This is a genomic window from Acinetobacter sp. GRABPA_MV_2 (assembly GCF_056725885.1).
This window is the reverse complement of the sequence record NZ_JBWZNA010000019.1, coordinates 1-57671: the sequence shown is the minus strand read 5'-3', so window position 1 is coordinate 57671 and position 57671 is coordinate 1. Positions and strand designations below refer to the sequence as shown.

At 38.7% G+C, this 57671-nt stretch carries 53 protein-coding genes and 1 pseudogene (1 of these 54 running past the window's edge); 27 read left to right on the top strand and 27 right to left on the bottom strand.

The annotated features are described in order from the left end of the window. The 6 genes from rpoD to ACXM0J_RS15205 all read left to right on the top strand — a co-directional run. Nucleotides 1-704, top strand: the end of a protein-coding gene (gene rpoD / locus ACXM0J_RS15230) for an RNA polymerase sigma factor RpoD (protein ID WP_002116414.1). The gene continues 1183 nt to the left of window position 1, outside the view; 704 of the gene's 1887 nt are visible here — the last part of the coding sequence; its start codon lies off the left edge, out of view; it ends in the stop codon at nt 702-704. A gap of 97 nt (nt 705-801) precedes the next feature. Beyond that, nucleotides 802-1089 carry a YbeD family protein gene (locus tag ACXM0J_RS15225; RefSeq protein WP_002116017.1) on the top strand — a complete coding sequence of 96 codons (288 nt, stop codon included), beginning with the start codon at nt 802-804 and terminating at the stop codon, nt 1087-1089. Between the two features lie 202 nt (nt 1090-1291). Continuing rightward, entirely contained in the window at nt 1292-1945 is a 654-nt protein-coding gene (gene lipB / locus ACXM0J_RS15220) for a lipoyl(octanoyl) transferase LipB (RefSeq protein ID WP_005064548.1), read from the top strand. 81 nt (nt 1946-2026) lie between these two features. Beyond that, complete coding sequence (locus tag ACXM0J_RS15215; protein ID WP_005072911.1) at nt 2027-2560, top strand: hypothetical protein; 534 nt, start codon at nt 2027-2029, stop codon at nt 2558-2560. Nucleotide 2561: 1 nt separating this feature from the next. Next, a complete protein-coding gene (locus ACXM0J_RS15210; RefSeq protein WP_017386748.1) occupies nt 2562-3746 on the top strand; it encodes an iron-containing alcohol dehydrogenase in 1185 nt (394 codons plus the stop codon). Between the two features lie 251 nt (nt 3747-3997). Next, nucleotides 3998-5401: an APC family permease gene (locus tag ACXM0J_RS15205; RefSeq protein ID WP_171265344.1), complete on the top strand. Its 1404-nt coding sequence runs from the start codon at nt 3998-4000 to the stop codon at nt 5399-5401. 37 nt (nt 5402-5438) lie between these two features. On the opposite strand, the gene ACXM0J_RS15200 is transcribed toward ACXM0J_RS15205, so the two are convergent. Next, nucleotides 5439-5999: a flavodoxin family protein gene (locus ACXM0J_RS15200; protein ID WP_086265657.1), complete on the bottom strand. Its 561-nt coding sequence runs from the start codon at nt 5997-5999 to the stop codon at nt 5439-5441. Nucleotides 6000-6116: 117 nt separating this feature from the next. Between ACXM0J_RS15200 and ACXM0J_RS15195 the strand changes: the two genes are divergently transcribed. Next, the gene (locus ACXM0J_RS15195) at nt 6117-6497 is read left to right on the top strand and encodes a winged helix-turn-helix transcriptional regulator (RefSeq protein ID WP_086265658.1); all 381 of its coding nucleotides are present in this window, start codon (nt 6117-6119) and stop codon (nt 6495-6497) included. Nucleotides 6498-6540: 43 nt separating this feature from the next. Here the strand turns inward: ACXM0J_RS15195 and ACXM0J_RS15190 are convergent, their stop codons facing one another. The 3 genes from ACXM0J_RS15190 to ACXM0J_RS15180 form a co-directional block, all read right to left on the bottom strand. Beyond that, the gene (locus ACXM0J_RS15190) at nt 6541-7173 is read right to left on the bottom strand and encodes a hypothetical protein (protein WP_086265659.1); all 633 of its coding nucleotides are present in this window, start codon (nt 7171-7173) and stop codon (nt 6541-6543) included. A gap of 16 nt (nt 7174-7189) precedes the next feature. Beyond that, nucleotides 7190-7999: a DUF6502 family protein gene (locus ACXM0J_RS15185; protein ID WP_086265660.1), complete on the bottom strand. Its 810-nt coding sequence runs from the start codon at nt 7997-7999 to the stop codon at nt 7190-7192. A gap of 85 nt (nt 8000-8084) precedes the next feature. After that, the gene (locus ACXM0J_RS15180) at nt 8085-9275 is read right to left on the bottom strand and encodes a cupin-like domain-containing protein (protein ID WP_086265661.1); all 1191 of its coding nucleotides are present in this window, start codon (nt 9273-9275) and stop codon (nt 8085-8087) included. A gap of 101 nt (nt 9276-9376) precedes the next feature. On the opposite strand from ACXM0J_RS15180, the gene ACXM0J_RS15175 reads away from it, so the two are divergent. Then, entirely contained in the window at nt 9377-10954 is a 1578-nt protein-coding gene (locus ACXM0J_RS15175) for a PT dipeptide repeat lipoprotein (protein ID WP_479750626.1), read from the top strand. A 60-nt stretch (nt 10955-11014) separates the two neighbouring features. Here the strand turns inward: ACXM0J_RS15175 and ACXM0J_RS15170 are convergent, their stop codons facing one another. The 7 genes from ACXM0J_RS15170 to rplU form a co-directional block, all read right to left on the bottom strand. After that, complete coding sequence (locus ACXM0J_RS15170; protein WP_002116042.1) at nt 11015-11488, bottom strand: tRNA (cytidine(34)-2'-O)-methyltransferase; 474 nt, start codon at nt 11486-11488, stop codon at nt 11015-11017. Between the two features lie 43 nt (nt 11489-11531). Beyond that, nucleotides 11532-12905 carry a siroheme synthase CysG gene (gene cysG / locus ACXM0J_RS15165; protein ID WP_086265317.1) on the bottom strand — a complete coding sequence of 458 codons (1374 nt, stop codon included), beginning with the start codon at nt 12903-12905 and terminating at the stop codon, nt 11532-11534. Nucleotides 12906-12972: 67 nt separating this feature from the next. Beyond that, nucleotides 12973-14244, bottom strand: coding sequence for a serine--tRNA ligase (gene serS / locus ACXM0J_RS15160; RefSeq protein ID WP_479750624.1), 1272 nt, complete (start codon nt 14242-14244; stop codon nt 12973-12975). Between the two features lie 118 nt (nt 14245-14362). Beyond that, complete coding sequence (locus ACXM0J_RS15155; RefSeq protein ID WP_086265315.1) at nt 14363-15163, bottom strand: RsiV family protein; 801 nt, start codon at nt 15161-15163, stop codon at nt 14363-14365. A 114-nt stretch (nt 15164-15277) separates the two neighbouring features. Continuing rightward, a complete protein-coding gene (gene lolA, locus ACXM0J_RS15150; protein ID WP_004789378.1) occupies nt 15278-15973 on the bottom strand; it encodes an outer membrane lipoprotein periplasmic chaperone LolA in 696 nt (231 codons plus the stop codon). A 247-nt stretch (nt 15974-16220) separates the two neighbouring features. Then, nucleotides 16221-16478 carry a 50S ribosomal protein L27 gene (gene rpmA / locus ACXM0J_RS15145; RefSeq protein ID WP_002116037.1) on the bottom strand — a complete coding sequence of 86 codons (258 nt, stop codon included), beginning with the start codon at nt 16476-16478 and terminating at the stop codon, nt 16221-16223. Nucleotides 16479-16496: 18 nt separating this feature from the next. After that, on the bottom strand, nt 16497-16808 hold the full coding sequence (gene rplU, locus ACXM0J_RS15140; protein ID WP_000271409.1) for a 50S ribosomal protein L21: 312 nt from the start codon (nt 16806-16808) through the stop codon (nt 16497-16499). A gap of 441 nt (nt 16809-17249) precedes the next feature. Between rplU and sdsA the strand changes: the two genes are divergently transcribed. The 8 genes from sdsA to ACXM0J_RS15100 all read left to right on the top strand — a co-directional run bounded on the left by sdsA (nt 17250) and on the right by ACXM0J_RS15100 (nt 27924). Next, nucleotides 17250-18227, top strand: coding sequence for an All-trans-nonaprenyl-diphosphate synthase (gene sdsA, locus ACXM0J_RS15135; protein ID WP_086265314.1), 978 nt, complete (start codon nt 17250-17252; stop codon nt 18225-18227). A 14-nt stretch (nt 18228-18241) separates the two neighbouring features. Next, nucleotides 18242-20302, top strand: a complete 2061-nt coding sequence (locus ACXM0J_RS15130) for a site-specific recombinase (protein WP_086265313.1) — start codon at nt 18242-18244, stop codon at nt 20300-20302. A gap of 182 nt (nt 20303-20484) precedes the next feature. Beyond that, the gene (locus ACXM0J_RS15125) at nt 20485-21111 is read left to right on the top strand and encodes a phosphatase PAP2 family protein (RefSeq protein WP_086265312.1); all 627 of its coding nucleotides are present in this window, start codon (nt 20485-20487) and stop codon (nt 21109-21111) included. Nucleotides 21112-21135: 24 nt separating this feature from the next. After that, nucleotides 21136-22383, top strand: a complete 1248-nt coding sequence (gene adeI, locus ACXM0J_RS15120) for a multidrug efflux RND transporter periplasmic adaptor subunit AdeI (protein ID WP_002116482.1) — start codon at nt 21136-21138, stop codon at nt 22381-22383. A gap of 12 nt (nt 22384-22395) precedes the next feature. Next, nucleotides 22396-25572 carry a multidrug efflux RND transporter permease subunit AdeJ gene (gene adeJ, locus ACXM0J_RS15115; protein WP_086265311.1) on the top strand — a complete coding sequence of 1059 codons (3177 nt, stop codon included), beginning with the start codon at nt 22396-22398 and terminating at the stop codon, nt 25570-25572. Continuing rightward, complete coding sequence (gene adeK / locus ACXM0J_RS15110) at nt 25572-27023, top strand: multidrug efflux RND transporter outer membrane channel subunit AdeK (protein ID WP_002116015.1); 1452 nt, start codon at nt 25572-25574, stop codon at nt 27021-27023. Before adeJ ends, adeK begins: the two co-directional genes overlap by 1 nt. Before the next feature lie 108 nt (nt 27024-27131). Then, the gene (locus ACXM0J_RS15105) at nt 27132-27482 is read left to right on the top strand and encodes a YbjQ family protein (protein ID WP_005109514.1); all 351 of its coding nucleotides are present in this window, start codon (nt 27132-27134) and stop codon (nt 27480-27482) included. 7 nt (nt 27483-27489) lie between these two features. Further along, nucleotides 27490-27924: a YbjQ family protein gene (locus ACXM0J_RS15100; protein ID WP_005064507.1), complete on the top strand. Its 435-nt coding sequence runs from the start codon at nt 27490-27492 to the stop codon at nt 27922-27924. On the opposite strand, the gene ACXM0J_RS15095 is transcribed toward ACXM0J_RS15100, so the two are convergent. The 3 genes and pseudogenes from ACXM0J_RS15095 to ACXM0J_RS15085 all read right to left on the bottom strand — a co-directional run bounded on the left by ACXM0J_RS15095 (nt 27921) and on the right by ACXM0J_RS15085 (nt 29914). After that, nucleotides 27921-28355 (bottom strand): nuclear transport factor 2 family protein, encoded by a 435-nt coding sequence (locus ACXM0J_RS15095; protein WP_086265310.1) that lies wholly within the window; start codon nt 28353-28355, stop codon nt 27921-27923. The two genes, ACXM0J_RS15100 and ACXM0J_RS15095, sit on opposite strands and share 4 nt — an antisense overlap. 54 nt (nt 28356-28409) lie before the next feature. Beyond that, on the bottom strand, nt 28410-29216 hold the full coding sequence (locus ACXM0J_RS15090) for an SDR family NAD(P)-dependent oxidoreductase (RefSeq protein WP_005064503.1): 807 nt from the start codon (nt 29214-29216) through the stop codon (nt 28410-28412). 25 nt (nt 29217-29241) lie between these two features. Continuing rightward, a pseudogene (locus ACXM0J_RS15085) lies at nt 29242-29914 on the bottom strand (hypothetical protein). Between the two features lie 196 nt (nt 29915-30110). Between ACXM0J_RS15085 and ACXM0J_RS15080 the strand changes: the two are divergent. Next, on the top strand, nt 30111-33008 hold the full coding sequence (locus tag ACXM0J_RS15080; protein WP_086265309.1) for a valine--tRNA ligase: 2898 nt from the start codon (nt 30111-30113) through the stop codon (nt 33006-33008). 27 nt (nt 33009-33035) lie between these two features. On the opposite strand, the gene ACXM0J_RS15075 is transcribed toward ACXM0J_RS15080, so the two are convergent. Beyond that, entirely contained in the window at nt 33036-34226 is a 1191-nt protein-coding gene (locus ACXM0J_RS15075; RefSeq protein WP_159453298.1) for an MFS transporter, read from the bottom strand. Nucleotides 34227-34322: 96 nt separating this feature from the next. Here ACXM0J_RS15075 and ACXM0J_RS15070 point away from each other — a divergent pair, with 96 nt between their 5' ends. Beyond that, the gene (locus ACXM0J_RS15070) at nt 34323-35261 is read left to right on the top strand and encodes a LysR family transcriptional regulator (RefSeq protein ID WP_213034425.1); all 939 of its coding nucleotides are present in this window, start codon (nt 34323-34325) and stop codon (nt 35259-35261) included. 46 nt (nt 35262-35307) lie between these two features. Here ACXM0J_RS15070 and ACXM0J_RS15065 read toward each other — a convergent pair whose 3' ends face one another. Both ACXM0J_RS15065 and ACXM0J_RS15060 read right to left on the bottom strand, forming a co-directional pair. After that, complete coding sequence (locus tag ACXM0J_RS15065; protein ID WP_213034424.1) at nt 35308-36324, bottom strand: coiled-coil domain-containing protein; 1017 nt, start codon at nt 36322-36324, stop codon at nt 35308-35310. 128 nt (nt 36325-36452) lie between these two features. Next, a complete protein-coding gene (locus ACXM0J_RS15060; RefSeq protein ID WP_086265306.1) occupies nt 36453-37358 on the bottom strand; it encodes an AEC family transporter in 906 nt (301 codons plus the stop codon). A 117-nt stretch (nt 37359-37475) separates the two neighbouring features. Here ACXM0J_RS15060 and ACXM0J_RS15055 point away from each other — a divergent pair, with 117 nt between their 5' ends. The 3 genes from ACXM0J_RS15055 (at nt 37476) to ACXM0J_RS15045 (ending at nt 40696) form a co-directional block, all read left to right on the top strand. Next, nucleotides 37476-38360, top strand: a complete 885-nt coding sequence (locus ACXM0J_RS15055; RefSeq protein WP_086265305.1) for a LysR family transcriptional regulator — start codon at nt 37476-37478, stop codon at nt 38358-38360. A 303-nt stretch (nt 38361-38663) separates the two neighbouring features. Next, nucleotides 38664-39851 carry an ammonium transporter gene (locus tag ACXM0J_RS15050; protein WP_086265321.1) on the top strand — a complete coding sequence of 396 codons (1188 nt, stop codon included), beginning with the start codon at nt 38664-38666 and terminating at the stop codon, nt 39849-39851. A 137-nt stretch (nt 39852-39988) separates the two neighbouring features. Beyond that, on the top strand, nt 39989-40696 hold the full coding sequence (locus ACXM0J_RS15045; RefSeq protein WP_086265304.1) for a phosphatase PAP2 family protein: 708 nt from the start codon (nt 39989-39991) through the stop codon (nt 40694-40696). Between the two features lies 1 nt (nt 40697). Here the strand turns inward: ACXM0J_RS15045 and ACXM0J_RS15040 are convergent, their stop codons facing one another. The 6 genes from ACXM0J_RS15040 to ACXM0J_RS15015 form a co-directional block, all read right to left on the bottom strand. After that, a complete protein-coding gene (locus tag ACXM0J_RS15040; protein WP_069141418.1) occupies nt 40698-42032 on the bottom strand; it encodes an ATP-binding protein in 1335 nt (444 codons plus the stop codon). A 23-nt stretch (nt 42033-42055) separates the two neighbouring features. Next, nucleotides 42056-42730 (bottom strand): DNA-binding response regulator PmrA, encoded by a 675-nt coding sequence (locus ACXM0J_RS15035; RefSeq protein WP_032006521.1) that lies wholly within the window; start codon nt 42728-42730, stop codon nt 42056-42058. Nucleotides 42731-42744: 14 nt separating this feature from the next. Next, nucleotides 42745-44394: a phosphoethanolamine transferase gene (locus ACXM0J_RS15030; protein WP_086265303.1), complete on the bottom strand. Its 1650-nt coding sequence runs from the start codon at nt 44392-44394 to the stop codon at nt 42745-42747. Between the two features lie 180 nt (nt 44395-44574). Next, nucleotides 44575-45891 (bottom strand): DcaP family trimeric outer membrane transporter, encoded by a 1317-nt coding sequence (locus ACXM0J_RS15025; RefSeq protein ID WP_086265302.1) that lies wholly within the window; start codon nt 45889-45891, stop codon nt 44575-44577. A 273-nt stretch (nt 45892-46164) separates the two neighbouring features. Further along, the gene (locus ACXM0J_RS15020) at nt 46165-46356 is read right to left on the bottom strand and encodes a hypothetical protein (protein ID WP_086265301.1); all 192 of its coding nucleotides are present in this window, start codon (nt 46354-46356) and stop codon (nt 46165-46167) included. 73 nt (nt 46357-46429) lie between these two features. Continuing rightward, nucleotides 46430-47689 (bottom strand): MFS transporter, encoded by a 1260-nt coding sequence (locus ACXM0J_RS15015; RefSeq protein ID WP_213034423.1) that lies wholly within the window; start codon nt 47687-47689, stop codon nt 46430-46432. A 127-nt stretch (nt 47690-47816) separates the two neighbouring features. Between ACXM0J_RS15015 and ACXM0J_RS15010 the strand changes: the two genes are divergently transcribed. The 4 genes from ACXM0J_RS15010 to ACXM0J_RS14995 all read left to right on the top strand — a co-directional run bounded on the left by ACXM0J_RS15010 (nt 47817) and on the right by ACXM0J_RS14995 (nt 50877). Then, the gene (locus tag ACXM0J_RS15010) at nt 47817-48443 is read left to right on the top strand and encodes a lysophospholipid acyltransferase family protein (protein WP_069141422.1); all 627 of its coding nucleotides are present in this window, start codon (nt 47817-47819) and stop codon (nt 48441-48443) included. 66 nt (nt 48444-48509) lie between these two features. Next, complete coding sequence (locus ACXM0J_RS15005) at nt 48510-49427, top strand: patatin-like phospholipase family protein (protein WP_014207516.1); 918 nt, start codon at nt 48510-48512, stop codon at nt 49425-49427. Between the two features lie 105 nt (nt 49428-49532). Then, nucleotides 49533-49994: an NfeD family protein gene (locus ACXM0J_RS15000; protein WP_086265300.1), complete on the top strand. Its 462-nt coding sequence runs from the start codon at nt 49533-49535 to the stop codon at nt 49992-49994. Between the two features lie 28 nt (nt 49995-50022). Next, complete coding sequence (locus tag ACXM0J_RS14995; protein WP_032006515.1) at nt 50023-50877, top strand: SPFH domain-containing protein; 855 nt, start codon at nt 50023-50025, stop codon at nt 50875-50877. 70 nt (nt 50878-50947) lie between these two features. Here ACXM0J_RS14995 and ACXM0J_RS14990 read toward each other — a convergent pair whose 3' ends face one another. The 3 genes from ACXM0J_RS14990 to prpF form a co-directional block, all read right to left on the bottom strand. Next, nucleotides 50948-51316, bottom strand: a complete 369-nt coding sequence (locus tag ACXM0J_RS14990) for an MmcQ/YjbR family DNA-binding protein (RefSeq protein ID WP_086265299.1) — start codon at nt 51314-51316, stop codon at nt 50948-50950. 58 nt (nt 51317-51374) lie between these two features. Next, nucleotides 51375-52286: a polyprenyl synthetase family protein gene (locus ACXM0J_RS14985; protein ID WP_032006512.1), complete on the bottom strand. Its 912-nt coding sequence runs from the start codon at nt 52284-52286 to the stop codon at nt 51375-51377. A gap of 163 nt (nt 52287-52449) precedes the next feature. Further along, on the bottom strand, nt 52450-53637 hold the full coding sequence (gene prpF, locus ACXM0J_RS14980) for a 2-methylaconitate cis-trans isomerase PrpF (RefSeq protein ID WP_086265298.1): 1188 nt from the start codon (nt 53635-53637) through the stop codon (nt 52450-52452). Between the two features lie 378 nt (nt 53638-54015). Between prpF and ACXM0J_RS14975 the strand changes: the two genes are divergently transcribed. Next, nucleotides 54016-55395: an amino acid permease gene (locus ACXM0J_RS14975; RefSeq protein ID WP_031946772.1), complete on the top strand. Its 1380-nt coding sequence runs from the start codon at nt 54016-54018 to the stop codon at nt 55393-55395. Nucleotides 55396-55474: 79 nt separating this feature from the next. Here ACXM0J_RS14975 and nudC read toward each other — a convergent pair whose 3' ends face one another. Further along, the gene (gene nudC, locus ACXM0J_RS14970; RefSeq protein ID WP_086265297.1) at nt 55475-56254 is read right to left on the bottom strand and encodes an NAD(+) diphosphatase; all 780 of its coding nucleotides are present in this window, start codon (nt 56252-56254) and stop codon (nt 55475-55477) included. Nucleotides 56255-56541: 287 nt separating this feature from the next. On the opposite strand from nudC, the gene ACXM0J_RS14965 reads away from it, so the two are divergent. Further along, nucleotides 56542-57671 (top strand): cryptochrome/photolyase family protein (locus tag ACXM0J_RS14965; protein WP_479750620.1); only part of this gene is annotated, 1130 nt, incomplete at its 3' end.

Sequence of the window (57671 nt, the reverse complement as noted above, 5' to 3'; positions counted from 1 at the left end):
AAGCCAACCTCCGTTTGGTAATTTCGATTGCGAAGAAATATACTAACCGTGGTTTACAGTTCCTTGACTTGATTCAAGAAGGGAACATTGGTTTGATGAAAGCTGTAGACAAGTTTGAATACCGTCGTGGTTATAAATTCTCGACTTATGCAACTTGGTGGATTCGTCAGGCGATTACCCGTTCGATTGCCGATCAGGCTCGTACGATTCGTATTCCAGTACACATGATTGAAACGATTAACAAGATCAACCGTGTATCTCGTCAATTGTTACAAGAAATGGGGCGTGAACCAACACCTGAAGAATTAGGTGAACGTTTAGAAATGGACGAAGTTAAGGTTCGTAAAGTACTTAAAATTGCTAAAGAGCCTATCTCAATGGAAACACCTATTGGTGATGATGAAGATTCACATCTTGGGGATTTCATTGAAGATCAAAACATCACTTCTCCAATTGATGCTGCGACTTCAGAAGGCTTAAAAGAAGCAACTCGTGAAGTATTGGAAAACTTAACTGAACGTGAAGCAAAAGTATTGAAGATGCGTTTTGGTATTGATATGCCAACCGATCACACACTTGAAGAAGTAGGTAAACAATTTGATGTAACACGTGAACGTATTCGTCAGATTGAAGCGAAAGCATTGCGTAAATTACGTCACCCTTCTCGTTCTGAACACTTACGTTCTTTCTTGGAAAATGACTAAGTTTTGAAAGCTTGAAATTTCAAAACCAAGCCCCATTTAATAGAAAGAGCTATAAACGCCTGCGATAATGCAGGCGTTTCAAATCATGAGGTAACTTATGTTAGACCGCACTCCATCTCGCGAATTACAAGAACATCTTTGGGTATTTCCGATGGATTATCCAATTAAACTTATTGGCGATGCGGGTGAAGAATTACGTGTTGCTGTAGTCGATATTTTGGTAAAGCATTTTCCAGACTTCGACCACTCAACATTAAAAGTTCAAGAATCTCGCACCGGCAAGTATCATTCTTTAACAGCACAATTGCGCTTTGAAGAATTGGAACAAGTTCATGCACTTTATGCTGACTTGGCTGCTTGTCCGCAGATTAGAACTGCGCTTTAATTTTAAGTTCTTCAATAAATACCACAGTCAGGCATTCTTACTGTGGTATTTTTTTGGAAATTTTATAACCTCCTTACCACGAAAAACCTTACAAATATTTAGAATTCCTTTTATAAAATCCTTTAAAATTACAAGGTTTTCGGCTTTTATCTAGTAGATATGATTTGGGTGCCGCATAAACTAATTATAGGAAGAGATTGTGATGAGCCTTGATAAACCTAACTTAATCATTCGGCAATGGAACGATTTACAAGATTATCAAAGCAAATTTGAAACCATGAAACTCTTAACAAATGAGCGAGATCAAGATACGCCCGATGAGTTATGGTTACTTCAACATCATAATGTTTTAACTCAAGGTCAAGCTGGTAAACCTGAACACATCCTAATTTCATCAGATATTCCTGTAGTACAAACTGACCGTGGTGGACAAGTGACTTGGCATGGACCCGGTCAACTTGTGGCTTACTTCATGTTTGATCTTAATCGTCTAAAGTGGAACGTACGCACATTGGTCAGTTTTGCTGAACAATTCATGATAGATGTTTTAAAAAAATACGGAATTGAAGCGTATGCAAAGCCAGATGCACCAGGAGTTTATGTGGATGGCCGTAAGATTGGTTCCCTAGGCTTTAAAATTCGTCGTGGCCGTAGTTACCATGGGTTAGCGCTAAATCTGGACTGTGCCCTAGATGGATTCCAGACGATTAATCCTTGTGGCTATGCAGGTTTAGAAATGGTGCGTATACAAGATTTGGTGACTCCTTATCCATCATTCACTCAACTTTGCCAAGACTTTATTGAGTATATTAAGAATACTGGGTACTTTAATGACCCAGAAGTCAAAACCGAATAAATCGCTTTGCGATGAAATAAAAATGGATTAGAGTATTTACTCTAAATTTGCTTTTGCATAATTTTAACAAGGGATACGCGAGTGATTTCGACAAAAGCTGTAAAGCCTACTCTGCAACTTGCCTACGTTAAGCTCATGATGGATGTTGTTGGTCGTGGCTTAGTCATGGCAAGTCAAGTGGACACTGAAATACAAGAGGAAGTATCTAAATTTCCTGTTCACTTTGTACTTTCAATGAATGTTTTCCCAAATGGACCAGCATTTTTTGCTCGAGTCACAGAAGACAAACAGTTAGAGCTACTCAAAAGAGCTGAAAGAAAGCCAGACTTAACTATTACATTCAAACATGTAACTCATGCCTTTTTAGTATTTTCTTTTCAAGAAAGTACTGCCCAAGCATTTGCGAATGACCGAATGATTGCTGATGGTGATGTATCTGCTGCCATTCGCTTAGTACGCTGTCTAAATAAAATGGAATCTCTTATTTTACCTAAATTGGTTGCGTCTCTTGCAGTCAAAGAATACCCAACCGAACTCACCCTAAAAGAAAAATTCAACGAAGCTGCAAATATTTACTTAAAAGTAGCTAAGTCCTATTTCAAGCGGAGCGCATAACATGGCTAAACCATATTACGAATTCTTTTGTCCTGTAAAAGTCATTGCTGGTAATGCTGCGTTAGAACATATTCCGTTTGAACTTGCGACTTTAGGCGCAAAACGCCCGCTCATCATTACAGATAAAGGTGTGCGCGCAAATGGCTTACTCAACCCGATTGAAGCTGCATTCAGTACGACCGATGCTGTCATTGGTCATGTGTTTGATGATGTTCCACCAGACTCAAGTTTAGAAGTCGTTCGTCTTGCCGCAGAAGCTTATCGCAAGAATAAATGTGACGCGATTATTGCGGTAGGTGGTGGTTCAGTTATTGATACCTCAAAAGCAACTAACATTTTAGTGTCTGAAGGCGGAGATGACTTACTTCAGTATTCTGGTGCACACAACTTACCAAAACCATTAAAACCATTTTTTGTAATCCCAACTACATCAGGTACGGGATCTGAAGTGACTATGGTTGCCGTGGTTTCAGATACGCAAAAGAATGTTAAATTGGCATTTGCCTCTTATTACTTAATGCCACATGCAGCGATTTTAGATCCACGCATGACGCTTACATTGCCACCTCATTTAACAGCAATGACAGGCATGGATGCCTTAACACATTGTGTTGAAGCGTATACATGTATGGCTGCCAATCCACTTAGCGATGCTTATGCAAGTGCTGGAATTAAAAAGATTAGTGAAAACCTATTTAATGTCTTAGAAAATCCAAACGACTCCCAAGGTCGTTTAGAACTAGCACAAGCCTCCACAATGGCAGGTATTGCATTTTCTAATTCAATGGTGGGCCTTGTACATTCTTTGGGTCATGCTTTAGGTGCTGTTGCTCACCTGCCTCATGGTTTATGTATGAATTTATTCTTACCGTATGTACTTGAATATAATAAGCAGGTAAATGGCCAAAAAATTGGTGAATTACTATTGCCATTAGCTGGTGCTGATATCTATGCACAAACTCCAGCAACTCAACGTGCAGACCGAGCAATTGCAACAATTTTGGCAATGCGTGATCGTTTATTTACTTTAACCAAGTTACCACGTACTTTACGTGAAACTGGTAAAGTAACTGAAGCACAGCTCGATGAAGTTGCAGAAAAAGCACTAAATGATGGCTCAATTATTTACAACCCTAAAGAAGCAAGCCTAAAAGATATTCGAGAGATCTTACAAAAGGCATGGTAATACAATAAGTTAAATTATAAATCTCTATGTAAGGTCCTGATTTATATATAAAATCAGGATCTTTTTTACAGCTATAAATTTGTACTCATTATTTTATTTGTAAATATGGCAAAAAATTTGCTAAAAAATCGATGAAAGTACTGACAATTTGCATCAATTTAGGATAGATTGGCGCACTTTATCTTTTTCTGTAGGGGGGATCGTTCGTCTCAAACGATCCTTAACACCAAGCTGATCCTTGATCAACGATTATGAGGATAACGCCGTTGACAACTATCTCTGGGACTCCGTCTGTAGTTAAGCTACAAAAAACGCTAGGTCTTTGGCATATTATTATTATTGGTTTAGCCTATATTCAGCCAATGACATTATTTGACACATTCGGCCTAGTTTCCGAAGAAAGTCATTACCATGTTCCGACTTCGTATATTTTTGCATTAATTGCCATTTTGCTAACATCGATTAGTTATGGACATATGATTAAGCGCTATCCATCTTCAGGTTCAGCTTATACCTATGCACAAAAATCAATTCACCCTAATGTTGGTTTTATGGTGGGTTGGTCATCTTGGTTAGATTATTTGCTTTCACCAATGGTCAATATTATTTTGGCTGGCATTTATCTTGATGCATTATTCCCTACAGTCAATCATTGGGTATGGGTAATTGTATTAACCGCTTTCATGACTGGTATCAACTTACGCGGTGCACGTTTTGTTGCCAATTTTAATAGCCTCATTGTATTTGTACAGTTACTCGTCATCGGTATATTTACTTATCTGGTCTATAGCAAATTACAAATGGGCTATAATGCAGAAGGCCCTATTACAGCAGCAACCCGTTATCAGTTATGGAGTTTAGAGCCTTTTTGGAATGAGTTGACCTCAGTAGGGGCATTGGTCACTGGTGCAACATTACTTTGCTTCTCGTTTACCGGATTTGATTCTTTAAGTTCTTTAGCTGAAGAAACTAAAGATACTGAAAAAACATTACCTAAGGCGATTTTTTTAACAGCACTTATCGCTGGAGTAATTTTTGTCATCAGTACTTACTTCATGCAAATTTACTTCCCTAATGATCCTAAAAACTACTTTGAAGATGTTGCAGCAACACAGCCAGACATTTTATTACTTGTAGGCGGATCATTATTTCAGTCCTACGTTCTTGCTTTTGCAATTATTACTGTCATGGCATCTGGTATTTCAGCTCATGCAGGTGTATCGCGCTTGATGTATGCAATGGGACGTGATGGTGTCATCAATAAAAAAATCTTTGGTCATGTTAGTCCAAAGAACTATACGCCTTCATACAATATTCTTATTGTTGGTGTTGTAGCACTAGCAGCAGGTTTCATGAGCTTAGATATTGTCATTTCAATGATTAGCTTTGGTGCGTTAACTGCATTTACATTTGTTAATTTATCAGTGATTTCACGCTATGCTTTACGTGATGGCCGCACAAAGAATTTCAAAGATATTTTTAACTTTGTAATTATTCCACTTCTTGGCTTCTTCAGTATTTTCGCTCTATGGCTTGAGATTGAAGAGACAGCCTTGAAATATGGATTATGGTGGGCAATGTTCGGTATTTTATACCTAGGTTATAAAACTAAAGGGTTTAAATATCAGGCACCTCAACATAATGAACATGAATAATAAAAAAGGCGCTTAAAGCGCCTTTTTTATGGTCAAATTAGCCAAAAATTTTGTTCACAATATCTTGTACGCGTTTTGCATAAAGTTTCGCTGTTTCAAGGTCTCCAGCAGGAACTTCCTCTACACTTGCATCAGAAGGCGATTGAACTAAAAGTCCAACTGAACCACCTAAGTTATTTACATCTTCACGTGTTGCGTCTTTAGTATTCGCTGGCAATAAACCCAGACTTACCCAAATCCCACCATGTTGTGATGCTAAAGTCTGTAATTGAATAAGAGTAACCTGCTTATCCCCATTTAAGCTCGCGCTGTTTGTGAAGCCTGCAAATACTTTATCTTGCCAACCACGTGTAAACCACACTTTTGAAGTTGCATCAGCAAACTTTTTAAACTGCCATGGTGCTGTACCCATATAAGTCGGAGCACCAAAAACAATCCCCTTTGCATCACTTAATGTCTGCCAATCTTGATCAGTAATATTACCCTCTTGATCAATCTGGATGAGCTGAGCATTAATTTCGTTTGCAAACGTTTCAGCCACGACTTTAGTGTGGCCATAACCAGAGAAATATACAACTGCGATATTAGATTTAAACATGGGAGCAAACCTTTGTTTTATTAAATTCCACTTTATGATATATTTTGGAAACTAGGTGTCAATTAGTTACTAATCGGTAACTAGTATAATTTTTTTAGAAATTAGCAGGTAAATAGTATGAATGAGTGTTTAAAATATAATGTTTTTCAACAACATTGCCCTGCTCGTTTATTTTTTGAAAAAATTGCAGATAAGTGGGTTTTATTGATTTTAAATGTTCTTGAAGAAGAAACTCAGCACTTCAATTTACTTAAAAAAAATATACAAGGAATCTCACCTAAAGTCTTATCACAAAAGTTGAAAATGTTAGAAAGAGATGGATTTATCGAACGTAAAATCCAGAATACTTCTCCTATTCGTGTAGATTACTCACTTACCCCTTTAGGACAAAATGTGGCTTCGATGGCATTCCAATTAAAGGAATGGGCCGAAACCAATATTGAGCAAGTTTTAGCAGCCCAAATGACTTATGATGAAAAAGTGCTAGAGCAAGCTTAACTCATACTTCCCTTAAAATTTTATCGCTCATGAGTGGCTTAACTTAATTAATTTTAATCGGCTCAGGTGGTGCACTTATTTTAAATTGGATAGTTAAAGGTTCACATTGGTTTAACTCTTGATCACTCTTCAAATAAGTGCTTTCTAGACCATATTTCCAAGTACCATTCATGACGTCAAATGCTGGATAATTGACAATAAAAGTTTTGGTTTCACCTGGCAGATATTCGTAAGTTTGAGTCTCTTTACACTCATTTTCTGGGTAAGAGCGCTTCATGTTTCCAAGTAAATAGAGTTCTAAAGGTACATAACAAGCAGGTTGTCGTTCTTGTATCTTTTCTAAACCTTTATTGGTTTGCGTAATCTGCAAAGCCAGAGTACCGTTTAGAGTTAACTGCTGTGCATATTTAAAAACAGTTTCTTTTTCTATGGGTTCACGCGTTACATTATTGAGAAACTGTAGTTTGCGATGTAAGCCATTACAGTCATCTTCAACGGGTGCAGGCAACCAAATTTCATTATCTTTTGAGTCGCCTTTCTCTCCATCGGCCGGTGTTTCAAAATCACCCGGTTTACCAGGTTTAGTCGGATATCCTGATCCCCCTAAACTTGCACCACCTGCGAATAAATCCTCTCCACAAGCGGTTAAAAGACCACTTGTCAAAATGAAGCTCATGGATATTATAAATTTTTTATAAGTTGTTTTCGTCATATTGATAAGCTCCGAAACGGAAAGTTTTAGTTGCACCCTCTTTTCCTTCATCTAGTGCACAACGTTCAATAGCTAATTTAAGTACTTGTAGTGATAAATCTTCCCATAAGCGTAAACTTGCTTCTTTAAGTAAAGTAATCGATTCATCTGTTAGTTCATCAGCAAAAATTGCTTGTTCTAAATAGGGTTCTTTTTCTGGCTGAAATAAATTATGAACTCCTGCAGCCAAATGTGCTTCTAAGTTATTTGTTAATAATTTTCGAACCTCGAATTGCTCAACATCAGGCATAAAACTACGCTGCTGTAACACCACAAGGCCATCTTCTTCTTTCACAATATTTAGGCGTTCGAGTTCATTCAAAATAGATCTTGGATGCTTTTCAGTTGAAACTTTCTTTACTAAATTTTCAAAACTAATCTGATCATTACTCACAAATGGAATTTTTTCTGCCAATCCCTCTGCAAGCCACAAACCAATCACCCGAGCAGGAACACTTACTGGCTCTGCTACTTTTGCCTCTGTTAAAGGCTGACCAGCCTGCATTGCCTTTTTAAATGCATTCACGTCTTTGCGATGTAAACCTGAAAGTAAACTGACTGCTGAATCAGTTGGCTTTTGCTCTATACGCTCTAGCTCACTCAAAGCCTGTTGATAGAAAACAGGTTTTAAAGCAGTTACAAAGTCGTTATATCCCACTCCTGAACGAATTAACCATTGCGTCAGGTATTCCATTAACATTAATACCTGCTTCTGATTAAGTTCTGCATTGTTCGTTTGGAGTGTGGTCATAGAGTAACAATTTTCCTTCATATTTGAAAAACAGTATGGGCCGAGCAATTGTCACACTGAACGGTTTAAGATGCAATTTTCATTCTTAGACCTCTTTGGGAAACCGATCAACATAATGATTTGGTGCATTAAAATGGGTAAAAGAAATACTGATTGAGACATCCAAACTTTCTACGCTATGCCACCAACCAATTGGGATGAATAAAGCTTCCCCAGCATTCAAAACACATTCAACAGGAGTAATTGATTTTGCTAAAGGATATTTTTCAAAATCAATTTTATTTGTATTACTCAACTCACTAAACACCCAATGATCGTTATACAGATGAGGAACTTGCAAGGCAGGAATTAAAGTTACTTTTTTTCTTCCATAAATTTGAACCAACATATTATTCGTTAAATCATGATGTAAGGGCGTAAAAGTTCCTTTAGGCCCAAACCATAAAAAACTACGGTCATCCTTTAAAGCCAAATTACAGTAGCCATCTGCAAAATCATCTATATCTTCAAATAATTCTTGAAGCATCTGATGACTATTTGATGCATTATTTGCAGTCATATAAAAATCATTGCTAGCATCAACTGACATAACTTTTGACACGAACTCTGACATCTTCATTTTTTGTTTTAGAGATGGAGAATGTCTTTCAAACTGATCATCTAAATTTCTATTCATTTGGACTTCAACCGAATGATGGCCAAATCTAGAAGCAAAATATTGCGGAGACCATTTATGTAAAGCCGGCCAATGTTCTATTCCTTTTTTTAAAATTACAGGGCGATGTTGACTATAGTAATCTTTCACAAAATCAGAGAACTGTGGAGCAGTAATTGAAGGAATTTTTTTACAATAGTCCGGGTTTAGCTGCGCCAATTGATCTACAGTTTCTATTAACCATTCACGTTTTTTAAGTTGATGATGCTTTTTCTTCAAAATTTTATATAACTGATTATTTTTTAAATTATTTAAATATTCACTTATGTTTAACTGCTCATACCCCTGCCCGACCAATATTTTTACTATTTCCGCAGATGTTTTCTCATTTAAAATTTGCTCAATTACCCATTCCTGATCGTGATCCAATAAAGTCTGAAGATTCAAATTATTTACTTTAAGTTTTGGACCAAATCCATTTGCTTTTAACACCTCAACCAATTGCTCAATTTCACATCCCTTTTCTAAGTTTTCTTCAAGCCAGTTTTTCCATTCAAATGGCAATTGGTCAAACCATTTTTGGCTTTGTTCGAATATTTCAATTTGATTATAAGCTGCCATGTTGAACCTTTTTTTAAATTTGATCTTTACAACTGCATTATAATTGATCTATTTTAAAAATGTTAAATTTTCACATTTTTAATAAAAAAAGGGTTCATGTGATGAATAACATAGTAAAAGGAAGCAGCATTGCTTTGATTTTTATAGCTTTAAGTGGGTGTGGGTCTGACGATAATGATTCGACACCAACACCAACACCAACACCAACACCAACACCAACACCAACACCAACACCAACACCAACACCAACACCAACACCAACACCAACACCAACACCAACACCAACACCAACACCAACACCAACACCAACAAGTGTAGCGGACCGCTTTGTGGGAAGTTGGTTAGCAGGTAAAGGAGCTTGTATTAATGGGTCTGCTTTAAAAATGAACGTCATTAAGGTTTCTGATAACAGCGTTCGATTTGCCAGTGAAACAGTACGTTATGAGAATGAATCGAACTGTACAGGTAATATTGTGGCAAGTTATAGACAAGCTGAAGATTTTAGTCTGGTTTCAAATATTGGAGCACCTCAGACAGTACAAACCTCAAGCTATAACAAAGTAGATTGGCAGCTTGTAGTAGCAGGAAAGCTAACTCAGAAACAGCCAGCTATTCTAGGCTTTAAAAATGCAAACCAATTCTGTCTAGTTCCCACAGATGAACCAAATGCAATACATAATTATTTGCAGCAAGCAAACTTTGATCTGACAAATACGTGTTTCACAAAAACAACTCCACCAGCAAGTATGCAAAAGCCAACTCAAGTATTGGCAACAGCAAGTTATAGACTAGGAGACAATAAAGAATCGTGGGCAGACGTATTAAGTCAACTTAATGATCAAGGACGCCAAGGCTACGCCCTTCTCACACCCTCAGTCAGTTTAGATAATCCAGATGGAAGCTTTACGCTGTATAAAAATTTATATGTTAAAAACAATAAATCCACTGATACATACACTTATAAAATAGTTGATGTTAAAACTAATTCAGTAGCAAACCGTTATTTACTATGGGTGAATGAGTTAAATAAACAAGGTAGCTTAGGCTATATATATAAGCTTTCATTTGGCGAGGTTACATCTGATACAGATAAATATTTATTTGTGAAAAATGATAAGAAACCAGCAACATATTCTTATTCTAATCGCTTCTTAACCAACACTTCTCGCACAAGTATTTTAAATGCCTTCAATGAACTAGGTGCACAAGGTTGTAAGCTAATTTACGCAAACTCAGAATTCACCAATAATGGCACAACAAATGGGACCTTCTATGTACCAACTTGTGTAAATAGTAGTACACATAATGGAACCTATGCGTATCGTTATTTTGAGGTTCCACAACATATTCCTTTCAACAAGGATGATGCAATTAAACTTGAAAAACTTCTTAAAGAACAAGCAGCTGAAGGTTATAGATTGGTAGATGCAAACAATAACCTAGGCTTCTTTAATATTGATGGTTATTTATTTGAGCGTGATAGTGAAAATACAGGACCTATTGAATATAAAGTATTTATTGAAGATGCTGCATCCGAAACAGATGAGCCTTATATCTTTGAAAATCGGATTCAAGACCAAGGTACATTAGGCTGGTTCTTTGCAGTTCGACTTGGCTCCGTCTATACCAACTCACCAACAAATTATGATTTAGCAAGTGGTGTTGTTTTCCCTAAATAAGACATCTAAAAACAAATAAGGCCACAACTGTGGCCTTATTCTTATTTAAAAACTACTAACTTATCCTAAGTTTTTAAAACCCTGCTGACGCCATGCTTCATAAACAATCACGGCTGTTGCATTAGATAAATTTAAACTTCTTGAGTTTTCAGCCATTGGCAAACGAATCCACTGTTCTTGTGGAAACATCAAGCGAACATGCTCAGGCAAGCCACGTGTTTCCGGCCCCATCAGTAAAGCTACAGGTCGATTCAAATCAACTGTATGTGGAGTTGCAGATCCTTTTGTGGTGAGTGGAAAAACATGCTCTACACCTTTAGCTTTCAAGTCAGCAAGGCAAAGTTCTATGTTGTCCCAAATTTGCATACGAGCCCATTCATGATAATCAAGGCCTGCACGCTTAAGCTTTTTATCATCTAATTCAAAACCTAGTGGTTTGACTAAATGTAGCTGTGCGCCCGTATTGGCACATAAACGAATGATATTGCCTGTATTGGCAGGAATTTCAGGCTCATATAGGACAACATGAATCACAAATTTTCTCGACTTTAATAACCAGCAATAAACTCAAATGAACTTATTGCCATTTTAACTGTTCACGTAAATTCACCACTTCACCAATAATGGTTAAAGTCGGTGCTACAATATGATGTTCAGACACTTTAGTTGCAATATCAGCTAATGTTCCAACAATAACTTTCTGTTCTGGTGTGGTTCCTTTAGATATTAAGGCTACAGGCATATCGGCACGTTGACCATGAGCAATAAGTTGCTCACAAATACGCTCCAAACCAACTAACCCCATATATAAAACTAAAGTTTGATTTTCATAAACCAGTTCATTCCAAGGGAGTTCAGGTGAACCTTCCTTTAAATGCCCAGTCAAGAAACGAACACTTTGTGCATAGTCACGATGTGTTAATGGAATGCCCGCATAAGCTGAACAGCCTGATGCTGCAGTTATACCCGGTACAACTTGAAAAGTGACATTCGCCTCAACTAGCTCTTGAATCTCTTCACCGCCACGCCCAAAGATAAATGGATCACCACCCTTTAAACGACAAACACGCTTTCCTTTTTGAGCATATTCAACCAATAAGGCATTGATGCTATCTTGGGGAACAGAGTGATTTGAACGGGCTTTACCAACATAAATTTTAGTCGCATCACGGCGACAAAGCTCTAAAATGGGTGCAGAAACAAGACGATCATAAATCACAACGTCGGCTTGTTGCATAAGACGTAATGCTTTTAGTGTCAGTAACTCTGGATCACCCGGTCCAGCGCCGACTAAATAAACTTCACCTTTAGGCGTAGTCCATTCTGTTAAGGCTTGCTGAATCAAACCATTAGCAACTTCTAAATTGTCATTAAAAACTTGTTCCTTCAATGGGCTAGCATAGAGGTTTTCCCAAAAAATCCGACGCTCATCTGGATTGGGAATTTTTTCTTTTACCTGCTTGCGCCATTGACCAGAAAACTCAGCCAGTTTCCCCATGCCATGTGGAACAATTGTTTCTATTTGAGTACGAAGTTGTCTCGATAAAACTGGTGATGCACCATTTGAAGCGACAGAAATAATTAACGGAGAACGATCAATAATAGCTGGAACCATAAAGCGGCAATGTGGAATATCATCAACACTGTTTACCAGTAAATTACGCACTTCACATTGTTCAAAAACAGCTTTATTCACTTGCGCATCATTAGTGGCAGCAATCACTAATCGATATGGTGTATTTAATATTTTTTCAGCAAAGGACTCAGCAAAATACTCTCCACCTGTGGTTTTGACTAACTGTAAAAGCTGCTCTTCAATTACAGGAGCAATAATATCAATTACTGCTCCTGCTTTGGCTAAAAGATTTGCTTTGCGCAGCGCAATATGCCCCCCACCGACAATCAGACAACGTTGCTGTTGCAACTTTAAAGAGATTGGAAAAATATCCACCTTAAACCTCTGCATTAATCATCTGATTTGGGTTAAGCAAAAACCATGCACAATTTAGATGCAAAGCTTAATCAATAAACGTTGCACCACCCATATATGGGCGTAATACTTCTGGAATCTCGATAGAACCGTCTTCACGTTGGTAATTTTCCATCACAGCCAGCAAAGTACGTCCAACTGCAAGACCCGAACCATTTAGAGTATGCACCAATTCAGTCTTCTTCTGATCTACTCTGTAGCGTGCTTTCATGCGGCGCGCCTGAAAATCACCCATATTTGAGCAGCTTGAAATTTCGCGATAAGTATTTTGGCTTGGAACCCAAACTTCTAAGTCATAAGTCTTAGTAGCACCGAAGCCCATATCCCCACCACAGAGCAAAATTTTGCGATATGGCAAACCAAGTGCCTGCAAAATGCCCTCAGCATGTGCCGTAAGTTCTTCAAGCGCCTGCATAGATGTTTCAGGTTTAACGATTTGCACCATCTCAACTTTATCAAATTGGTGCTGACGAATTAAACCGTGTGTATCTCGACCATAAGAACCTGCTTCACTACGGAAACATGGCGTATGCGCTGCATATTTTAATGGCAAGCGTTCAGTATCAATAATCTCATCACGAACGAAGTTAGTAACTGGAACTTCTGCTGTTGGGATGAGGTAATATTCTTTTTCACCTTGAAGTTTGAATAAATCTTCTTCAAATTTTGGTAACTGCCCAGTACCACGAAGTGAATCAGCATTGACCAAATAAGGCACATACGCTTCTGTATAGCCATTCTTTAAAGTATGGGTATCAAGCATGAACTGTGTTAATGCACGTTGTAGGCGTGCTAAAGGACCTTTCAATACGCTAAAACGTGAACCAGTCAATTTAGTAGCAGTTTCAAACTCTAAACCGCCCATCCACTCACCTAAATCAGTATGATCTTTGATTTCAAAATCAAACTGACGAGGCGTACCCCACTTTGAGATTTCAACGTTATCATCTTCATCTTTACCAGCAGGAACAGACTCATCTGGTAAGTTAGGAATACTCAACGCTTTTTGTTCAATCTCATTTTGGAGCTCTGATAAAGCAACTTCAGCAGCTTTGATTTCATCACCAATGGCTTGCATACGCGCCATGATTTCAGAAGCATCACCACCGGATTTTTTAATCTGACCCACTTGTTTTGCACCGGCATTACGTTCTGCCTGCAATTTTTCAGTTTTTGATTGCAAATCTTTACGACGAGTTTCTAAAGAAGCCCATTCTTGAACATCTAATTGAACACCGCGTTTTGCCAAAGCCGCATTAACGGCTTCAATATTATTTCTGAGTAACTTAGGGTCGATCATAATCAATCATAATATGGGTAAAAAACTGGCTATAGTGTAAGGCCTTAACACTAAAAAATATAGTGATCATCTTCATAACGAATAGCTTTCACACAATTGTTAGAATAGATCACCAGTTTTACAAGTTATAGTTTGGCACACTTGGTAAGTACTCAGGTTTAATGAACTTATTCGCCTCAAAATACGGCAGGGTTAATTCAGACATTCCCTCTGCATATGAAGCTAGCTCATAAATTGGATAGACAAATACAATGCCATTAGCACCATAGTAGAAATTATCGCTTAATTGCAGTTTTTCACGAGTAATATTGTGCTCTTGAAGCCAATTGGTATTTGCTTCAAAAAGTGCATCAACCAACTGTTTTTCAACATCTGGCTTAATAAGCTCTTCAACAATAATGTGCTTTTTATTTAGCAAATCAAAATTTACAAATTCTTGATGAGACATGCCATGTGCAGCACCTGCAGAATAGGAATAGGTCTGGAATGCAAAAGTTGCAAGATTATAATTTTGTCCTAAATAGCGAACATAAATTGCACTTTGGCTCGAACGAGACTCGCCTTCAGGTACTTCAACTGGTTGATCTGCCAGATTTGCAAAAGCGTTCGGATCTGCTTTCTTTATACGATTGGTGAAGTAATCATTAATCCACTTCTGATTGGTTTGTACCGTTTGAAAGTCATACTCAGTACAACCATCTTCTAAGCAAACTTTTGATTTTGGCAATTTTACTGGGATTACTTTTGCTTGAATTACAGGAGCACCAGCTTCTTTCGTTTCTTTAACTTTTGCAGTCGAAGCAGCCTGCTCTTCTTTGGCTGCCGATTTTGGTTGACAACCAGTCACAATTGCCATTGCAGCCATTAATGGAAGAATACAAATAATTTTCTTATCGTAAAGTCGCATAATAATCCCCATGAATTTACCTATAACACTATACAAAGCGCAAGAATAAGACGGGGTTAAAAAATGTATCTGTCTCTCTTATATAAAAAAGCTACCGTGAAGGTAGCTTTTTTGAAGAGGCTTTAATTATTGGTCAATAACATCTGTACCTTTTGGCGGCGTAAAGTTAAAGACTGATGCCGGAATTGAAGCATTTACTTTAACGTTCTTAAAGCGTACATAGGTGGTTTGACCTAATGAGTCTTGTAATACCATAAGTGTAGGCGCTTTATTTGCTCCGAAGCTAATCGTTAAGCTTTGGAATGCCCCATCTTCTTTTTTAGGGAATAATGTGAAATAAAGTTTAGATTTATCGGGTTGTGTCACACGATAAGACTTCATGATTTGGTTGGTATTACCAGAGAGTAATAATGCTGGTGTATCGGCAACCTGATCATCTAAGCTTTGGCGGACCGCTTGTTGTAAATCTGGATCATAGATCCAAACTGTTTTTCCGCTCGTTACAATTGTTTGTTTAGCAGGACTTACTGTTTCCCAATAAAATTTCCCCGGACGTTCAACTTTCATTGAACCTTTAAATGTCTGGTTCATATGCTGTGCACTTAAACTCTTTTTCTGTGCCACAGTTTTTGTATTGGCTTTAGTTGTTTGTTCAAAGTCGGCAGTCAAACGCTGTAAACCTGATAACTGATTAACCAGGTTCCCAATTGCCTGTTGCTCCGGTGCTGCTACAGGCGCAGCAAACACTGTAGTACTCATTACAGGAGCAAGCACTGACGCGCTAAGTGTAATAGCACACATAGTTTTACGAAGCATATTCATGTCATCACCTTTTTAGTTGCTGTAAGACAACTTACTCTCTTTCAAAGTTATAAAGTTATGAAACTGAGTAAGCTCTTAATTCAAGACTCATATTAACCGACAAACTCTGTGCTAATCATTGAGAAAATAAGATATTTTGTTATGTTATTCATGTTGTTTGTAGAATTTCATTCATCATGATGAAGATGAATAAAAATAAATGCCATAAAAAAAGCCCACAAAATGTGGGCTTTTTTCGAGCTAAAACTTATACAGTTTCAACTTTTACGTAGCGACGGCCAAATTGACCTTTCACTTCGAATTTTACTACGCCGTCAGCAGTAGCAAATAAAGTATGGTCACGGCCCATACCAACATTTGCACCAGCGTGGAACTCTGTACCACGTTGACGAACGATGATGTTACCAGCAGTTACAGCTTGACCGCCGTAAACTTTAACACCTAACATTTTTGGGTTTGAATCACGACCGTTCTTCGTCGATCCACCGGCTTTTTTAGTTGCCATGTCTCTTACTCCTCGTGATTAGCCTGAAATACCAGTAATTTTCAACTCAGTGAACCATTGACGGTGACCTTGTTGTTTACGGTAGTGTTTACGACGACGCATTTTGATAATGCGGATTTTGTCGTGACGACCATGACCAATCACTTCTGCAGTTACTTTAGCGCCAGCTACAACTGGAGCACCGATTTGAATGTTGTCACCGTTTACAACCATTAATACATCATCAAATGTAATAGTCGCACCAGATTCAGCTTTCAATAATTCAACTTTAAGGGTTTCACCCTCAACTACACGGTGCTGTTTACCACCGCTTTGGATTACTGCGTACATAATGTACTCCAATCAGCCCGTGTCGTCGTGTCGATAAAGGGATATATCGATCTTAAAACGAACGCCACTGGGGTTATACAAGGCGACAGATTTTAAGTGAAATTTGATCAAACGACAAGTATTTTCTATATATCAGTAAAGCATGCTCCCCTATTCTTACAAAATCAAACAGCTTGGACTCGAATTTAGCAGTTTTCATTGATTCTGAATGAAAATTAAAATACAGTTCCAGACACAAATTGCGTCAAGAACAAGTTGTATTAATGCTGATGTCATTAAATTTATTGTTTTGCCGGAAATATCGTGTTTTGCTTAAATAAAGAACAAAGAACGCTAAAAGACAATAGAAATGATTAATATCAGCCACTTGTTAACCTATGCAACACATCTTTAATTGATACACTAACGCCACTTATCTACCAATACGGGGTTTTTCTTCATATGGTCATCGATTTCAAGCAAGACATTCTTGCGCCTGTTGCCTCAGACTTTGCTGCGATGGATCACTTGATTAATGAAGGAATTAGCTCAAAAGTCGGTTTAGTCATGTCTGTCAGCAAACATGTAGTTGAAGCTGGCGGAAAACGTATGCGCCCAATCATGTGTTTACTTGCAGCACGTGCTTGTGGTTTAGATAACATGGCAAATGCACAACGTTTAGCTGCAATCATTGAAATGCTGCATACTGCGACACTAGTCCATGATGATGTGGTAGATGAATCTGGGCTTCGTCGTGGTCGTCCTACAGCAAATGCAACATGGAACAATCAGACAGCCGTTTTAGTCGGTGATTTCCTGATTGCTCGTGCTTTCGATTTACTGGTCGATTTAAACAACATGACTTTATTGAAAGACTTTTCAACAGGTACATGTGAAATTGCTGAAGGTGAAGTATTACAACTTCAATCGCAGCATCAACCAGATACAACTGAAGAAACTTATTTAAAAATTATTCATGGTAAAACGTCTCGTCTGTTTGAACTGGCTACAGAAGGTGCTGCTATTTTGGCGGGCCAAGAAGCGTACCGTGAACCATTAAGATTGTTTGCCGGTCATTTTGGTAATGCATTCCAAATTATTGATGATATTTTAGACTACACCTCTGATGCTGAAACATTAGGTAAAAATATTGGTGATGATTTAATGGAAGGTAAGCCAACTTTACCGTTAATTTCTGCATTAGCATGCTCAACAGGTGAAGAGCATGCGATTATTCGTCGCAGTATCGCAACTGGTGGAGTAGACCAACTATCTCAGGTCATCGAAATTGTACAGAAGTCTGGTGCTTTAGATTATTGCAACCAACGTGCCCAAGAAGAAACAGAAGCAGCACTGCAAGCTTTATCAAACCTACCTGATACACCGTATCGTCAGGCTTTGATTAACTTAACTCAGCTTGCGTTACATCGAATACAATAGATATTATTTTGCCTATGCATATAAATTTTTCAGATCATTTTTTAAAAATAGAGAAGCAGCTTGAGGATCCTCAAGCTGTCATTGATGAAAATCTACTTATTGAACTCGTCAATGCCGTCCGACCATCCAACCCACAAGATACGGATGAAATTAAGAAAAAAATACAGGCTTTTATTGAAAGCCTTTTGCGCACACCTACAGCGCCCTTCTTACTACAAACTTTTTTATTACGTTTAATTAATCGCTATAAACAAGTTAGTTTATATGCCGATAGCGGAATCTTGTCTTTAGATGGTTTCTGGAACCAGCTTGGGCAAAGACTCGGAGCACATTTTTTACCGTTAATCGAAGACTCTAGCCAACTCAAAATATTAATTGGAAAAATTTTCTATCTAGAAAGTGACAAAATCTGGCTCAATAATATTGATGATGAAGATTGGGCAAATTTATTTAGCCTTATTGGGCAAAGCCAAAGTAATGTCGAAGAGAAGTTAGTCATTCAAAGTGAAATGATTAAAGCTATTACAGTCCTATCCTATCGAATTAGTGGAATTGGTCTTTATCCTGAATTTATTAACGCTCAGCCAGAATTAACAGAATATGAGTCGCCATTTTTAGTTCAGAACCGTGAAATTATTGAGTTTATTGAAAAGTATAAAAAACAAGAAATTTCTGAACATGAAATTGCAGTTATTTCCCCGCCCGATGCATCACAAGCATTTGTTATGTTGGAACAATGCCGAGATGTCGTTTTAAAAATTCGCCGTGCGACCAAAAGAATTGGTGTCAGCTTAAGTTTGACTTACTTACTATCATTACTTGAGCAATGTCTTGATCGAATTGAGTTATTACTTTATCTAGTCGTAGATAACACTAAAGGAAAATATGTTTCTTTAGGACATCTTATTTCTGATTTAACCAAGGCACATTACAGCGAAAAAAGTGTTCGCTCATTACTCAGTACGACTAGTGAACTCATTGCCTTTCAGGTAACAGAAAATGCTAGCCGAACAGGTGAGCATTACGTAAGTACAGATACTAAAGGCTTCTGGGGAATGTATAAAGCTGCCGCTGGTGCAGGTGTCATTATTGCCTTTATGGCATCTTTAAAAATTCTTGCTGCAAGAATGACAATGGCCCCGCTCATGCAAGCCTTTACGTTCAGTATGAACTATTCGCTAGGTTTCATTCTGATTCATGTTTTGCATTTTACAGTTGCGACCAAGCAACCCGCTATGACGGCGGCGGCTCTTGCTGCAACAGTACAACAACGTAAAGGCTCTAAAACGGCTCAAATTGCGGAGTTAGCGGCGCTTATTATTAATATCATCCGAACGCAATTTATTGCTATTTTGGGTAATATTTCAATTGCGATTCCTACTGCTGCACTCATTACTTTTGCTTGGCAGTTTTACCTTGATGAACCATTATTAACCCATACTAAAGCAACTTACCTCCTACACAGCCTAAATCCCTTTACTTCACTAGCAGTTCCACATGCGGCAATTGCTGGAGTATGTCTGTTTTTGTCAGGTCTCATTGCAGGATACTTTGACAACATGGCTGTTTACCGAAAAGTCGGCCCGCGTCTAAGAGCACATCGCCGGTTAGCTAGCTGGTTTGGACAAGATCGTCTTAACCGTTTTGCTGAATATATTGAACGTAATTTAGGTGCGTTAGCCGGTAACTTCTTATTCGGTATTATGTTAGGAAGCATGGGAACCATAGGCTTCATCCTAGGTCTACCTTTAGATATTCGTCATATTGCCTTTGCATCAGCTAACTTTATTCAAGGTTTAATGACTATTAACGGCAGCCCAGATATCGGTCTAATTATCGTGTCGTTTCTCGGTGTGCTATGTATTGGTCTCACCAACTTATTTGTGAGTTTTACCTTAACGATTATTGTAGCACTACGGGCCCGTCGAGTTCGCTTTGAACAATGGAAACCTTTAGCCAAATTGGTCATGACTCATTTTCTAACTCGCCCAAGCGATTTTTTCTGGCCACCTAAACAACCATTAGAACTTGAAGAAAATACACCGACAAATCACGGAAAAAAATCGGATCACTAATAATTTGCTTTGTACACAGAATGTGAGTTTCGTCAATTTTGTTGTGATTGTTTTTCCAAATGTTAAAAAATTTTCAAAATGAATTTACGATGATCTATCAGGCTTGAAAAAAAGTGTACTGGCAAGTACACTTTTAACGGCTTTCAGTAGTGGACACTGCTTGAATAAGCAAAGGTATATACATGCCCTATATATTGCTTTTTATTGGTTGTATTTTTTTAGGATTAGGTATTCTTGGTCTTTTTGTGCCAAGACTTCAATCTTTGGATCTTCTCACCGTTCAAATATTGAGTGAAAATCGTTCAGATTATCTTAACTCTATTGCAATCTTTTTAGCACGTATAGGCGGTATGCCTTTTGTATGTTTTTTATCCTTTCTGGTATGTCTATATCAAGCATGGTATAAAAAATATATTACTGTTATTTTCATTAGCGTGGGTGTTCTTGGCAGTATCATCACGGGTTGGCTGCTCAAGTGGTGTGTTGACCGTCCAAGACCTCCACTGGCGTATCATATTGTCGAAAGTTATGGTGCATCGTTCCCAAGTGCACATAGTGTTTATGCATCAACACTGGCTTGTATGGCAATGATAATGTTATGCCATAAGCCCAACACTAACTCTCCTTATATCATTTTGATTTCCTGTCTTTGGTTTATCTGTATGGGGCTTTCAAGAATATATGCTGGAGTTCATTTTCCAACAGATGTACTCGCCGGTTGGGGCATAGGTTTTATTTGGATTGCACTGCTTTGGCTCTGGTTATTACAAACACAAAGTAGGTTAAGTAGAAAACAAATATATTTTTAGATTTTATCTAAACGAGGTGGAACAATGATGTCGGCTAAGCTTTGGGCTCCTGCCCTTACTGCTTGCGCATTAGCAACAAGTATCGCACTTGTTGGTTGTAGCAAAGGCTCCGATGAGAAACAGCAAGCTGCTGCTGCTCAGAAAATGCCGCCTGCAGAAGTAGGTGTTATTGTTGCTCAACCACAAAGTGTTGAACAAAGCGTTGAACTTTCCGGCCGTACTTCAGCATATCAAATTTCTGAAGTTCGTCCTCAAACAAGTGGTGTGATTTTAAAGCGCTTGTTTGCTGAAGGAAGTTATGTTCGTGAAGGACAAGCTCTTTATGAGCTCGATTCTCGAACTAACCGTGCAACGCTTGAAAATGCAAAGGCTACCCTTTTACAACAACAGGCAAATCTAGCTTCACTACGTACTAAGTTAAACCGTTATAAACAGCTTGTTTCGAGTAATGCTGTGTCTAAACAAGAATATGACGACTTACTTGGTCAGGTTAATGTTGCCGAAGCACAAGTTTCTGCAGCAAAAGCTCAAGTAACGAATGCAAATGTTGATCTTGGCTACTCTACAATTCGCTCACCAATTTCTGGTCAGTCTGGACGTTCTTCTGTAACAGCAGGTGCTTTAGTCACTGCAAACCAAACTGATCCTTTAGTGACGATTCAACAGTTAGATCCAATCTATGTTGACATTAACCAGTCTAGTGCCGAGTTATTACGTTTACGTCAACAACTTAGCAAAGGTAGTTTAAACAATAGTAACAACACGAAAGTAAAATTGAAGCTCGAAGACGGTTCAACTTACCCAATCGAAGGACAACTTGCTTTCTCTGATGCTTCTGTGAATCAGGATACAGGAACGATTACTCTACGTGCCGTATTCTCGAATCCGAATCATCTGTTACTTCCAGGCATGTATACCACTGCACAGATTGTTCAAGGTGTAGTTCCTAATGCTTACCTGATTCCTCAAGCTGCAATTACACGTTTACCTACAGGTCAAGCTGTAGCAATGCTTGTTAATGCCAAAGGTGCTGTTGAGAGTCGTCCTGTTGAAACCTCTGGTGTTCAAGGACAAAACTGGATTGTGACTAACGGTCTTAAAGCTGGTGATAAAGTGATTGTTGATGGTGTTGCCAAAGTGAAAGAAGGGCAAGAAGTTTCAGCAAAACCTTACCAAGCTCAACCAGCGAATCCACAAGGTGCAGCTCCAAATGCGACAAAACCGGCTCAATCAGGTAAACCTCAAGCAGAACAGAAAGCATCCAATGCATAAGGGGTAGATTGAATGGCACAATTTTTTATTCATCGCCCCATTTTTGCGTGGGTGATTGCATTAGTCATTATGTTGGCGGGTATTCTCACGCTAACAAAAATGCCTATTGCACAGTATCCGACGATTGCACCACCGACAGTTACAATTGCTGCAACTTACCCTGGTGCATCGGCTGAGACTGTTGAAAACACTGTAACCCAGATCATTGAACAACAAATGAATGGTCTAGATGGTTTACGTTATATCTCTTCTAACAGTGCTGGTAACGGTCAGGCCTCTATTGAATTAAACTTTCAACAAGGTATTGATCCGGATATTGCACAGGTTCAGGTTCAAAACAAACTGCAATCTGCAACTGCACTTTTACCTGAAGATGTACAACGTCAAGGTGTAACAGTAACTAAATCTGGTGCAAGCTTCTTGCAAGTTATTGCATTTTACTCGCCAGATAACAGCCTTTCTGACTCAGACATTAAAGACTATGTAAACTCATCAATTAAAGAACCACTGAGCCGTGTTGCTGGTGTGGGTGAGGTAACAGTCTTTGGTGGTTCATACGCGATGCGTATTTGGCTTGATCCAGCTAAATTAACCAGTTATCAGCTTACTCCTAGTGATATTGCGACAGCTTTACAAGCGCAAAACTCACAAGTTGCTGTAGGTCAGTTAGGTGGTGCACCAGCAGTACAAGGTCAAGTGCTTAACGCAACAGTGAATGCTCAAAGTTTGTTGCAAACACCTGAACAGTTTAAAAATATCTTCTTAAAGAACACAGCATCTGGTGCTGAAGTTCGTTTAAAAGATGTTGCACGTGTAGAGTTAGGTTCTGATAACTACCAGTTCGATTCGAAGTTTAATGGTAAACCTGCTGGTGGTCTTGCAATTAAAATTGCAACTGGTGCCAACGCACTTGACACAGCAGAAGCTGTTGAGCAACGTTTATCTGAACTACGTAAGAACTATCCAGCGGGTCTTGAAGACAAACTGGCTTATGACACGACCCCATTTATTCGTCTTTCAATTGAAAGTGTCGTACACACATTAATTGAAGCAGTAATTTTGGTATTCATTGTCATGTTCTTGTTCTTGCAGAACTGGCGTGCAACGATTATTCCAACACTTGCTGTACCTGTTGTTGTATTGGGTACATTCGCTGTTATTAATATCTTTGGCTTTTCAATTAACACCTTAACCATGTTCGCCATGGTATTGGCAATTGGTCTTTTGGTCGATGACGCCATCGTTGTAGTCGAAAACGTCGAACGTGTTATGAGTGAGGAGCATACCGATCCGGTCACGGCGACGTCACGATCAATGCAACAGATTTCTGGCGCGTTAATTGGTATCACGAGCGTATTAACAGCTGTATTCGTACCAATGGCATTCTTTGGTGGTACCACTGGTGTAATTTACCGTCAATTCTCGATTACCCTTGTAACAGCAATGGTTCTATCGTTAATTGTTGCATTAACATTTACACCAGCACTTTGTGCGACCATTTTAAAACAGCATGATCCTAACAAAGCACCAAGCAATAATATTTTTGCTCGTTTCTTTAGAGGCTTTAACAATGGTTTTGACCGTATGTCGCATAGCTACCAAAATGGTGTTAGCCGCATGCTTAAGGGCAAAATCTTCTCTGGCGTACTTTACGCTGTAGTTATTGCTTTATTAGTGTTCTTGTTCCAGAAACTCCCATCGTCATTCTTACCAGAAGAAGATCAGGGTGTGGTAATGACCCTTGTTCAATTACCGCCAAATGCAACGCTTGACCGAACAGGTAAAGTGATTGACACCATGACAAACTTCTTCATGAATGAAAAAGATACTGTGCAATCTATTTTCACGGTTTCAGGTTTCTCATTCACAGGTGTTGGTCAAAATGCTGGTATTGGCTTCGTTAAATTGAAAGACTGGAGTGAACGTACTTCACCAGAATCTCAAATTGGCGCCTTGATTCAGCGTGGTATGGCATTGAATATGATCGTTAAAGATGCATCTTACATCATGCCATTACAGCTTCCTGCAATGCCTGAACTTGGTGTAACAGCCGGTTTTAACTTGCAGCTTAAAGATTCAAGTGGTCAAGGTCATGAGAAACTTATTGCCGCACGTAATGCAATTTTAGGTTTGGCTTCACAAGATAAACGTCTTGTAGGGGTACGTCCTAATGGACAAGAAGATACACCTCAGTATCAAATTAATGTAGATCAGGCTCAAGCTGGTGCCATGGGCGTTAGCATTGCCGACATTAACAATACGATGCGTATTGCATGGGGTGGCTCATACATTAACGATTTCGTTGACCGTGGTCGTGTGAAAAAAGTTTATGTTCAAGGTGATTCGAATAGCCGTATGATGCCTGAAGATTTAAACAAGTGGTATGTACGTAATAACAAAGGCGAAATGGTACCGTTCTCTGCATTTGCTACTGGCGAATGGACATATGGTTCTCCACGTCTTGAACGTTATAACGGCGTGTCATCGGTTAACATTCAAGGTACACCTGCACCTGGCGTGAGCTCTGGTGACTCGATGAAAGCAATGGAAGAAATTATTGCTAAGTTACCATCTATGGGCTTACAAGGTTTCGACTATGAATGGACAGGTTTATCACTTGAAGAACGTGAGTCTGGTGCTCAAGCTCCATTCTTATATGCGCTTTCATTGTTAATCGTTTTCCTTTGCTTGGCTGCATTGTACGAAAGCTGGTCTATCCCGTTCTCGGTTTTACTTGTGGTACCACTCGGTATTATTGGTGCAATCGTATTAACTTACTTGGGTATGATTATTAAAGGAGATCCAAATCTCTCAAATAACATTTACTTCCAAGTAGCGATGATCGCGGTAATCGGTCTTTCTGCAAAAAATGCGATCTTGATTGTTGAGTTCGCAAAAGAGCTGCAGGAAAAAGGTGAAGACCTCATTGATGCAACTTTACATGCTGCAAAAATGCGTTTACGCCCAATTATCATGACTACCCTTGCCTTCGGTTTCGGTGTACTTCCGCTTGCCCTTTCAACAGGTGCAGGTGCTGGAAGTCAGCACTCTGTTGGTTACGGTGTACTCGGTGGCGTACTCAGTGCAACGTTCTTAGGTATCTTCTTTATCCCTGTATTCTATGTGTGGATTCGTAGTATCTTTAAGTACAAACCAAAAACCATAAACACTCAGGAGCATAAATCGTGATGCAAAACGTATGGTCTATTTCAGGTCGTAGCATTGCGGTATCTGCACTTGCGCTTGCTTTGGCAGCTTGTCAAAGCATGCGCGGCCCAGAACCAGTCGTGAAAACCGATATTCCACAAAGCTATGCATATAGCGCTTCTGGTACGTCTATTGCTGAACAGGGTTACAAACAGTTCTTTGCTGACCCTCGTTTGCTCGGAGTGATTGATTTGGCACTTGCCAACAACCGCGACTTACGTACAGCAACGCTCAATATCGAACGTGCTCAACAGCAATATCGAATTACACAGAACAACCAGCTTCCAACAATCGGAGCAAGTGGTAGTGCAATTCGTCAGGTTTCTCAAAGCCGTGATCCGAATAACCCCTACTCTACTTATCAAGTAGGTCTGGGTGTAACTGCCTATGAGCTTGATTTTTGGGGCCGCGTACGTAGCTTAAAAGATGCTGCGTTAGATAGTTATCTTTCAACGCAAAGCGCACGTGATTCGACTCAAATCAGTCTAATCAGTCAAGTGGCTCAAGCATGGTTGAACTATTCTTTCGCAACTGCCAACTTAAGACTTGCAGAGCAAACACTTAAAGCACAGCAAGATTCTTACAATCTCAACAAAAAACGTTTTGATGTGGGCATCGACAGTGAAGTTCCACTACGTCAGGCACAGATTTCTGTAGAAACTGCGCGTAATGATGTAGCAAACTACAAAACACAGATTGCTCAAGCACAAAACTTGTTGAACTTGTTAGTTGGTCAATCAGTTCCACAAAACTTGTTGCCAACCCAACCTGTAAAACGCATTACGCAACAAAATGTATTTACAGCGGGTTTACCAAGCGACTTACTTAACAACCGTCCAGATGTAAAAGCTGCTGAATATAACTTAAGCGCTGCCGGTGCGAATATCGGTGCTGCAAAAGCACGTTTATTCCCAACCATTAGCTTAACGGGTTCTGCAGGTTATGCATCAACTGACTTAAGTGATCTATTTAAGTCAGGTGGTTTTGTATGGTCAATTGGACCAAGCTTAGACTTACCAATCTTTGACTGGGGCACTCGTCGTGCCAATGTAAAAATTTCTGAAACTGATCAGAAAATTGCATTGTCTGATTATGAAAAATCAGTTCAGTCTGCGTTCCGCGAAGTTAATGACGCGCTTGCAACTCGTGCCAACATTGGTGAACGTTTAACAGCTCAACAACGTCTAGTAGAAGCAACTAACCGCAACTACACACTTTCAAATGCCCGCTTCCGTGCTGGTATTGATAGTTACTTGACAGTTCTTGATGCACAGCGTTCATCTTATTCAGCAGAACAAGGTTTGTTATTGCTTCAACAAGCAAACTTAAACAACCAAATCGAGTTATACAAAACTCTAGGTGGTGGTTTAAAAGCAAATACTTCAGATACAGTGGTTAATCAACCATCTAGCGCTGAACTTAAAAAGCAATAAGTTTTAAATAACTTATTCATAAAAGCTCACTTCGGTGGGCTTTTTTATTGCAACTCATCTGAATATTTTTTATCTTGAAACCTTAAGAATTTAGATTGATAAAAAACAATGTTATTGAGTAATTTAGAAAGTGTTCCAGGCCACCAAATTTTAAAGCAGCTGGATGTTGTTTACGGAAGTACCGTTCGTAGTAAACATGTTGGCCGTGACTTGATGGCAAGTTTAAAAAATATCGTGGGTGGTGAACTTACGGGTTATACCGAATTATTAGAAGAATCTCGCCAAGAAGCCATGCAGCGTATGATTGCCAAAGCTCAGCAACTTGGTGCGAATGCAATTGTGGGTATTCGTTTTTCAACTTCAAATATTGCCCAAGGTGCTTCTGAGTTATTTGTATATGGCACAGCTGTGGTTGTGCAGCCTCAAGCACCTCATCTACCCGATCCATTTAATGCATAGGTAGAAAATGGACAATCTTATTTTTCAACTTGTTATTTTTCTCATTCTTTTCAGTATTGGTTGGGCTTTTGGCCGCCATATTGAACGAAAACATTTGAATGAACTTCTAGAAAAAGAGCAAAAATTTGCCCATATCAGAATTGATACCAATCGTTTTGCAACGAGTGATCAGCTAGGCCACTTTATTAGCAGTAATGTTGTGATTTCTCATGATTACTTTAAATATGTATTGGCATCTATAAAAAACGTTTTGGGCGGAAGACTGACCAGTTATGAAAGTATTGTTGAACGAGCTCGCCGAGAGGCGATTGTACGTTTAAAACAACAAGCTCAAAGTGTCGGTGCTACTCATATTATGGGAGTTCGGCTGAGTACAACCGAACTCGGAATGCAAGGTGGAATGGTCGAAGTTTTTGCTTATGGAACAGCAGTTAAAGATTAATACTGCCCAACCTCAGAAAAATGAATACGTGGATTGCCAATATTTTTAGTTAAATGTTGGCAAATTCGGGTAATTTTCCAACGGTCTTGTTGTTTCGCCAAAGTAAAATAATAACGACCAAAAGAATGAAAATAATCATTTTCTGAAAAACGATAAATTTGATAATTACATTCTAGCCATGCTTGACCTTGTTCAATCCGAATAAGAGGATTACTCAAATTGTGCTGTAGTCGCAAATGGGACAAGGCTTGCTGCCGAGAACCTTTATATTCATGACAAGACACGACACATAAAGGTTCTCCTCTAAATTGGAAATAGTCCACCTCAAGTTGATCTGCCAACAACTCATCAAAAGCGTCCCAATTTTTCTGGTCAAAGACCAATTGAAAACGCGTGATGACTTCTAAAATACGGTGATAATCCTGATCCATGGTGAACCTTCTATGCGGGTTTTTCCATCAATTTAGCACGGCAAAATCACTTTTTTATTTTACTTTTGTTTTCCGAATCATTTTATAAAGAAGTTTTGGTGACATCCGAGAAACCATTACACCTAGTTTTTCTTTAGCCCCACCCACAACAATATATTCTTGACCCTGTACTAACGCTTTGACAGCCTGCTCTGCAAAAACATCTGCCTCTAAACCATTTTCAATTGCTTCGTCTTGATGGCCTTGGGGTTCCCCTGCACCATTGAGTGCATTAAAAGAAACATTAGTTTTTACAAAACCAGGGAAAATAACTGAAACTTCGACACCTTGATCTGAGACCTCAGCACGTAAACTATTTGCCCACATGTGAATTGCCGCTTTAGCAGCCGAGTAGCTTGCACGGTACTGTGTGCCTAATAAACCCGCTACACTCGACACAAATACAACTCGGCCAGACTTTTGTTTTAGCATGGTCGGTAGGACGGTTTTAGTTAACGCAACTTGTGAGAAATAATCGACTTCCATGATGGCGCGTTCGGTTGCCATTGTCGTGTCTTTAATTAAAGCACGTTGACTCAAACCTGCATTATTGATGAGCCAGTCAATACGGCCTTTCGCCTTTAAAATCTGCTTGTAAGCCTCTTGAACCTGCTTTTCATCAGTAATATCTGCAACGACAGACAAATGATGATCGGGATTTAATAAACCAACCCGAACCTCTTCTAATTCTTCAAAACGACGTGAGGTTAAAATCAACTTTGCGCCTTGTAAAGCCAACTCTCCTGCTAAAGCCTTACCTAAACCAGAAGATGCGCCCGTAATCCATACCACTTTATTTTGCAAAGTATCAAGTTTGGCCATGTGATGTTCCTATTATCTTTTTAAATTATGCTGCTTGATGCATGAAGGCCAAAAAGTGATTGATATAATGAGTTGCTGTCGTCTGATCGACCTGTGTCCCTAACTTTTCCAAACGTTTATAGCCCAAATGCGTCGTCATGTTGATGACTCCGTTAAGAGTTTTATCGACAACCAAATTAAATTTTAAACGCTTTTTAGGCTCACGTACTAGGCTTGTTACGCCTAAATCCACAATTTGTATGAGCGTTTCAAATGCAGCCGTAATACTTTGCATATTACCGTCACGAATTTGCTGCGTAAGGGTTTCAGCTTGTTGCACCAGTTGAAGTGTAACTGGATAGGTAATATAAACTTGCTGCCCTTGCTCTTTCATGAGTGATGTCATGTAGTCAACCAAGGGTAAAAGACGTTCATTTCCAAAGAATGAAACTGACCAAGGCATGTATTTTCGAAAAGTCTCTAAAACTTGCTGAATGACTTTTTCAGACTCAGCTTGTTGTTTTGGAGACATGCTTGCATTTCCTGACTGTAAAAGCACAGAAAAAACCTGCTCAATAATTTCACAGGAAAGGTCAGACAAAACACCCCCCCAAAACTTTTGCCTGACTTTGACTTACTCCATCATGTAGTTTTTGCCGAATAGCCTCGAATTGGGTATAAGTCGAATCGGAAATTTTCAAAAAAACTTCATAACTCATCAGCAGCATCCTTTTTCAATTCTTTTGTAATTTTTGTGCCGTGTCGCCACACGATTAAATTGTGATCCATCTTTCATAAATCTACCGTTTTTTGAAAAAAATACAAAACCGTTTATCTGTTTTCAGCACATTAATTTCGAGGCATTTTTTTGCTACAATAGATGCAATTTTTTATGCATATTCGATCTAAGCTACTATGACTGACGCTCAAACCGCTCAAAATATTGCAACCACATACGATCCAACCGAGATCGAAAAGAAGTGGTACAAAACGTGGGAAGAACAAGGTTACTTTAAACCTTCTGGTCACGGTGAATCATTCTGTATCATGATTCCGCCACCAAACGTCACTGGTAGTTTGCACATGGGCCATGGTTTTAACAATGCCATTATGGATGCCCTCACCCGTTATAACCGTATGATGGGTAAAAACACTTTATGGCAACCGGGTACAGACCATGCTGGTATTGCAACTCAAATGGTTGTTGAGCGTCAACTTGGCTTACAAGGCGTAACTCGTCATGACTTAGGCCGTGATAAGTTCATCGAAAAAGTTTGGGAATGGAAAGAACAATCTGGCGGCACGATCACTAAACAAATTCGTCGTTTAGGTTCTTCGGTAGACTGGTCGCGTGAACGCTTCACGATGGACGAAGGTTTATCGAACGCAGTTAAAGAAGTATTCGTTCGTTTGCACGAAGACGGTTTAATTTACCGTGGTAAACGCCTTGTAAACTGGGACCCTAAACTTCAAACAGCACTTTCTGACCTTGAAGTAGAAAGCAAAGAAGAAAAAGGCTCGCTTTGGCACTTTAAATATTTCTTTGAAGACAAATCAGTTAAAACTCAAGATGGCAAAGACTATTTAGTCGTTGCAACGACTCGTCCTGAAACTTTACTGGGCGATACTGCTGTTGCCGTTCACCCAGAAGATGAGCGTTATGCACACCTTGTTGGTAAAAACATTGTATTGCCAATTACTGGTCGTTTAATTCCGATTGTTGCTGACGACTACGTTGAAAAAGACTTCGGTACGGGCTGTGTAAAAATTACCCCTGCTCACGACTTCAATGACTATGACCTAGGTAAACGCAATAGCTTGCCAATCATTAATATCTTCAACAAAAACGCCGAAGTTTTAGGTGAGTTTGAATATATTGCAAAAGCTGGCGAACAGATTTCTAAAACCATTACTGCACCTGCGGAATATGCTGGTTTAGAGCGTTTTGAAGCACGTAAAAAATTAGTTGCTCAAGCTGAAGCTGAAGGCTGGTTAGATCAAATCCAACCGTATGACTTAAAAGCTCCACGCGGTGACCGTTCAGGCGTGATCATTGAGCCGTTACTGACTGACCAATGGTACGTAAAAATTGCGCCGCTTGCTGAACCTGCAATTGAAGCAGTTCAAGATGGCCGTATTAAGTTTGTTCCAGAGCAGTACAGCAACATGTACATGGCGTGGATGCGTGACATTCAAGACTGGTGTATTTCACGTCAGCTTTGGTGGGGCCACCGTATTCCAGCTTGGTACGATGCAAATGGCAATATCTATGTAGGTCGTAACGAAGAAGAAGTACGTGCGAAAAACAACATCGCTGCTGACGTTGAACTTAAACAAGACGAAGACGTTCTTGATACATGGTTCTCATCTGCACTTTGGACATTCTCAACTTTAGGTTGGACTGGCGACGCACAAAAAGACGCAGCAAATGATTTCTTAAAAACTTTCCACCCAACAGATGTGTTGGTGACTGGTTTTGACATCATTTTCTTCTGGGTTGCCCGCATGATCATGATGACCCTACACTTCATGAAAAATGAAGATGGTTCATCTCAAGTTCCATTTAAGACTGTTTACGTTCACGGCTTGGTACGTGATGGTGAAGGTCAAAAAATGTCGAAGTCTAAAGGTAACGTACTTGACCCATTAGACTTGATTGACGGTATTGATTTAGAAAGCTTAGTTGCAAAACGTACGACTGGCCTCATGAACCCGAAAGATGCTGCGAAGATTGAAAAATCAACGCGTAAAGAGTTCCCAGAAGGCATTAATGCTTATGGTACTGATGCAGTTCGTTTCACATTCTGTGCACTTGCAAACACTGGTCGTGACATCAAGTTCGATTTAAAACGTGTTGAAGGCTACCGTAATTTCTGTAACAAAATCTGGAACGCAACTCGCTTCGTTCTGATGAATGTTGAAGGTCAAACTGTTGGTACTGACGCTCATCCTGATCTTTGGGAACTTCCAGAACAATGGATTATCAGCCGTCTACAAAAAGCGGAAGCTGCTGTACATCAAGCGTTCGCAACCTACCGTTTAGACCTTGCTGCTCAAGCAATTTACGACTTTATTTGGAATGAATACTGTGACTGGTACGTTGAGTTAACTAAACCAGTTCTAAACGATGCAGAAGTTTCAGAAGAGCGTAAAGCTGAAGTACGCCGTGTATTGCTTGCAGTGATGGAAGCTTCATTACGTTTGGCTCATCCGTTAATGCCGTATTTGACAGAAGAAATCTGGCAGACTCTTGCACCAATGCTTGGTCAAGGCGGCCCAACGATTATGACTGCTCAATACCCGATTCCTGAGCAAGCAAAAATCAATGAACAAGCTGAAGCAGATATGCAATGGCTTCAAGGTTTGATTGGTGCCGTACGTAACATCCGTGGTGAGTTGGGCTTAGGTAATGCGCGCTTGTTGCCAGTATTACTTCAAAACACTTCTGATGCTGAACGTGAACAAATCATTCGTATTGAAGCGTTGTTCAAAGCATTGGCTAAAGTTGAAAGCATTGAGTTCTTGAATAAAGACCAAGAGCCACCATTGTCTTGCTCTAGCGTTGTTAGCCATGCATCGGTATTTGTACCAATGAAAGGCTTAATTGACCCTAAAGCTGAGCTTGCTCGTTTGCAAAAAGATTTAGATAAAATCCAAAAGCAACACGACCAAATCGCGGGCAAACTTGCAAATGAAGGCTTTGTATCTAAAGCACCAGCGGCTGTTGTTGAAGGTGAAAAAGCGAAGCTTGCTGAGTTTGCTGCTCAGTTAGAGAAAGTTAAAGCGAACATGGAGCAAATTGCTGCGCTTTAATGCAGTGATCTGATTCAAAAAATCCCCTCAAATGAGGGGATTTTTATTGTGATTAATAAATATTAAAATGGCCGCAATACAAGCTAATACACTTCCAAAAAATAGATTCAACCCGCTTCCAAAGGCATCATAAATTAGCCCACCTAAAAAAGCTCCTAATCCTATTGATAAATTAAACATAGTAATATTAAGTGCAGATGCTAATTCAATATGCATAGGAGCTGAACGAATCATCCAAGTCATTAATGAAATAGAAACTCCACCATAAGAAAGTCCCCAAATTAAAAGTAACACTAGACTAAAAAACTTAGAATCACCGAAAAACATAAATAAAAATAATGTACTACCCAATAATAAAGCAATGATAAATAATGTTTGCCAGAGAAACTTTTGAATACTAAACCCTAAAATAAAATTACCTAGAATTCCAAAAACACCATAAATTAGTAATAAAGCTCCAATAGAAGAATCAGAGAAATGGGCCATTTCTTGTAGTAGCGGACGTATAAAAGTATATGCTAAAAAATGCCCTGTAACTATAAATAGGGTCATCCCTAGCCCAACGACAATATTTGTTTTTTTTAATACAACTAAAGCATCTCTCCCTGTACTCGTTTGTTGAACTGTAAGAGGTGGTAATGACCCAAATAGCATTAAAAATACTATTGCAACTAACATCGATATACTAATAAATGCCATCCTCCATCCAAATAAATCTCCTAGATAAACTCCGATTGGTACACCCAATACCGAAGCTGCTGCAACACCACTAAAAATAAGTGAAGTGGCGAGTCCAACTTGTTCAGTTGGAACTAAACGAACTGCAATACTTCCTGCTAGGGACCAAATTCCCCCCATAGAAATTCCAAATAATACTCGCGCCAGCAACAACCAGTGAAATGCATTAGCCATTGCAAAAACTAATGTTGAAATAAACAATAACAACATGAATAAAAGAATTAATTTACGACGAGTAATGCGGTTAAATACTAAAATGACACATGGCGCAGTAATTGCCGCAACTAAAGAGGGAGTAGAAACAATAAGACTCATGCTTCCTAATTGTTGTTGCATACTTTTTGCAATAGGTGTTAATAATCCAATAGGAAGCATTTCTACACTAACTACAATAAAAATCGCCAAAGCGACAGCGATAACTGCTAACCAAGCATGCAAACCAGCTTGAGATTTTTGTTCATTAAGAATGGGGATTTTCATATTGAGCGGGTACATCAAATATAATGTTGTACTAAAATATACTTACCCCCCTGTACTTGATAAACTCCATTTGAGTGCCAGCAATGGGGAATAAAAGTGGTTAATCTCGCTATAACAGAGATGACTAATTTATCTGACCTTTTAATTTTTGTACGTGTCGTAGAAACTGGGAGCTTTACCGCTGCAGCAGACTCTCTTAATCTATCTCGCTCAGCAATAGGTAAATGTATTCAACGCCTAGAATATAGGTTCCATACCCGTTTAATTTATCGTACTACACGCACCTTGAGCTTAAGTGACGAAGGGCATCTATTCTATGAGTACGCACAACGCATATTACAAGAAGTTGAAGAAACTGAAACCTTGATTATGACACGTACTCAAAAGCTGAAGGGACGTTTACGTCTTGCAGTACCTGTTGCTTTTGGTCGAATTTATATGATGCCAATCATATTAGATTTTTTAAATGTATATCCTGAAATCGAGATTGAAGTAATTTTTTCTGATGAGTTTCAAGATTTAATACATGATGGCATAGACGTTGCAATACGATTTGGGCAACATGTGAGCAGCAATCTAGTGCAACAAAAATTAGCCAGCCATTGGTTAATCACTTGTGCTAGCCCTAGCTATCTGAAAGAAAAAGGTAAACCATACAAAATAGAAGATCTACAGCAACATCAAAATCTTATTTATTTACATCAAGGCCATCAAACACCTTGGCGTTTTCATATTGAAGGGAACAATATTGACTATGTAGCACAAGGTAGAATTCGCTTATATGATGTTGAATCACTACGCGATGCGGCACTAAATAATTTTGGTATTATCCAAGTGGGTGCTTATCTTGTTACCAATGACATTTATCAGGGAACACTTGTACCAGTCTTGGAGGATATTGCACCAATACAACACTCGATCTATGCTGTATATCCATCAAAAAGACATATTTCCCCAAAAGTAAAAGCTTTAATCGAATTTATTCGGTGTTACTGGCAAAAACAACCACCAAGTTGGGAAAATCCTGAAAGCTAATCATTACTGTTATCAACTAGCTATCTCGATAAGATTATCTAATAAATTAAAGCACCCCATGTCCCAATAACATCTCTACTCCACTCACTTTTTTCATATACTTTAAACGCTCTTTTTCCCATTTAACTTGCTGCTTTAACTCAGCACAATCCGCATCTATAGCTTTATAAACATCACTGATATGCACATGCTCTGCTTTTACATTCTTGGCTAACTGAAAAGAATCTAAAATCTCAGCTATTTGACTTTCAAGCTGCTGACTTTGTGCATCCAAAGCCAGTTTATAAAACCGCAACTGCTCGGCAGATAATTCTTTAGCGCCTAGCCCTTTATTCTGTTCAAGCTGTAACTGGAGCTTGAGTAAATAAAACAAATCTTGCTTTTCATAGGCCTGACTTGCCTGTTGGAACAGCTCGGTTTTTTCTAATTTTTTAGTTTCATCTTGCTCACGGTCTGGGTGAATCATTGCGGCAATTTTTAAATAGACTGTTTTGAGTGACTGCGCTGCCATTTGCTCGGCTTGTTCACGTTTCTGTTGCAGCCTTTCCTGTTTGGCTTGTTCACGCGCTTGTTGTTGCTCGGCAGCGTACTTTTCAAAGTCTTCTTCTAACTCTACACCTTGATCAGCACTTTCATCATACCCAAATTTTATTGACTGAGCTTTTTTATTCTTTTTTACCAACTCTTGAGTATGTTGCTGATAAAAGGTATCGATTTGCTTCACTAGCTCCAACTGTTCAGTAGACAGCATTTTAGAGCGCTTCAACATTTGCGCAAGCTGGGCATTTTTTTCATCGAGTTGTTGCATGTCTGCTTTAGAAAAAGCATGGCTATGCAACATATTCCAGAGTTGATCTAACTGCTGAAATAAGACTTCATGCAAATCGCTATACACAGGCATCAATTTTTGCCGAATGTGCTGTTGAATCTCAGCTTGTGCATTTTGCCATGTGCTTAGGCTAACTTTTTGCTGTTCTATTTTATCAATCAGGCGATTCAGTTTTTTCTGCTGTGCAGATGGTTCAGACCTTTGCTGCAAGCTCACTTTAAGATCAAAGGACATACTCATCCACCTGAAAAAGAAAAAAGTGTAGCAATAATCAGATGAGGAAGGTAGCTAAGCATTCTTTAAGTCAGAATCAGCCTATTCATTTTTAGAAAATAAAATACGACTTAACTAAAGTTAATACCCTAAGAAATCCACCAAATTACTAATGGCAAAGTCACGGCAGCACATAGAGTTTGAAAGCTAATCACAGCTGCCATAAGCTGACTATCGCCACCCAAAACTTTAGTTAAAATGTAGGAAGCGGAAGCAGTCGGTAGAGCAAAGAAAATAACTAGAATTTGAGTTTGTAAGCTTGGTAAACCAAACCACATGCAGACCACGTAAGCCAATGCAGGCACTGCTAAAAGTCGAGCAACCGTGTCTGCCGCCAATACCACAATGTCTTTTTTAATTTGCATAAACTGTAAAGCTGCGCCAACACATAATAAACCTAACGGCAAACTCGACACTGAAAAAAGCTTAATAAACTGAGTAAAGCCTTCCCAAATCGGGATGTGAAGTACATTGACTGCTGCCCCAACCACACACGATGCAATTAAAGGATTTTTAAGAAGTGCAATTAAAATAGGTTTAATTGCCATGTGTTCTTTAGAAGTTAATGCAAGTACTGAAATAACGTTCACAAGCGGAATGCAAAGCGCCAATAAAATTGCCAGTATTGCCATTCCTTCACTTTTAAAAAGCGAAGTGACTAAAGCCAAACCAATATAGGTATTAAAGCGAACCATACTTTGTACGTGCACACCAAAACGTGCAGGTGGTATCTGCCAAAATATTCGGAGTATATATAAAAAGGCGGTCACAGCTAAGACCACAATCAACATCGCAATAATGGCTGTACTCAAACTTTGTAAGTCAATTTTCGCGGTCGACAACGTACTAAAAAGCAAAGCGGGAAATAAAATATAGTAATTAAGCTTCTCTGCCCCAGCCCAAAACTCATCGCTAAAAAAACGATATTTTTTAAATAAGTATCCCGATGCAATTAATGCAACTAAAGGAAAAAGAGATAAAACAATACTATTCATTTCTTTACTCGAGTTTTGTTAGGGCTTGCTGTTTTTAGCAATGACCTTGGCTTTCTCATATATTAAAGATAATGAAAACTCATGATAAAATGAGTTTTTACTCATAACAAATACAACATGACATTTACCCAACTTGAAATTTTCGCACTCATTGCAGAACTAAAAAGCTTTACGGCTACAGCAGAAAAGTTGGGAATTTCTCAGTCAGCAGTTTCTCATGCGCTTAAATCATTAGAACAACAATGGGGCATTAACCTGATTTCAAGAACTCAAAGCGATATTGAGCTCACCACGACAGGTCAGCAGTTATTGACCCATGTAAAAGAGCTATTGAGTATTTCCGATACCTTAGAAAAAGAAGTGGCTGCCATCCATGGTTTAAACGAAGGAACATTACGTATTGGCTCTTTTGGTGCTTCATCATCTATTTATCTATTGCCTGAAATTTTAGAAACCTTTCGGCAGCGCTACCCTAAAATCGAAATTTATATTGATGAAGGCGAAGATAAAGAAGTTGCTCAATGGTTATTGGAACGGCGCATAGAAGTCGGTTTTTTGATTATGCCAGATGAGCGTTTTGATACATTCCCATTAATTGAAGATCGTTTTGTTGCCTTAATTCCCAATCAATTTCCACTCGCACAACAACTCTATATTGATCCAGCCCAGCTAGAAAATTGCCCTTTTATTATGACAATGGCGGGTAGTCGACATCAGGTCGAATTAATTTTAAAAAACTTTAATGTGAAACCAGACATCAAATTTTATGTTTCACAAATTCTAAGTATCGTTAGCATGGTTCACAATCAATTAGGGATTTCGATTGTCTCTGATATGGTGCTCACCAAAGAGTTACTCTCACTCTATCCAAATGTAGTTAAACGTCCTTTTAAACCGAACCTTAAACGTTCTATTGGCCTCGCAGTCAAAAATAAAAAGCACATGAGCCCCGCTGCGAAAGCTTTTATTGAAGTCGCGCAATCGGTTTGGTCTGATCATTAATTGAATATAGATAATTTTTAAAAAATTTAATAACGATCTCTTTCAGGACAATTTATAAGCGTATTAGATGACTTGTAACGTAAAAAGCGCCAAAACTGCTCCTCTTTAACTATATCGACGCACCATTTATCGCCAAAAACCCCTTATTTAATCCAAATTGGTGCGCTTATTGCATATTCACTTTTATGCAATTGAGTTTGTTTCGACAAACTTAGGTTTTTAGATTCCTTAAATCTATTTTGGTGCAATTTACAGACCCAGATTTGTTCCAAAATGGAATTTAGCACTTTTTTCGAGCATGCTATGCAAAATGTAGATCTATTTTTCTTATTACTTGGTGCAGTTTTGGTTCTTGCCATGCACGCAGGTTTTGCATTCTTGGAACTTGGTACGGTTCGCCATAAAAATCAGGTGAACGCACTTAGTAAAATTCTGACTGACTTTGCCCTTTCTGCAATCGCATATTTCTTTGTTGGCTACTACATCTCTTATGGCCAGCACTTCTTCCATGATGGTACGGTTTTATCAAGTGATCATGGCTATAATCTTATGCGTTGCTTCTTTTTACTCACTTTTGCTGCGGCAATTCCTGCCATCATTTCTGGTGGTATTGCAGAACGTGCAAAAATGCGTTCACAAGCAATTGCCACCCTTGCTTTAGTTGCACTGGTATATCCCTTTTTCGAAGGTATGGTCTGGAATGGCAACTACGGTCTGCAAAAGTGGTTAGAAACAACCTTTGGCGCAGCTTTTCACGACTTTGCTGGTTCAGTCGTAGTTCATGCCATGGGCGGTTGGATTGCACTTGCTGCTGTGATTTTATTGGGTGCGCGTTCTGGTCGTTATAAGAAAGATGGTCGTGTAAGTGCTCATCCACCTTCTTCTATTCCATTTTTAGCGCTTGGCTCATGGATTTTAATTGTTGGCTGGTTTGGCTTTAATGTGATGAGTGCGCAGCGTGTTGATGCTATTTCTGGGTTAGTTGCGATTAACTCGCTCATGGCAATGGTTGGCGGTACAATTACAGCCAATGCGATTGGGAAAAATGACCCAGGCTTCTTACACAACGGTCCACTTGCAGGTTTAGTGGCAATCTGTGCCGGCTCTGACATTGTTCATCCAATCAGTGCACTTGTTATTGGTGGTGCAGCTGGGGCTATGTTTGTTTATCTATTCACCTATACTCAAAACAAACTCAAAGTTGATGATGTATTAGGTGTATGGCCTTTACACGGCGTATGCGGCGCATTTGGTGGTATTGCAGTAGGCCTATTTGGTCAACAATGGCTGGGTGGTTTAGGAGGTGTCTCATTCATCTCTCAACTCATCGGAACAGCGCTCGCGATCGCTATAGCGCTTACTGGCGGCTTTATTGTTTACGGTTTACTTAAAGCGACCATTGGCATTCGCTTATCTCAAGAAGACGAGTTTCGTGGCGCAGATTTGTCTATTCATAAAATTTCGGCAAACTCTGAAGAGGGTATGTTTTAATACTTTCTAAAGTGCTCAAGGCGACGATACCTCTCGTCGCTTTTTTATTTTAAGGAAAATTGAACTTCTTTCTTCAGTATAGTTTAAGAGCAATTTAAGTTTTATTTTATGTAATGCCTTTACTCACAATCTAATTGATGTTGCATGACATGAATCAACAAAAACAATTTTTCCAAATTAATATCATCTTTCTTTTTCTCAGTTTTTTGCTGCTTTTAATCGTTTTTCCAGTGGGTGGGAAAATTGATATGTACCTCATCCAGCCTTGGATTGATTCAACAGGTCATTTTTTCAATCGAGACAATTGGTATCTGGAAAGACTTAATCATGAAATTGTAAAACAGATCATTACTGGTATTTATGTCATCTTTTTTGGCCTATGGCTTGCGTCATTTAAAATTGAGAAATTAAAGCCTTATCGCTGGCAATATGGTTATATGTTTTTTGTGAGCATGATTGGTAGCGGTATAGTTGGCTTATTAAAATCACAATCAGCTCATGCCTGCCCTTGGAATATGGTTCATCCGACTGCTTTAAGTTATGTATGGGATTTTACTGCTAAGCATGGGCATTGTTTTCCGGGCGGCCATGCAAGCGCTGGCTTTATTTTAATGACAGGTTATTTTGTTTATCGTCTTGAGCAACCGAAACGTGCCTATTTTTATCTCATTGCAGGCATTCTATTAGGCTTTATGATGGGATGGGCACAAATGATGCGTGGAGCACATTTCCTAAGTCATAATTTATGGACAGGTTGGGTCATTTGGGCGGTAAATATTTTATTTTACGCCGTTTGTATTCACCGCTTTGAATTTGAGAAACAAATCAAACAAGAACTTGCATAAATCAAGTTCTTGTTTCGTGAACATGTAAAATCTTTGGAAGTTTAACCAAGACCGAAAGTCCACCAAGCTCTAAACTTCGGTCTAGTGTCAGAGTCCCACCTAAACGTTGAGTTGCTCGGTCAACAATGGATAGACCTAAACCACTGCCCACTTCAAGGTGGTGGTGTACACGATAAAAACGTTTTAAAACTTTATCATAATGTTCTGGGTCGATCCCCGCGCCGCTATCTTCAATTTGTATACATGCATCGCCATCTGTAGCAGTGAAAACAGAAATATTAATCATTCCTTCATGAGGCGTATATTTGATTGCGTTATCAATTAAGTTAAAAATAATTGAATGAACAGTTGGCTCAACACTGTGCATTTCAATTGGTTCATTCCGAACAAAGCCCAAGTCGATCTCTTTTTGCATAGCTAAATTAACAAGCTGTTCAACACAATTCAAAGCGACATCATTAAGCTGAAAAGCTCTCGTCGGTTCAATCACACTTAAAGATACATCCTGCTTAGCCAGCGCTAAAAGCTGTGTCACCAAGTGCTGAATACGCGCTAATCCTTTACTCAAATTTTGCAGTGATTCATGCTCAGGAAGCTGACTAATTAAAATTTTAGTTTGTAAGTTTAGAGCAGTCACAGGAGTTCTGAGTTCATGGGCTGCATCTGCAATAAACTGTTTCTGCTCATTTTGCGCTTTAGAAATGCGCTCAAAAAGACGATTCATTTCATCAATTGTAGGTAGCAGTTCTTGAGGATAATCTGAGACTTCAATAGGCGTCAGCTCTTCTGAGTCACGATGAGTCAGTTCATTTTTAAAGTCATCTATCGGCTTTAAACCTCGGCGAATAATTGCAGCTAAAGCAAAAATAGCAAATGGTAAGATAATCAAATATGGAATGAACATGCTACCTGCAAGTTCCCAAGCAAAAGCCTCACGAACCTTTTCTTGCTGGCTAATCTGAATCTGGTAATCCTTTAATGGCAAAACATAGGTACGGATTAATCCATTACTGGTTTTATGTGAGTAAAAGCCAGCTTGTGTAACAGGTGGAACCAATAAATGGAGATGGTGTGATAAATGGGCTTGATCTTTATAAGCCCAAATATCTACAAATAGATCTTCTTCATGATAAGTTTTATGAAAATCGAACTCACTGCTTACTGTTTTCAATGGATATTCAGCTGTTCTTTCAGCCAAATAACGCATTTGCGTATCTAAAATTTCATCAACTTCTTGAAGTGCAACTTTATAAGCAGTAAAAATTAATATACAACCTAAAATGACACTGAAAATTGAGGTGCCCCAAATCAGCCGTTTTTTTAATGAATAATGCACTGTTAAGAAGTTCCAAAATTAAGTTACGATTGCCCTAAACGGTAACCCAATCCTCGAATAGTTCGGATAAAGTCTTTCCCGAGTTTAGCTCTCAGGTGATGCACATATACTTCAATCGTATTACTGGTCACATCACTATCGAAATCATATAACTTATCTTCAAGATTTGCTTTAGAAAAGATTTTATTTGGATGGCTCATTAAAGGAATAAGAATTGCCCATTCACGATTAGACAAATCAATACGCTGTCCTTTAAAGGTAGCAATGTGCTGTTCAACATTTAAAACCAGATCACCACTTTGTAAAAGCTGCTCATGATTCGCAAGCTGAGCCTCTACCCCACTACGGCGTAATAGCGCATGAATACGAGCGAGTAACTCATCAAACTCGTATGGTTTGATCAAGTAATCATCTGCACCGTGGTTTAAGCCATCAACACGGTTCTGTAACTGATCTCGTGCTGAAATAATTAAAACAGGAGTCGCTGCTCTTTGGCGGATTTGCTTTAAGACCTGCATGCCGTCCATCATCGGTAGCCCTAAGTCCAAAAGAATTAAATCGAATTTATTTTTAGCCAACTGGGCTAGGCCATCTAAGCCATTATTGACCCACTCCACTTCAAATTGATGATATTGCAGCAACGTTATTGTTGACTGTGCAATCATAAAATCATCTTCAATCATCAAGATTTTTGTCATGTTTTAGGCTCGCTTTAATTCACATGGGCACAAGAGTGCAACATATCCAGTTGAGGGTTGATGACCTGAGTTCTTACATCTAACAAACTTAATAAGCTTGGGAATAAATTATCCTGACTTAACTTTTCTTTCGTTTGTTGGCTTAAACAACTTACTTGTGCAAGATTATGTTGTTTCCATTTATCAGAAAACCACATTATCATTGGTACATGTGTTTGTTGACTCGGTGCAATTGCATACGGTGAGCCATGTAAATATAAACCATGTTCACCAGTTGATTCACCATGATCAGATAAATACCATAAACCTGTTTGATATTTCGATAAGTCTTTTAGATTATTAATGATCTGACTTAATACATGGTCTGTATATACAATCGTGTCATCATAACTATTTAATAACTCCGTTTGAGAGCAGCCCTGTATCGCATTAGTGTCACAAGTCGGTTTAAACGGTTGATATTGGGCAGGCGCACGCTTGTAATAGGCTGGACCATGACTTCCGACTTGATGTAAAACAATCAGGCGTGGACGGATGTCTTCTTTAGGAATAGTCGCTAAATACTCATTTAAGCTATCAATTAAAATATCATCGTAGCATTCGCCGTCTTTACACCATTTTTGCTTTAAATTTTCTGGTATTTGGTATTCCTCCACACGATCACAAGCCCCTTTACACCCAGAGTTATTATCAATCCAAGTCACTTGGTAGCCCGCACGCTTGGCAATGTCTAATAAACCTTCACGATGACTTGCAAGTTGTTCATCATAGTCAACACGTGGCATGCCAGAGAACATACATGGAACCGACACAGCTGTTGCTGTACCACATGAGCTAACTTGCGAGAAATTCAAAACCTCCTGTTTAGAAAGCTCCGGATTCGTATTTTTCGAATAACCATTTAATGCAAAACTTTCTGCACGTGCAGTCTCGCCTACAACTAAAACCATTAATTTAGGCAAGTTGCTTTGTACTTGCTGAATTTGATGAGCATCTTCACCATAGTGTATTAATGGCAAGTTCTTCTTAGGTGCCTTTTTATGATAATAAGACATTAAAGATGAAATACTATTTTGAGGTGAAATCATACCTTTTAGATCACGATGCTCACGAAAGATCGCTGCGAAATCAACATAATAAACAAATAGCAAAAGACCAACGATTGCGACAGAAGCAATGATTGAACTAATTTTTTTCAACAATAAATGAGATGTTTTTTCTTTTTTAAGTTTTACCTGAGTAATTAAAATAATAGGTAAAACAACAAAGAAAACTGTCCAGAGTCCAAAACGTAATGAAATTAGATCAGAAACTTCAGATACATCGGTTTGTATCATATTTTGAATCTGATCGGGCGAGATAATTACGCCTAAGGTATTCACGAAATAAGAGCTAAAACCACCAATCACGACCAGTAAAATTGCAAAAATTTTAGCGGTCCATTTCCAGTTTAAAATCTGTAAAATCGCATAATAAGCAGCAACCACAATAAGTACAGTAGCAGCTAAAAATAGAATAGCCTTTATTCCAAAATATGGAGTTAAAAGATGGACTTGGCGATAAAAACCAATATTTAGAATTGCCCCTAACCAACTGGCTATAATAAAGTTAAACATAAACAGTGAAATCTGTTTATTTTTTAAAGTGGAAAAAAAATTCAGCATCTTGGGTGACTACAATCTTTTTATGATGCTTTACTGTAGAAATGGAAACTTAAAAATGACTTAAATAAAAAATGATCTAATTCAAAGACCTTAATACATGCTACTTTTTTAAATTTTGTATAATAAAAAGACGAGGTTAAATTTAACCTCGTCTTGTGAGCTTTTAACTAAATATTGTTTTTAGAAACTATATTTAGCCATTAAACCAACACGGTTATCTTTGTAAGACTTACCATCAAATGTATCACGTTTACCGTTTACGTATTCAACACCTAAATCAATTGGTTTAACTGGTGTATAGATAAAGTTAATCCATGCTTGCTGAACTTTTTCATTCCCTGCTGCATATGCTTTAGCATAATCAGTACCATCATCAGAGAACTGAGCACCGTACGCTAATGTAGAACGTAAGTTAGGCAAAATCTTATACGTTCCACCCACTTGTACAGCTACAAATTCATTTTGCTCAATATCACCATCTACAATTGTATAGGCCTTATTACTACCGTATAGATAATTACTATTACCTACCACATATGATGCATCAGCAAAGAGTTTTAAAGGATCTGCTACTTTAAAGTCGGTACCAACAGCAACACCCCAACCAGTTTGGTTGTCACCACCAGCTTTTGATTTATAGTTTTCAACTAATGCACGAGCTGAAGCATTACCTTTTCCATCAGCATAACCTTGAGTTACTTTGGCAGTTAAGACTGGTAAGCTATATTTAATACTGTCATTTACCCAAGCACCATCTGCATCTTTTGTACCAGAAAGACCAGTGCTATCACCTTCTTCAGCAGCTACAAACAATTGAGTTGTTGGCCCAAGTTTATAGTTATAACGTACTTGTGGAACACGCGTTGTACCACCACCAATGTTTGTCGAGAAATCGATCATTTCTGGTGCATGGTTAGACAAGAAGTTTGAAGTTGTTTGACCAAACAACCAGTTGTTATACGTTAAGTAAGCATGACGAATACGTAATCCATCATTCGTACCCGCAAAGTCAACCTCGATTTTACCACCTACTTTGGCATTACTTACTGGAGCAGTAAAATCTAAACCAAGGCGAGTCGTTTTCGCTGTAGCACGAATTTTATCAGTCGCTTCACCTTTTGACTCAGCTACTTTATTGAAGTCATTATCTGCACCTTCAATAATATAGTTAGCATCTCCACGAACAAAACCATAGAGGTTCACATCAGCACCCGCTTTAGACTTTAATGATGCTAAAGGTGAAACTGGCGCAGCAGCTTGAGGTTGTGCCTTAACTTCTGCTAACTGTACTTGCTGTTGCTGCTGTACTTGCTGTTGTTGTTGCTGAACTTGACGTTGTTCTTGAATTAAAGCTTTAAGCGCTTCAACTTCTTTACGAAGCTGTTGAATTTCCGCTTTGTCGGAAGTCGCAGCATGTGCCCCACTCATCATTAAAGCTGTTACTGTAAGAGCTAAACTTTTAATAACGAAAGATTTACGATTAAGGAATAGATCCATCAAAAACTCCTAAAAATATATTTTATGTTGCCTATCCATGCCAAGTTGATTTACGCCATTAAATTAGGGGCTAAAAAATCAACTCTCCTCCACATTGGTTACATTAATTTTATTACCGCAACCAAAACCAATTTCAACGTTGTGCAAGACTAAAAACCGATAACCAAAGACATAAAAAACATACTTTGTCTTACAGATTTTTACCTTAACTTCATGTTGTAACGAATCCTACACAACTCTCTTATCTTATAGAATGATTAAATCGTTATTTCATTATTCTTTTTTAGACTTTAGGCTAATAACCAATCTAATTGAACATTTTTCTGTCCATTTTGATTGATTCACATGATTTTTATTGTTATCCAAATCCATTTTTTCTCCTTTTAGCTTCCATTTGCTACTCAAACAAGATGGCACAATTAATTGAGCATTAAAATAGCTAAAAATATACATTTTAAGAAACATAGACAAATGTATTAGAGCATACTTAGATTAATACTTAATCGACATTAAGTTTCTTTATTTCATTTAGTTAACTTTATTTTTCTTGTAGTTTCGCATGTTTCCAGAGGTAAATAGGCAGTAAACTGAGCACTCCAATAATGACAATAGCTATCAAATAATGGAAATAACCGAGCACATCTCCAATCACCCCACTAAAACTATAAAGAAGACCACTCACAGTCGCCATGACTGAAACCTGAAACGTAAAATCTGTCCCCGCATATTCTTTTCGACTGTAATACATGACTAGAGTCAACATAACCACTAACAGCATTGCCGAGAATGCATCTTCTAAAGCATTGACTGTATAGATAAACCAGACATTCAACTGATTTTTTTGTTCATAGGCATAGGCTAAATAAGCATAGGCTCCTAGACTCATAATTTTAAAAACTGAAAAAACAATTAATGCTATTGGTCTTGAAAAGTACTTAAGCACTCCTCCTGCAATTGCCGCCCCAGCGAGTGCGGCTACTGCACCTAGCATCGTGATATAAACACCAATTTGGGTAAAACTTAGCCCCATATCCACCATTAAAGGTTTGAGTAATGGCCCAGCTAAGCCGTCTGCTACTTTAAAAGTGATCAGCACCACTAACCAAGAACGGAGTTCTTTATTTTGAGAAAAGTAACTCAAATAAGCCTTAATTTTTGTGGTTAGATTTAGTTGATTAAGTTTGAGCTCGTGCTTTGAACGAGAAGTATGTTGAGGTTCTTTAAATAACCAAATAGGTAAAGTATTTAAAAATACTAAGGTTGCTAATAGCAAAAAAGTGGGTTGCCATGTTAACCAGTCTAAGCACCAAAGTACGGCGCCTCCCCCCACAATAAATCCTAAGCGTGAACCAATCACCTGAAATGTGTTGCCCCAATGCTGCTGGTCATGTTTCAACAAATTGACTGCTAAAGCATCGGTAGCAATGTCTTGTGTTGCTCCTGTTAAATTCATAAAAAGAAGTGAAATAAAAAAGGCGAATAAATAAATAGGTTGATCTAAAGCTTGAACGGGGAAAAAAGACAAAATGCACAGCACCCCCACAGTCAGAAACTGGGTAGGTAAAATCCAACTACGGTAGTGCCCTAGACGGGAAAGTGCATGTCGGTCGACCCAAGGCGCCCAAAAAATCTTGATTGACCACGGCAACATTAATAAGCCAAAGCCACCAATATGGGCGAGGGATACTCCTTCTGCCCTTAAGATCACAGGTAAAGCATGCGTCATGAACCCGACAGGCAGTCCTTGTGCCCAATATAAGGAAAATAGCAGAAGATAAAGATTTTGCTGCCGCACCATAGAAACCTACTTTTTATTTGTTTAATGAGGAATAACATCAAATGTCATTTTGTTCTTACATTTTGCCAATGAAGCATATATTTCAAAAGATTAAGATAAAACTAGGACAAGTTAAAATTTAAAAAATATGGATCAACATTTCCCTAATTTACCTGATTTGGTGCCTCAACGCGGTACTGCTTTAAGCCGAGCACTATTTAAAAAACTTTTTTTAGCGCAAGGCTGGACAATTGAAGGCGAAGTTCCTAATTTTCCAAAAGCAGTGGCAATTATTTCCCCTCATACTTCCAATATTGATGGATGGTATGGCTTTCTTGCAATTTTTGGATTAGGTATTCAAATTACGGTACTAGGTAAAGATGCCCTTTTTAAACCACCGTTTAAACGAGCTTTAGATTGGGCTGGAGTCATTCCAGTTAAACGTGACACTGCCAATGGACTTACTGAGCAAGTCGTTGCAACCATTCAAAACTATGACAAGATCTGGATTGGAATGGCGCCCGAAGGTACACGTAAGAAAGCAAAAAAAATGAAAAGTGGTTTTTACCATATTGCTGCAAAAGCTCATATTCCCATTGTGATGTTTTCTTTTGATTATGACCACAAGACTATTCACTGCTTAGGTCACCTAAATCCAAGTGGCAACTATGAGGAAGATTTAGAAAAGATTTTTGAGCGTTATGAAGGAAAAATTTCACCGAAAAATCGTAATTGGCTTGCTGAACCTTTACAAAATCTAGTGAAAAAAACCTAGTAAAAAATGAACAAATCTGGTCTTATGAGCCCTCTTCATTTATCTCGATGTAGATTATTTTTAAAGATGAAAATTGCTCAATTTGCCAGTATTGGATTTATCTCTCTAGCACTATTTGGCTGTGATAAATTTAGCAAAACACCAACACCGACAACCTCAATGAAAGCCCGTGAACCTGTGATTGCACTTGCTTTAGGTGGCGGTGGAGCAAAAGGATTTTCACATATTGGTGTAATCAAGGTTTTAGAGTCTCACGGAATTAAACCTAAAATTGTCACAGGTACCAGTGCCGGTAGCTTTGTTGGAAGTATCTACGCAAGTGGACAAACGCCTTATCAATTGCAAAGTCTGGCTTTGAAATTACAAGAGTCAGACATCCGTGATTTAACGCTTAACCGTCAGGGTATTATTCTCGGACAAAAGTTACAGGACTACGTGAACCGTAACGTGGGTAACAAACCAATTGAGAAATTCCCCATTCGTTTTGCAGCGGTTGCAACACGCCTTGATAATGGTCAAAAAGCTGACTTTATTAAAGGTAATGCAGGGCAAGCAGTTCGTGCATCGTGCAGTATTCCCAACGTGTTCGTTCCGGCAACTATTGGCAAACAGAAATATGTCGATGGTGGATTGGTTAGTCCTATTCCAGTTAAAACAGCTCGTGATATGGGTGCAGATATTGTGATTGCAGTTGATATTTCTGCACGTCCAGCAGGGAATCGCCCAGCCAATATGTGGGGACTACTTGATCAAACCATTAATATCATGGGTCAACAAAGTATTAATGAAGAACTCAAGCAAGCTAATGTAGTGATTCAACCTAAAGTTGGGCATCTAGGTACTCTTGACCTCAAATCAAGTAATCAGGCAATTTTGGAAGGTGAAAAAGCTGCTCAAGCGCAAATACGCCAAGTTGAAACTGCAATTGCAAACTTCAAAAAATCTCCAGCTGCATTTAAGCCTGCACCACGCCCTAAATTCTAATTGAGGTGGTTTTTTTCTATCCACACTCCCCATCATCTGCTACAGTGGTAAAAGTGATATTAAGTCACTTTTACCCATCATAAAGATATATAAAAGAGCAGATCTATGGAGTTTGTTATACAACCTTGGCACTGGTTTGTATTGGGTATATTACTTATTCTTTCCGAACTGATTCTACCCGCCTTTGCCGCGCTTTGGTTTGGTATTGCCGCCATTATGGTGTGCTTTCTCTACTGGTTATTTCCAGATATTAGCCTCACAACGCAAATTGTATTGTGGATAGTTCTGTCAGTGCTATGCACCATTCTTTGGTTCAAATTTATTAAACCATTATCAATTGATAAAACTAAAGCGGGATTACCCCGTGAAGCGACTATTGGTCAAATTGGTATGGTGATTCAAACTGGCCTTGATCATGATCAAATTATTGTTCGCTTTCCAATGCCTATTTTAGGGGCTGATGAATGGAACTGTCGAAGCACTAATCCGGTCAAAGTCGGTGATCGTGTGAGAGTTATTGATATTTCGGGTAATGACTTAATTGTCCAGTCCCACGGTACTTCATAAACATTAAAGATAAAGAGAGGGTATTTTCATGCCAGTCGGTACTATTATTGTTTTAGCTTTTTTGGCTTTTGTGGCTGTCACCATTTTTAAAGGGGTACGTATTGTTCCTCAGGGTTATAAGTGGATTGTTCAACGTTTAGGTAAATACCATTCGACCCTTAATCCTGGGCTTAATTTTGTGATTCCCTATGTAGATGAAGTGGCATATAAAATTACCACGAAAGATATTGTGCTTGATATTCCATCTCAAGAAGTAATTACACGTGATAACGCCGTATTACTAATGAATGCAGTGGCCTACATTAATTTAACCACACCAGAAAAAGCGGTCTATGGTATTGAAAACTATACATGGGCGATTCAAAACCTTGTACAAACTTCGTTACGTTCTATTGTAGGTGAAATGGATCTAGATGATGCATTGTCTTCACGAGATCATATTAAAGCCAAGCTCAAAGCTGCAATTTCTGATGATATTTCAGATTGGGGTATTACTTTAAAAACTGTTGAAATTCAAGATATTCAACCCTCTCACACCATGCAAGCGGCTATGGAAGAGCAAGCTGCGGCAGAGCGTCAACGTCGTGCTGCCGTTACAAAAGCCGATGGTGAGAAACAGGCTGCTATTTTAAGTGCAGAAGGTCGTTTAGAAGCATCTCGTCGTGATGCTGAAGCTCAAGTGGTCTTAGCAGAAGCATCTCAAAAAGCAATTGAAATGGTAACCAGTGCGGTTGGTGATAAAGAGATTCCTGTTGCTTACCTTTTAGGTGAACAATATGTGAAAGCGATGCAAGATATGGCGAAATCAAGCAATGCTAAAACTGTGGTTTTACCTGCCGATGTTTTAAATACAATTCGCGGTATTATGGGAAAACATAATTAATGTGTTTACTTTAAATAAGTATTTGAAAACAAAACGGCGACTACTATGTCGCCGTTTTTTATCTTTTATATTATTGGTTTTTTAATCTTTTCTGATCTTTCAAAGGGAGTTTTTTTACAACCAAATCATAAGAGTCGCGAATTAAATCTTGAAGTAAATCTCTTGTTAAGTTCTTATGCGGTGTAATCGAAATCCAGTGCTTTTTATTCATGTGATATCCCGGAATAATAAATGAATAGAGTTCCTGATATTCCTGACTTTTATAGGGATCACATTTAACATTAACCATTTTGACGCCAGCGACTTCTGCGGTCAACATGAACATTTTCTCTAAAATTTTAAAAACTTCATAGTCTGGCCCAAATGGATGGGTCTGTTGACTAAAGGGAAGATTACGCGCGATTTCAATTGCAGTTTGATGAAGCTGAGCACCATTCATTCTTTTCTCCCTTATTCATTTCACATGAATAGAAGTTATGAATATTGATTTAATATTATTAATTGGTACGCGCTAAAAGGAATTGTGAAATATCTACTAATTCTTTCGCATCGTCACCAAAATGCGCTAAGGCTTCAAAGGCTTGATCATGCAATTCTTTAGCATAGACCTTTGCTTGTTCGAGCCCCATTAGGGCTGGATATGTCGATTTTTGTACTTGTTCATCCTTACCTGCAGTTTTACCCAAGGTTTCGGTACTCGAAGTAATATCGAGAATATCATCTAACACTTGAAAAGCTAGTCCAATTGTTTGTCCATATTGACGTAACTTTGGAATTGCTTGATCTGTTCCAGAGAAGATTGTCACTGCACCCATCATAATGGCCGCCTGAATGAGCGCACCCGTTTTATTACGATGGATATTTTCAAGTTCGTCTTGAGTAATTTGCTTGCCTTCAGCTTGCAAATCTAAAACCTGTCCAGAAACCATTTTGGAGCTAGCAGTTGCTAAAATCTGCATTTGTTTTAATACAATCGCAGCATCAGTACCCTGCCCTTGTTCATCAAACAAACGGCTACCTAAAACCTCAAAAGCCATTGATTGTAAAATGTCACCAGCAAGCAAAGCAGTATCTTCACCAAACGCAACATGACAAGTCGGCTGACCACGACGCAGTAAATCATTGTCCATACAAGGCAAGTCATCGTGCGCTAGTGAGTAGCAATGAATTAACTCTACAGCAACCGCCGCACGACGAGCCGCAGCAAAATTTGGATTTGGCTGTAAAGAGGCAGTGGCATAACATAAAGCCGGACGCACACGCTTTCCACCAAGCATAACTGCATGGTGAACTGCACTTTTTAAAGGCTCTGGAATTGAGAATGCGGCCAGTGTCGTCAATAAATCTTGTTGAATACGTTGTTGAGCTTGTTTTAAAACATCCGCATTAACTTGAGAGAGTGATGACACAGTCGCCTCGATAAAATCAGTAGAGAAATTTTATTGAATGTTATGAAGCATTCATGCGCTACATCATACACGATTCACTGTGAAAAGTACTTGATGAGTTTTCGAAGGCCTAGGTAAAAAAGCCTCTACAAAATGGAGAGGCTTTTTCATTCTTAAGTAACTTTTAGAAACTGTCACCCGGAACGCGTACCCAACCTTCCATTAACACACGCGCACTACGACTCATAATGGCCTTTTTAACAACCCACTGGCCATTTGTAAGTTCAGCTTGAGCACCCACACGTAGTGTCCCAGATGGATGCCCGAAACGTACTGCTTCACGCTCACCGCCACCAGCTGCTAAATTTACTAAAGTGCCTGGAATCGCAGCCGCTGTACCAATTGCTACCGCTGCTGTTCCCATCATGGCATGGTGAAGTTTACCCATCGACAAAGCTCGAACCAGTAAATCAACATCATTCTCTGAAACGTTTTTACCGCTTGATGCTGTGTAATTTTTTGGTTTAGAGACAAAAGCAATTTTTGGTGTGTGCTGACGCGCTGCTGCTTCTGAAATATCTTTAATTAAGCCCATCTGAACTGCGCCATAGGCACGAATTTTTTCAAAACGTGCCAATGCAGTTGCGTCACTATTAATATGATCTTGTAACTCAGTACCTTCGTATCCTAAATCTTCTGCATTTAAGAAAATGGTTGGAATACCAGCATTAATAAATGTGGCTTGAAAACTACCAATCTCTGGAACATCTAATTGGTCAACAACATTCCCTGTCGGGAACATATCACCGCCCTCTTCACCATCATCGGCAGGATCTAAAAACTCAATTTGGACCTCAGCGGCAGGGAAAGTCACCCCATCCAGTTCAAAATCTCCAGTTTCTTGGACCTGTCCATTGGTAATAGGCACATGCGCAATAATGGTTTTTTGAATATTTTTTTGCCAAATTCGAACCGTGCATAGGCCATTTTCTGGAATACGATCGGCATCAACTAAGCCATTTGAAATCGCAAAAGAGCCAACCGCAGCGGTTAAATTACCGCAGTTACCACTCCAATCTACAAAAGCCTGATTAATTGAAACCTGACCAAACAAATAATCAACATCATGATCTGGCTGAGTGCTTTTAGCGAGAATAACAGTTTTGCTGGTACTCGAAGTGGCACCACCCATCCCATCAATTTGTTTTCCATAAGGATCTGGACTACCAATTACACGTAGTAAGAGCTGATCTCTTGCTTGACCTGCAACTTGGGCTTTTTCGGGCAAATCATCAAGCTTAAAAAAGACACCTTTACTCGTTCCACCACGCATATAAGTTGCTGGAATTTTAATTTGCGGTACTGAGCTCATATCAACTGTTATCCTTACTATTATGTTCTTCTATATCAAAACAAGCATTCTTGTTTACCTTTCTCTGCATCTTAAATTGTTTTAAGGCCAAGAGATAGCGATCTGCTTCATACATCAATCGTATTGACGCGAGTATATTTTGTGAATTTAACAATATGCTTGCAATGACTTAATCTAAGCAAAATCTAAGAAAAAAAGTCTATCTGAAATTATATTTTTTAGAGTACTTTTCACTCGAAATAGAAATATTAAAAGCAACATCATGATTTTAAATATTTTTTACAATTACTTTTCAGTCACGCCTTATTAATTTGTAGTCTAGGCTAAAATAACTCCATCTATTAGAATAATTTACTTATTCATAGTGAGTGAAGACCTTTGACCAACGAATCTTCTACACTTCAACGAGGACTAAAAAATCGACATATCCAATTAATTGCTATGGGTGGAGCAATTGGTACCGGATTATTTTTAGGCTCGGCGCAAGTGATTCAATCTGCGGGACCATCCATTATTTTAGGATATGCCATTGGTGGCTTAATTGCTTTTTTAATTATGCGCCACCTGGGAGAAATGATTGTTGAAGAACCTGTTGCAGGATCGTTCAGCCATTTTGCGTATAAATACTGGGGGAAATTTCCCGGATTTTTAACCGGATGGAATTATTGGATACTCTATGTTCTGGTTGCGATGAGTGAACTCACCGCAGTGGCCAAATATATTAATTATTGGTGGCCTCATATTCCAGCGTGGACGTCTGTCTTATTTTTCTTTGTCGTGATTACGGCAATTAACCTAACAAACGTCAAATTTTATGGTGAGTCCGAATTCTGGCTCGCTATTATTAAAGTTGCTGCGGTCATCTCTATGATTGTTTTTGGACTCTATTTGCTATTTACAGCAGATGTAGGCTCAAATATTTCATTTAGTAACCTTTGGTCTCATGGTGGATTTTTTCCAAATGGCTTTAGCGGCCTCTTCTATATGTTGGCTTTCTTGATGTTCGCCTTTGGTGGTATCGAACTGATTGGTATGGCCGCAGCAGAAGCAAAAGATCCGAAAAAAACGATTCCAAAAGCAATTAACCAAGTCGTTTTCCGTATCTTGATTTTCTATATCGGTTCATTGGCAATTTTACTTTCATTAGTGCCGTGGAACCAATTAGATCTTGGCGGTCTCGACAAAAGTCCATTTGTTATGATTTTTAGTCAAATGGGAATTGGTTGGGCTGCACACTTACTGAACTTTATTATTTTAACTGCTGCACTATCTGTTTATAACAGTGGGATGTTTGCAAATAGCCGTATGCTATACAGTCTCGCTCAACAAGGTAATGCACCAAAAGTTTTTGCAAAAACCAATAAACAAGGGGTTCCTATTCCCGCTGTTCTGCTTTCTGCTTTATTAATCTTTGGTTGCGTTCTTTTAAATTACTTTGTACCTGAAGATGCTCTTGGACATCTTATGTATGTTGTGGTTGGTGCACTGGTTCTAAACTGGGCAATGATATCAATTACACATTTGAAGTATAGACGCTTTGTTAAGCACGCGAATATTAAGACATCTTTTCCAGCGTTATGGTCACCTTTTAGTAATTACCTAGTTTTAGCCTTTATTGCTGTGGTTCTCTATATTATGTGGACTCAAGGCTTCAAAGAGTCAGTAATGATGATCCCTATTTGGATTACAGCAATGCTTGTACTTTTTGACTATTTAAATCCTAAAAAATTAGATTCCATTGAGAATCCGGAAGAATAAATAAATCTAAAAAGCCATTGTCTAGACAATGGCTTTTTTATTTAAAAATATAAGATTAAAGCCATATCTGAATCTCAGTTTAAAGCCACTGTTTCGTATCATCAGCGACAGGTGTGCCATGAATAACGTGCATAATCATTGCATGAGCAATACTGCCCTTAAATGGAATTTCAGGTAATTGATTAAATTTGAAAAACTGAGCATCGCTAAGTTCTTTCTCCTGAATTTCAATTTCGCCCGCTTCATATTCAGCTTTAAAAGCCAACATTAAGTTACTCGGAAATGGCCATGGTTGACTCGCCAAATACTGAATATTCTTAATGTGTAATCCAACTTCTTCTAATGTTTCACGTCGAACAGCATCTTCTAGTGTTTCCCCTACCTCGACAAAGCCAGCAATTAAACTGTACATCTGGCTCGTATTTCTAGCATTTTTAGCCAGCAAAATCTCGTCCTCACCACGCGTAATAATGGTAATTACACAAGGATTGACCCTAGGATATTGACTAAAATTACATGCTGGACAAGTCATTGAATATTCTGTCTTATGCTGCTGGGTTTTATGTCCGCAACGACTACAAAACTGATGATTACGGCGCCACTCTAGCAACTGAAAAGCGCGACTTGCCTGCTCAAACTGCGGTTTAGTCCAATACTGTAAAAGTTGGCGAATGGGTATGAACTGATATCCATTTGGTATAAGTTCGCTTTCTTGGAAATCTCTTGCTATTACTAGAGGGTCTGCTTGTATATGTAAATCATATTCCTGCTGTTCAAGGCAAGGTAGATTAAAATTCGCATCAACCAAAAGTTGTTGCTGCTGAAAAATATAAGCAATAGGAAGGTTGTTGGTATCCATTTATATACTCGAGTGAAGAACCTTTCGATGGCCTCTATTGCTCCTTCAAAAGGATCAAGCTTAAACATATTTTTTTAAAATCTTACGCATATTGGCAAACACCTTCAATTTATTTAATTTGTATCTTTTTGATTAAAATCACATTTTATTCACATGCGTTATGCTTTTAAGTTATGTCTATCTCTTTATAACTAAATGACTCGTGATGAACTTAGAAGCTCTGCTTCACATAAAATTGATCTCTGAAAATATAGACTAGTTTTAGTTCCATCTCATGAAGCAAAAATATGCGATTTGGTTTAATTCTGGGTGATCAATTAAATCACCAACTCGCAACGCTCAAGTATTTAAACCGAAATGAAGACGTTATTTTGATGGCTGAAGTACTTGAGGAAACATCTTATGTTGCTCATCATCCACAAAAAATAGCGCTGATTTTTAGTGCAATGCGTCACTTTGCAAAAGAATTAAAAGCACAGGGCTGGAAAATCCGTTATCACACATTTAAGCGCGAAAGTCATATAAAAAAGTTAGTCGACTTTATTGCTTTGCAGCAGCAACACTTCTCGGCGAATACTCTCGTCATTACCCAATGCGGTGAGTATCGCTTACAACATGAAATCGAAACTTCATGGGCTAACAAGCTAAAACTACCTGTTATGTGTCTAGAAGATGATCGCTTTTTTTATACTGTAGAACAATTCAAGCGATGGGCAAACAAATATAAAACGCTAAGAATGGAATACTTTTATCGAGAAATGCGCAAGCAAACTCACTATTTAATGCATGACCAACAACCCGTTGGCGGGCAATGGAACTTTGATCAAGCCAATCGAAAAGCGTGGTTAGGCAATCCATCTTTGCCATCAAAATTAGCCTTTGAGCATGATCAAATTGATATAGATGTTATTCAACTGGTCAAGAAAGAATTTTCACAACATATCGGCAATATCAACTCCTTTCAATGGGCAACTACCCGTCAAAATGCCCTACTTGCTCTAGATCATTTTATTTCTAACATCTTACCTCACTTTGGCGATTATCAAGATGCTATGGTTTATGGTTCAGATTTTATGTTTCATAGTCTGCTCTCACCTTATTTAAATTGTGGATTGTTGTTGCCAAAAGAAGTGTGTGACGCTGCTCAAACAGCCTATTACAGCAGACAGGCTCCCTTAAATGCAGTAGAAGGATTTATTCGGCAGATATTAGGGTGGCGGGAATATGTGCGTGGAATATATTGGTTATCTATGCCTGACTATAGCGATCAAAATATCCTTCATGCCAGCACGCCGCTGCCACAATATTACTGGACGGGTAATACAAAAATGGCATGTATGGCCGAGTGTTTCAGAAATACCTTTGCACATGGCTATGCTCACCATATTCAGCGTTTAATGATTACAGGCAACTTTGC

What these genes read in the sequence shown, in the direction of transcription:
- serS (WP_479750624.1), bottom strand. Translation starts at nt 14,244, where the DNA reads ATGATCGACCCTAAGTTACTCAGAAATAATATTGAAGCCGTTAATGCG.
- lipB (WP_005064548.1), top strand. Translation starts at nt 1,292, where the DNA reads ATGAGCCTTGATAAACCTAACTTAATCATTCGGCAATGGAACGATTTA.
- ACXM0J_RS14995 (WP_032006515.1), top strand. Translation starts at nt 50,023, where the DNA reads ATGCCAGTCGGTACTATTATTGTTTTAGCTTTTTTGGCTTTTGTGGCT.
- ACXM0J_RS15060 (WP_086265306.1), bottom strand. Translation starts at nt 37,358, where the DNA reads ATGAATAGTATTGTTTTATCTCTTTTTCCTTTAGTTGCATTAATTGCA.
- ACXM0J_RS15000 (WP_086265300.1), top strand. Translation starts at nt 49,533, where the DNA reads ATGGAGTTTGTTATACAACCTTGGCACTGGTTTGTATTGGGTATATTA.
- ACXM0J_RS15175 (WP_479750626.1), top strand. Translation starts at nt 9,377, where the DNA reads ATGAATAACATAGTAAAAGGAAGCAGCATTGCTTTGATTTTTATAGCT.
- ACXM0J_RS15030 (WP_086265303.1), bottom strand. Translation starts at nt 44,394, where the DNA reads ATGCTGAATTTTTTTTCCACTTTAAAAAATAAACAGATTTCACTGTTT.
- rplU (WP_000271409.1), bottom strand. Translation starts at nt 16,808, where the DNA reads ATGTACGCAGTAATCCAAAGCGGTGGTAAACAGCACCGTGTAGTTGAG.
- ACXM0J_RS15055 (WP_086265305.1), top strand. Translation starts at nt 37,476, where the DNA reads ATGACATTTACCCAACTTGAAATTTTCGCACTCATTGCAGAACTAAAA.
- nudC (WP_086265297.1), bottom strand. Translation starts at nt 56,254, where the DNA reads ATGGATACCAACAACCTTCCTATTGCTTATATTTTTCAGCAGCAACAA.
- ACXM0J_RS15155 (WP_086265315.1), bottom strand. Translation starts at nt 15,163, where the DNA reads ATGGGGATTATTATGCGACTTTACGATAAGAAAATTATTTGTATTCTT.
- ACXM0J_RS15020 (WP_086265301.1), bottom strand. Translation starts at nt 46,356, where the DNA reads ATGTTTCTTAAAATGTATATTTTTAGCTATTTTAATGCTCAATTAATT.
- ACXM0J_RS15210 (WP_017386748.1), top strand. Translation starts at nt 2,562, where the DNA reads ATGGCTAAACCATATTACGAATTCTTTTGTCCTGTAAAAGTCATTGCT.
- ACXM0J_RS14990 (WP_086265299.1), bottom strand. Translation starts at nt 51,316, where the DNA reads ATGAATGGTGCTCAGCTTCATCAAACTGCAATTGAAATCGCGCGTAAT.
- prpF (WP_086265298.1), bottom strand. Translation starts at nt 53,637, where the DNA reads ATGAGCTCAGTACCGCAAATTAAAATTCCAGCAACTTATATGCGTGGT.
- rpmA (WP_002116037.1), bottom strand. Translation starts at nt 16,478, where the DNA reads ATGGCAACTAAAAAAGCCGGTGGATCGACGAAGAACGGTCGTGATTCA.
- adeJ (WP_086265311.1), top strand. Translation starts at nt 22,396, where the DNA reads ATGGCACAATTTTTTATTCATCGCCCCATTTTTGCGTGGGTGATTGCA.
- ACXM0J_RS15100 (WP_005064507.1), top strand. Translation starts at nt 27,490, where the DNA reads ATGGACAATCTTATTTTTCAACTTGTTATTTTTCTCATTCTTTTCAGT.
- ACXM0J_RS15050 (WP_086265321.1), top strand. Translation starts at nt 38,664, where the DNA reads ATGCAAAATGTAGATCTATTTTTCTTATTACTTGGTGCAGTTTTGGTT.
- ACXM0J_RS15045 (WP_086265304.1), top strand. Translation starts at nt 39,989, where the DNA reads ATGTTGCATGACATGAATCAACAAAAACAATTTTTCCAAATTAATATC.
- ACXM0J_RS15130 (WP_086265313.1), top strand. Translation starts at nt 18,242, where the DNA reads ATGCATATAAATTTTTCAGATCATTTTTTAAAAATAGAGAAGCAGCTT.
- adeK (WP_002116015.1), top strand. Translation starts at nt 25,572, where the DNA reads ATGCAAAACGTATGGTCTATTTCAGGTCGTAGCATTGCGGTATCTGCA.
- sdsA (WP_086265314.1), top strand. Translation starts at nt 17,250, where the DNA reads ATGGTCATCGATTTCAAGCAAGACATTCTTGCGCCTGTTGCCTCAGAC.
- ACXM0J_RS15205 (WP_171265344.1), top strand. Translation starts at nt 3,998, where the DNA reads ATGAGGATAACGCCGTTGACAACTATCTCTGGGACTCCGTCTGTAGTT.
- ACXM0J_RS15010 (WP_069141422.1), top strand. Translation starts at nt 47,817, where the DNA reads ATGGATCAACATTTCCCTAATTTACCTGATTTGGTGCCTCAACGCGGT.
- ACXM0J_RS15125 (WP_086265312.1), top strand. Translation starts at nt 20,485, where the DNA reads ATGCCCTATATATTGCTTTTTATTGGTTGTATTTTTTTAGGATTAGGT.
- ACXM0J_RS15090 (WP_005064503.1), bottom strand. Translation starts at nt 29,216, where the DNA reads ATGGCCAAACTTGATACTTTGCAAAATAAAGTGGTATGGATTACGGGC.
- ACXM0J_RS15065 (WP_213034424.1), bottom strand. Translation starts at nt 36,324, where the DNA reads ATGTCCTTTGATCTTAAAGTGAGCTTGCAGCAAAGGTCTGAACCATCT.
- ACXM0J_RS15225 (WP_002116017.1), top strand. Translation starts at nt 802, where the DNA reads ATGTTAGACCGCACTCCATCTCGCGAATTACAAGAACATCTTTGGGTA.
- ACXM0J_RS15035 (WP_032006521.1), bottom strand. Translation starts at nt 42,730, where the DNA reads ATGACAAAAATCTTGATGATTGAAGATGATTTTATGATTGCACAGTCA.
- lolA (WP_004789378.1), bottom strand. Translation starts at nt 15,973, where the DNA reads ATGAATATGCTTCGTAAAACTATGTGTGCTATTACACTTAGCGCGTCA.
- ACXM0J_RS15105 (WP_005109514.1), top strand. Translation starts at nt 27,132, where the DNA reads ATGTTATTGAGTAATTTAGAAAGTGTTCCAGGCCACCAAATTTTAAAG.
- ACXM0J_RS15080 (WP_086265309.1), top strand. Translation starts at nt 30,111, where the DNA reads ATGACTGACGCTCAAACCGCTCAAAATATTGCAACCACATACGATCCA.
- adeI (WP_002116482.1), top strand. Translation starts at nt 21,136, where the DNA reads ATGATGTCGGCTAAGCTTTGGGCTCCTGCCCTTACTGCTTGCGCATTA.
- ACXM0J_RS15185 (WP_086265660.1), bottom strand. Translation starts at nt 7,999, where the DNA reads ATGACCACACTCCAAACGAACAATGCAGAACTTAATCAGAAGCAGGTA.
- ACXM0J_RS15025 (WP_086265302.1), bottom strand. Translation starts at nt 45,891, where the DNA reads ATGGATCTATTCCTTAATCGTAAATCTTTCGTTATTAAAAGTTTAGCT.
- ACXM0J_RS15075 (WP_159453298.1), bottom strand. Translation starts at nt 34,226, where the DNA reads ATGAAAATCCCCATTCTTAATGAACAAAAATCTCAAGCTGGTTTGCAT.
- ACXM0J_RS15015 (WP_213034423.1), bottom strand. Translation starts at nt 47,689, where the DNA reads ATGGTGCGGCAGCAAAATCTTTATCTTCTGCTATTTTCCTTATATTGG.
- ACXM0J_RS15005 (WP_014207516.1), top strand. Translation starts at nt 48,510, where the DNA reads ATGAAAATTGCTCAATTTGCCAGTATTGGATTTATCTCTCTAGCACTA.
- ACXM0J_RS15095 (WP_086265310.1), bottom strand. Translation starts at nt 28,355, where the DNA reads ATGGATCAGGATTATCACCGTATTTTAGAAGTCATCACGCGTTTTCAA.
- ACXM0J_RS15180 (WP_086265661.1), bottom strand. Translation starts at nt 9,275, where the DNA reads ATGGCAGCTTATAATCAAATTGAAATATTCGAACAAAGCCAAAAATGG.
- ACXM0J_RS15195 (WP_086265658.1), top strand. Translation starts at nt 6,117, where the DNA reads ATGAATGAGTGTTTAAAATATAATGTTTTTCAACAACATTGCCCTGCT.
- ACXM0J_RS15190 (WP_086265659.1), bottom strand. Translation starts at nt 7,173, where the DNA reads ATGAGCTTCATTTTGACAAGTGGTCTTTTAACCGCTTGTGGAGAGGAT.
- ACXM0J_RS15200 (WP_086265657.1), bottom strand. Translation starts at nt 5,999, where the DNA reads ATGTTTAAATCTAATATCGCAGTTGTATATTTCTCTGGTTATGGCCAC.